The organism is Domibacillus tundrae (assembly GCF_000970675.1).
In the GTDB taxonomy this organism is placed as follows: domain Bacteria; phylum Bacillota; class Bacilli; order Bacillales; family Domibacillaceae; genus Domibacillus; species Domibacillus tundrae.
In genome coordinates this window covers 1-57671 of sequence record NZ_LAJA01000010.1, presented here as the reverse complement: position 1 = coordinate 57671, position 57671 = coordinate 1, and the positions used below count along the sequence as shown (strand labels likewise).

54 protein-coding genes and 4 pseudogenes (1 of these 58 running past the window's edge) are annotated in these 57671 nt (G+C 44.7%); 18 read left to right on the top strand and 40 right to left on the bottom strand.

Translation table 11 applies throughout. The annotated features are described in order from the left end of the window. The 9 genes and pseudogenes from VQ00_RS10460 to VQ00_RS10425 all read right to left on the bottom strand — a co-directional run. A protein-coding gene (locus VQ00_RS10460) for a BglG family transcription antiterminator (protein ID WP_046180080.1) crosses the window boundary here: on the bottom strand, positions 1–1722 show its 5' portion. The gene continues 333 nt to the left of window position 1, outside the view; the window shows 1722 of its 2055 coding nt (coding positions 1–1722); its start codon is at positions 1720–1722; its stop codon lies beyond the left edge, outside the window. 242 nt (positions 1723–1964) lie between these two features. Then, positions 1965–2477: a DUF3231 family protein gene (locus tag VQ00_RS10455; RefSeq protein WP_046180079.1), complete on the bottom strand. Its 513-nt coding sequence runs from the start codon at positions 2475–2477 to the stop codon at positions 1965–1967. A gap of 99 nt (positions 2478–2576) precedes the next feature. Beyond that, a pseudogene (locus VQ00_RS19160) lies at positions 2577–2747 on the bottom strand (altronate dehydratase); the annotation flags it as partial. A 7-nt stretch (positions 2748–2754) separates the two neighbouring features. Further along, the gene (locus VQ00_RS10450) at positions 2755–3714 is read right to left on the bottom strand and encodes a 2-hydroxyacid dehydrogenase (RefSeq protein WP_046180078.1); all 960 of its coding nucleotides are present in this window, start codon (positions 3712–3714) and stop codon (positions 2755–2757) included. 5 nt (positions 3715–3719) lie between these two features. Continuing rightward, positions 3720–3887 (bottom strand): hypothetical protein, encoded by a 168-nt coding sequence (locus VQ00_RS10445; RefSeq protein WP_156154041.1) that lies wholly within the window; start codon positions 3885–3887, stop codon positions 3720–3722. A 387-nt stretch (positions 3888–4274) separates the two neighbouring features. After that, complete coding sequence (locus VQ00_RS10440) at positions 4275–5123, bottom strand: sugar phosphate isomerase/epimerase family protein (RefSeq protein WP_046180076.1); 849 nt, start codon at positions 5121–5123, stop codon at positions 4275–4277. Positions 5124–5142: 19 nt separating this feature from the next. Next, the gene (locus VQ00_RS10435; protein ID WP_046180075.1) at positions 5143–6888 is read right to left on the bottom strand and encodes a thiamine pyrophosphate-binding protein; all 1746 of its coding nucleotides are present in this window, start codon (positions 6886–6888) and stop codon (positions 5143–5145) included. Beyond that, entirely contained in the window at positions 6885–7934 is a 1050-nt protein-coding gene (locus VQ00_RS10430; RefSeq protein WP_342667009.1) for a zinc-dependent alcohol dehydrogenase, read from the bottom strand. Before VQ00_RS10430 ends, VQ00_RS10435 begins: the two co-directional genes overlap by 4 nt. 4 nt (positions 7935–7938) lie before the next feature. Beyond that, on the bottom strand, positions 7939–9375 hold the full coding sequence (locus VQ00_RS10425) for an aldehyde dehydrogenase family protein (protein ID WP_046180073.1): 1437 nt from the start codon (positions 9373–9375) through the stop codon (positions 7939–7941). 254 nt (positions 9376–9629) lie between these two features. On the opposite strand from VQ00_RS10425, the gene VQ00_RS10420 reads away from it, so the two are divergent. Both VQ00_RS10420 and VQ00_RS10415 read left to right on the top strand, forming a co-directional pair. Further along, positions 9630–10976, top strand: coding sequence for a hypothetical protein (locus VQ00_RS10420; protein ID WP_046180072.1), 1347 nt, complete (start codon positions 9630–9632; stop codon positions 10974–10976). Positions 10977–11109: 133 nt separating this feature from the next. Next, entirely contained in the window at positions 11110–11616 is a 507-nt protein-coding gene (locus VQ00_RS10415) for a shikimate kinase (RefSeq protein ID WP_046180161.1), read from the top strand. A gap of 47 nt (positions 11617–11663) precedes the next feature. On the opposite strand, the gene VQ00_RS10410 is transcribed toward VQ00_RS10415, so the two are convergent. From VQ00_RS10410 to VQ00_RS10365, 10 genes are all read right to left on the bottom strand, one after another. Beyond that, positions 11664–12617 (bottom strand): hydroxymethylglutaryl-CoA lyase, encoded by a 954-nt coding sequence (locus VQ00_RS10410; RefSeq protein WP_046180071.1) that lies wholly within the window; start codon positions 12615–12617, stop codon positions 11664–11666. A gap of 3 nt (positions 12618–12620) precedes the next feature. Next, the gene (locus tag VQ00_RS10405) at positions 12621–13829 is read right to left on the bottom strand and encodes a CaiB/BaiF CoA transferase family protein (protein WP_046180070.1); all 1209 of its coding nucleotides are present in this window, start codon (positions 13827–13829) and stop codon (positions 12621–12623) included. Position 13830: 1 nt separating this feature from the next. After that, entirely contained in the window at positions 13831–14538 is a 708-nt protein-coding gene (locus VQ00_RS10400; protein ID WP_052728477.1) for a FadR/GntR family transcriptional regulator, read from the bottom strand. Between the two features lie 180 nt (positions 14539–14718). Then, on the bottom strand, positions 14719–15750 hold the full coding sequence (locus VQ00_RS10395; protein ID WP_046180159.1) for a LacI family DNA-binding transcriptional regulator: 1032 nt from the start codon (positions 15748–15750) through the stop codon (positions 14719–14721). Positions 15751–15855: 105 nt separating this feature from the next. After that, positions 15856–17136, bottom strand: coding sequence for a TRAP transporter large permease subunit (locus VQ00_RS10390; protein ID WP_046180069.1), 1281 nt, complete (start codon positions 17134–17136; stop codon positions 15856–15858). Further along, entirely contained in the window at positions 17133–17696 is a 564-nt protein-coding gene (locus VQ00_RS10385; protein ID WP_046180068.1) for a TRAP transporter small permease, read from the bottom strand. The genes VQ00_RS10390 and VQ00_RS10385 overlap by 4 nt, the downstream gene beginning before the upstream one ends. 114 nt (positions 17697–17810) lie before the next feature. After that, positions 17811–18821 carry a TRAP transporter substrate-binding protein gene (locus VQ00_RS10380; RefSeq protein WP_046180067.1) on the bottom strand — a complete coding sequence of 337 codons (1011 nt, stop codon included), beginning with the start codon at positions 18819–18821 and terminating at the stop codon, positions 17811–17813. Positions 18822–19059: 238 nt separating this feature from the next. Further along, entirely contained in the window at positions 19060–20271 is a 1212-nt protein-coding gene (locus tag VQ00_RS10375; protein WP_046180066.1) for a CynX/NimT family MFS transporter, read from the bottom strand. Positions 20272–20315: 44 nt separating this feature from the next. Then, positions 20316–21059 (bottom strand): TerC family protein, encoded by a 744-nt coding sequence (locus VQ00_RS10370; protein ID WP_425388366.1) that lies wholly within the window; start codon positions 21057–21059, stop codon positions 20316–20318. Positions 21060–21078: 19 nt separating this feature from the next. Continuing rightward, complete coding sequence (locus VQ00_RS10365; RefSeq protein ID WP_046180065.1) at positions 21079–22128, bottom strand: lactonase family protein; 1050 nt, start codon at positions 22126–22128, stop codon at positions 21079–21081. Positions 22129–22362: 234 nt separating this feature from the next. Here VQ00_RS10365 and tlp point away from each other — a divergent pair, with 234 nt between their 5' ends. Next, positions 22363–22587 (top strand): small acid-soluble spore protein Tlp, encoded by a 225-nt coding sequence (gene tlp / locus VQ00_RS10360; protein WP_046180064.1) that lies wholly within the window; start codon positions 22363–22365, stop codon positions 22585–22587. Positions 22588–22724: 137 nt separating this feature from the next. Here tlp and VQ00_RS10355 read toward each other — a convergent pair whose 3' ends face one another. From VQ00_RS10355 to VQ00_RS10340, 4 genes are all read right to left on the bottom strand, one after another. Then, positions 22725–23603 carry an aldose 1-epimerase family protein gene (locus tag VQ00_RS10355; protein WP_046180063.1) on the bottom strand — a complete coding sequence of 293 codons (879 nt, stop codon included), beginning with the start codon at positions 23601–23603 and terminating at the stop codon, positions 22725–22727. A 29-nt stretch (positions 23604–23632) separates the two neighbouring features. Continuing rightward, positions 23633–24688, bottom strand: coding sequence for an LLM class flavin-dependent oxidoreductase (locus VQ00_RS10350; RefSeq protein ID WP_046180062.1), 1056 nt, complete (start codon positions 24686–24688; stop codon positions 23633–23635). Positions 24689–24904: 216 nt separating this feature from the next. Continuing rightward, positions 24905–25441 carry a chromate transporter gene (locus VQ00_RS10345; RefSeq protein ID WP_046180061.1) on the bottom strand — a complete coding sequence of 179 codons (537 nt, stop codon included), beginning with the start codon at positions 25439–25441 and terminating at the stop codon, positions 24905–24907. Next, positions 25441–26043: a chromate transporter gene (locus tag VQ00_RS10340; protein ID WP_245618098.1), complete on the bottom strand. Its 603-nt coding sequence runs from the start codon at positions 26041–26043 to the stop codon at positions 25441–25443. Before VQ00_RS10340 ends, VQ00_RS10345 begins: the two co-directional genes overlap by 1 nt. Before the next feature lie 111 nt (positions 26044–26154). On the opposite strand from VQ00_RS10340, the gene VQ00_RS10335 reads away from it, so the two are divergent. Next, positions 26155–27132, top strand: coding sequence for an agmatinase family protein (locus VQ00_RS10335; protein WP_046180059.1), 978 nt, complete (start codon positions 26155–26157; stop codon positions 27130–27132). A 65-nt stretch (positions 27133–27197) separates the two neighbouring features. Here VQ00_RS10335 and VQ00_RS10330 read toward each other — a convergent pair whose 3' ends face one another. The 3 genes from VQ00_RS10330 to VQ00_RS10320 form a co-directional block, all read right to left on the bottom strand. Beyond that, on the bottom strand, positions 27198–27719 hold the full coding sequence (locus VQ00_RS10330) for a PTS sugar transporter subunit IIA (RefSeq protein WP_046180058.1): 522 nt from the start codon (positions 27717–27719) through the stop codon (positions 27198–27200). Positions 27720–27750: 31 nt separating this feature from the next. Continuing rightward, positions 27751–28674, bottom strand: coding sequence for a ribokinase (gene rbsK, locus VQ00_RS10325; RefSeq protein ID WP_046180057.1), 924 nt, complete (start codon positions 28672–28674; stop codon positions 27751–27753). A 74-nt stretch (positions 28675–28748) separates the two neighbouring features. Next, the gene (locus tag VQ00_RS10320; RefSeq protein WP_046180056.1) at positions 28749–29018 is read right to left on the bottom strand and encodes a hypothetical protein; all 270 of its coding nucleotides are present in this window, start codon (positions 29016–29018) and stop codon (positions 28749–28751) included. Positions 29019–29133: 115 nt separating this feature from the next. On the opposite strand from VQ00_RS10320, the pseudogene VQ00_RS10315 reads away from it, so the two are divergent. Beyond that, positions 29134–30333 (top strand): annotated as a pseudogene (locus VQ00_RS10315) (putative bifunctional diguanylate cyclase/phosphodiesterase). 16 nt (positions 30334–30349) lie between these two features. On the opposite strand, the gene VQ00_RS10310 reads toward VQ00_RS10315, so the two are convergent. Further along, positions 30350–30820, bottom strand: coding sequence for a COG4315 family predicted lipoprotein (locus VQ00_RS10310; RefSeq protein ID WP_046180055.1), 471 nt, complete (start codon positions 30818–30820; stop codon positions 30350–30352). Between the two features lie 157 nt (positions 30821–30977). Further along, the gene (mobB, locus tag VQ00_RS10305; protein ID WP_046180054.1) at positions 30978–31460 is read right to left on the bottom strand and encodes a molybdopterin-guanine dinucleotide biosynthesis protein B; all 483 of its coding nucleotides are present in this window, start codon (positions 31458–31460) and stop codon (positions 30978–30980) included. 42 nt (positions 31461–31502) lie between these two features. Between mobB and mobA the strand changes: the two genes are divergently transcribed. Further along, entirely contained in the window at positions 31503–32075 is a 573-nt protein-coding gene (gene mobA, locus VQ00_RS10300; protein WP_046180053.1) for a molybdenum cofactor guanylyltransferase, read from the top strand. A gap of 34 nt (positions 32076–32109) precedes the next feature. On the opposite strand, the gene nasC is transcribed toward mobA, so the two are convergent. Both nasC and nirB read right to left on the bottom strand, forming a co-directional pair. Beyond that, positions 32110–34191, bottom strand: a complete 2082-nt coding sequence (gene nasC / locus VQ00_RS10295) for an assimilatory nitrate reductase catalytic subunit NasC (RefSeq protein ID WP_046180052.1) — start codon at positions 34189–34191, stop codon at positions 32110–32112. A gap of 13 nt (positions 34192–34204) precedes the next feature. Next, positions 34205–36472 carry a nitrite reductase large subunit NirB gene (gene nirB / locus VQ00_RS10290; protein WP_046180051.1) on the bottom strand — a complete coding sequence of 756 codons (2268 nt, stop codon included), beginning with the start codon at positions 36470–36472 and terminating at the stop codon, positions 34205–34207. 350 nt (positions 36473–36822) lie between these two features. Here nirB and VQ00_RS10285 point away from each other — a divergent pair, with 350 nt between their 5' ends. The 3 genes from VQ00_RS10285 (at position 36823) to VQ00_RS10275 (ending at position 39329) form a co-directional block, all read left to right on the top strand. Next, a complete protein-coding gene (locus VQ00_RS10285) occupies positions 36823–38022 on the top strand; it encodes a nitrate/nitrite transporter (protein ID WP_046180050.1) in 1200 nt (399 codons plus the stop codon). Between the two features lie 119 nt (positions 38023–38141). Beyond that, positions 38142–39023, top strand: coding sequence for an aldo/keto reductase (locus VQ00_RS10280; protein WP_425388365.1), 882 nt, complete (start codon positions 38142–38144; stop codon positions 39021–39023). 87 nt (positions 39024–39110) lie between these two features. Next, positions 39111–39329 (top strand): hypothetical protein, encoded by a 219-nt coding sequence (locus VQ00_RS10275; protein ID WP_046180048.1) that lies wholly within the window; start codon positions 39111–39113, stop codon positions 39327–39329. An 86-nt stretch (positions 39330–39415) separates the two neighbouring features. Here the strand turns inward: VQ00_RS10275 and VQ00_RS10270 are convergent, their stop codons facing one another. The 3 genes from VQ00_RS10270 to VQ00_RS10260 are packed head-to-tail and all read right to left on the bottom strand — an operon-like array spanning position 39416 to position 42907. Continuing rightward, positions 39416–40597: an iron-containing alcohol dehydrogenase gene (locus VQ00_RS10270; RefSeq protein ID WP_046180047.1), complete on the bottom strand. Its 1182-nt coding sequence runs from the start codon at positions 40595–40597 to the stop codon at positions 39416–39418. A gap of 18 nt (positions 40598–40615) precedes the next feature. Continuing rightward, the gene (gene ahlS, locus VQ00_RS10265; protein WP_046180046.1) at positions 40616–41464 is read right to left on the bottom strand and encodes an AhlS family quorum-quenching N-acyl homoserine lactonase; all 849 of its coding nucleotides are present in this window, start codon (positions 41462–41464) and stop codon (positions 40616–40618) included. A 15-nt stretch (positions 41465–41479) separates the two neighbouring features. Next, the gene (locus VQ00_RS10260) at positions 41480–42907 is read right to left on the bottom strand and encodes an aldehyde dehydrogenase family protein (protein ID WP_046180045.1); all 1428 of its coding nucleotides are present in this window, start codon (positions 42905–42907) and stop codon (positions 41480–41482) included. A 212-nt stretch (positions 42908–43119) separates the two neighbouring features. On the opposite strand from VQ00_RS10260, the gene VQ00_RS10255 reads away from it, so the two are divergent. Next, positions 43120–44505 (top strand): sigma-54 interaction domain-containing protein, encoded by a 1386-nt coding sequence (locus VQ00_RS10255; RefSeq protein ID WP_046180044.1) that lies wholly within the window; start codon positions 43120–43122, stop codon positions 44503–44505. Between the two features lie 32 nt (positions 44506–44537). Here the strand turns inward: VQ00_RS10255 and VQ00_RS10250 are convergent, their stop codons facing one another. From VQ00_RS10250 to VQ00_RS10240, 3 genes are read right to left on the bottom strand one after another with little or no spacing between them, the layout of a single operon-like run. Next, the gene (locus VQ00_RS10250; protein WP_046180043.1) at positions 44538–45209 is read right to left on the bottom strand and encodes a hypothetical protein; all 672 of its coding nucleotides are present in this window, start codon (positions 45207–45209) and stop codon (positions 44538–44540) included. A gap of 20 nt (positions 45210–45229) precedes the next feature. Then, a complete protein-coding gene (locus VQ00_RS10245) occupies positions 45230–45661 on the bottom strand; it encodes a hypothetical protein (protein WP_046180042.1) in 432 nt (143 codons plus the stop codon). Next, on the bottom strand, positions 45661–46008 hold the full coding sequence (locus VQ00_RS10240) for an ASCH domain-containing protein (protein ID WP_046180041.1): 348 nt from the start codon (positions 46006–46008) through the stop codon (positions 45661–45663). Before VQ00_RS10240 ends, VQ00_RS10245 begins: the two co-directional genes overlap by 1 nt. Before the next feature lie 204 nt (positions 46009–46212). Between VQ00_RS10240 and VQ00_RS10235 the strand changes: the two genes are divergently transcribed. Then, a complete protein-coding gene (locus tag VQ00_RS10235) occupies positions 46213–46623 on the top strand; it encodes a DUF4395 domain-containing protein (protein WP_046180040.1) in 411 nt (136 codons plus the stop codon). Positions 46624–46661: 38 nt separating this feature from the next. Here the strand turns inward: VQ00_RS10235 and VQ00_RS10230 are convergent, their stop codons facing one another. The 4 genes from VQ00_RS10230 to VQ00_RS10215 form a co-directional block, all read right to left on the bottom strand. After that, positions 46662–46907, bottom strand: coding sequence for a hypothetical protein (locus VQ00_RS10230; protein ID WP_046180039.1), 246 nt, complete (start codon positions 46905–46907; stop codon positions 46662–46664). A 62-nt stretch (positions 46908–46969) separates the two neighbouring features. Continuing rightward, positions 46970–48025, bottom strand: a complete 1056-nt coding sequence (gene rlmN / locus VQ00_RS10225; protein ID WP_046180038.1) for a dual-specificity RNA methyltransferase RlmN — start codon at positions 48023–48025, stop codon at positions 46970–46972. A 114-nt stretch (positions 48026–48139) separates the two neighbouring features. After that, positions 48140–48370: a hypothetical protein gene (locus VQ00_RS10220; protein ID WP_046180037.1), complete on the bottom strand. Its 231-nt coding sequence runs from the start codon at positions 48368–48370 to the stop codon at positions 48140–48142. Positions 48371–48384: 14 nt separating this feature from the next. Then, on the bottom strand, positions 48385–48993 hold the full coding sequence (locus tag VQ00_RS10215; RefSeq protein WP_046180036.1) for a class I SAM-dependent methyltransferase: 609 nt from the start codon (positions 48991–48993) through the stop codon (positions 48385–48387). A gap of 122 nt (positions 48994–49115) precedes the next feature. Here VQ00_RS10215 and VQ00_RS10210 point away from each other — a divergent pair, with 122 nt between their 5' ends. From VQ00_RS10210 to bcaP, 7 genes and pseudogenes are all read left to right on the top strand, one after another. Further along, positions 49116–49541 carry a MarR family winged helix-turn-helix transcriptional regulator gene (locus VQ00_RS10210; protein ID WP_046180035.1) on the top strand — a complete coding sequence of 142 codons (426 nt, stop codon included), beginning with the start codon at positions 49116–49118 and terminating at the stop codon, positions 49539–49541. A 237-nt stretch (positions 49542–49778) separates the two neighbouring features. Beyond that, a pseudogene (locus tag VQ00_RS10205) lies at positions 49779–51047 on the top strand (MFS transporter); the annotation flags it as partial. Positions 51048–51431: 384 nt separating this feature from the next. After that, on the top strand, positions 51432–52058 hold the full coding sequence (locus tag VQ00_RS18130) for an HlyD family secretion protein (RefSeq protein ID WP_082091537.1): 627 nt from the start codon (positions 51432–51434) through the stop codon (positions 52056–52058). Positions 52059–52372: 314 nt separating this feature from the next. After that, on the top strand, positions 52373–53809 hold the full coding sequence (locus VQ00_RS10200) for a flavin-containing monooxygenase (RefSeq protein ID WP_046180034.1): 1437 nt from the start codon (positions 52373–52375) through the stop codon (positions 53807–53809). 414 nt (positions 53810–54223) lie between these two features. Continuing rightward, the gene (locus tag VQ00_RS10195) at positions 54224–55306 is read left to right on the top strand and encodes a DNA alkylation repair protein (protein ID WP_046180033.1); all 1083 of its coding nucleotides are present in this window, start codon (positions 54224–54226) and stop codon (positions 55304–55306) included. Positions 55307–55401: 95 nt separating this feature from the next. Continuing rightward, positions 55402–55944 (top strand): annotated as a pseudogene (locus VQ00_RS19155) (bacitracin ABC transporter permease); the annotation flags it as partial. 308 nt (positions 55945–56252) lie between these two features. After that, on the top strand, positions 56253–57647 hold the full coding sequence (gene bcaP / locus VQ00_RS10185) for a branched-chain amino acid transporter BcaP (protein ID WP_046180031.1): 1395 nt from the start codon (positions 56253–56255) through the stop codon (positions 57645–57647). Positions 57648–57671: the final 24 nt, after the last annotated feature.

Below are 57671 nucleotides of genomic sequence, written 5' to 3'. Positions count from 1 at the left end.
CGTAATGAATCCACCCTCCAGCAGTGGCTGTGAAGCTCGTTCGATCGCTTCATGCCAACTGCCTGCTTCCTCTTCCATCACGATCATATCCGGATGGATAAAATCAGGCAGCCCATAATCTGCTTTCACTTTTGTTTCCTGTTGATTTGGCTGTGTAAAATAGGATTCCAGTGATCGTTCCAGCTGCTTTGGATCTTTAATATCTGCATATTTGGCGATCGTGTTCATTAACTGGTCCACATTGATCACCGGCATCTGGAGGCTGAACACCTCCTTCATGACCCGCTGCCGGAGCGTCATTTTCTCAAGCTCGGAAATAAAGTGATGAACAATAAACAACTGCTTATTGGTTTGAAGCGGTACGGGAGAAAAAACAAGGTCGAAGCCATCATCCATTTGCTGAAATTCCCGAATTGACAGCGCGCGATGGAAGTAAAATTCTGGGAACAATTCTCTTAGTGTATTGTCCATTAAGTTCGAAATGGACACACCGTTCGGACAAACAACAACCGCTTTCTTTTTTAACGGAATCGTTTCACCACTGTTAATTAAGTGCCCCCCGATAAAAACGGTCACAAACATTATTTCACTTTCAGGTATTTCACAGCCGATGTATTCTTCAAGCGGCTTGATTGAATCTTTAACAATATAGTGAATCGCTTCAAACTCTTCACTTACTTTTTCAATCATGAAATAATTTGTAGTTAAATGATATTTGATCCGGTAATAAGCAGGCTTCATATGAAGAAACAGCTTTTCCAAAAGCCTGCTTTTATCTTTGAGCGTGATGCACGCCTGTCGTTCAAATAAGCTTAAGCTCTCTGCCAGTGCTTCTTTTAAGTGCGGAATTTCATGGTCTGTCAATAATTGAGAAGTCAGCACGTTAGATGTCAGCAGCTGCAAGGCGAAAAACAATCGTTCTTCTTTGGAGAGCTCTTCCAGTTCATCTTTAATTAACAATTCCGCTGCTTCATATTCTTTTGTATCCGAAAGGGCTTCATAATCAATGTGATGAGAACCATCGATCGTATGGCCGTTTTTCACCCGTTTCAGTAAAATGGCGATGATATATGGAAGGATCCGCATCCGCTCGTCACTAAATTGAAGCTGAAGCCGTTCTTCCACATCCTCTATTTGCTTTTGAAGCTTTTGCACATCTTCTTCAGCAATACCGCCAAATTGATAAATATATGATTCGCCCTTGTAGATATCGAATATTTTCCGAAGTGCATCAACAAGCAAGCGCCTTTTATCCCATTCTCTTCCCGAGACAACATAACCATTGAGACGTGAATAGACGATTTCTAAATCATACCGGCCCACAATTTCCTGTACGTGCTTCATATCGCGGAGAATTGTATTTTTGCTGACATCCAGCCCGATGGAAAAGTGGATAAGCGATAATTCTTCGCTTGAGCCGAGAATCATTAAAATGATCACATATGTCCGCTCTTTTTCAGAAAGAATGTAAGTAGACTGCGTTTGCGCAGCTGGTCTTTTCACCAGCAGTTCCATTAAAATCGGGCTTAATAAAAACTTTCCGCTTTTTGTCCGTTTAATAGCTGGATAACTATTTTGTTCGAGCCAGTCGTTTATTTTCGTAAAGCTATAGCCGATTTGCCGGCGCGATAATGCGTATTTATCTTCAAGCTCTGCATTTGATATTTCTGGATTTCCTAGTACATCCTCTAGTATTTGATTGCTCCTTTCATCCAGGTACATGATGTCATCTCCCTTCGCTGAACCTAATTCTATCACTTGAAACAATCATTTTGTTTGCGCTTTCATCCTCATTTTGCGCTGATTCATTGTACAACATGATGATGAATAAGAAAAAGCCTCGGCAATCAGTTTTTAAACTGACAACCGAGGCAAAAAATGAATCATTTATAAGATATTTTTAAATTGTTTCATTTTTTATAAAAAGACTGCCGCATTATTACATTGCGACAGCTTTACCTTATTTACTTCGCTTCCCCTGGTTCACGATGCAGCGGCGGCGGCACAAGCCAGCCTTTTTCTTTGTTAAGTTTTAGGATTCCACCGCCATATTTTGCTTTTTCTCCATGAAAACGAGCATACAGCGAAGCAACGTCTTCACGGATGCATTGCGCCATCGCTTGGCTGCATGCTGCCACTCCCACGATAACGTCCCGGGAGAGCGTTGCCGCAATTTCCGGATCGGTAAAGCGCGCTCCATCAGGAATGTCATTAAGATCTGCCTTCGGACGATCTGGCGGGGCTGGCGGCAAAGCAATTCCATTTGCTTTTAACACTTCGTCATATGCCATCGCTTCTTCTTTTGAAAGTCTGATTCCTTGTTCAACCAGCTTTTTCAAGTCACCGTCTCCCGTATGGTTCAGCAATGTGCTGTAACCAGCCGCCATCCCTTTCGCTGAAAGCGATCCTACCCATAATGTATACACTTCGCCATAATGAAGAGGTTCATCTTTTGGATTCCCGCTTAGTATACCCATATTATCCCTCCATCAGAAATTAAATTTGTGCGCATGCACCTGAATAGTATTTTCTGATGAAGGATGGAATATGTAGCTTTCTTTTTAAAGCGTGCGGTCACCATTTTTTTGCGTGCAGTCGAGCGACTTGTCTTCAAGCGTCGTAATACCACCCTCTCTATTTCTAGGTCAGGGGTTTTCACACACTGGCTGGTTGTGATCCATGAAATATTGTTTAAATTCGTTAATAAGCTGAACAACTTTACGGAAAACCTCTTCATTTTCGGCACGCCCCGTTTTAAAAAATCGGTGTCTTCAATTTTCCGCCCGCGACACCAGCAACAACATTTTCCGCTGCAAGCATCGCCATTTTTTTGCGTGTTTCTTCTGTCGCAGATCCGATATGGGGAAGCGTCACAACGTTCGGCATTGAAAGAAGCGGATTGTCCCGCTCAACCGGCTCCTGCTCAAATACATCCAGCCCGGCCCCTAAAATTTGCTTTGTTTGCAGCGCCTCAATTAATGCAGGTTCGTCCACAACCGCTCCACGTGAAGCGTTGATAAATATAGCTGTTTTTTTCATTTGGGCAAATTCATTTTTGCCGATCATTCCTTTTGTCTGCGGTGTGAGCGGGGTCATCACACAAACGAAATCCGACTGTTCAAGCAGCTCCTCCACCTGACAATATACAGCGTCATATGTACTCTCCGCTTGTTCGTTTCGCGAACGGTTATGATACAAGATAGTCATGTCAAAGCCAAAATGCGCTCGTTTGGCAAGTCTTGAGCCGATGCCGCCCATCCCAATAATGCCTAGTTTTTTATGGTGAACGTCCACGCCAAATTGATGATCTTTAAAGCCACTCTCTGTCCAGCCGCCTGTTTTCACAAATTGATCCAGTTCCGGCACACGGCGTGCGGCTGCCAGCATCAGTGCCACGATGGCATCGGCAACTGTGTCGTCTAGTACACCCGGTGTATTCGTCGCTCTGATGCCGCTTTTTTTCAAAAGCGAAATATCCAAGTTGTCATATCCGACCGATTTGTTCGCAATCACTTTTAAATTTGGCGCCTGATCCAACAATGCTTCGTCCACCTTTAAACCCGAACCAATCAAGCCATCAGCCCCTTTTAGTGCTTCCAAAAATTCCGGCATCTTTTCTTTATATCCCGGGAAATAATGAACGTCACATGATGCCTGGATATATTCAAGTGCTTCTTCGTACAAACGATTGTAGACGACAACAACTGGTTTCATTCGCTTCATCCCTCCAACTTCACTTTTCGCAATTCATCCATAAATGCCGGCTTGCGTGAATATGAATATCGCAACTCCATCATTACTTCTTCTGCTGGTTGACGATTACAGCTTGAAGAAAAATGTTCAATGAGATTTGCTTCAATCCGGTATTGATTCCGGGTTGAAGCCATTTCGGCCCTGCCTGTAATATACTGGCGATACAGCGCCTTCGTCTCCTCTGAATACTTCTCATACAAATACACAGCGTAGTCTTTAATGTACTCGGGCTCCCTTTTATAATAATAAAGTACCTCTCCAAATTGTTCTTATTAAATCATCTTTTGTAAATGCAAGTATCAGAAAAAGATTGTTCAAATGAAGCTAAATTCATGAAAATACTCCTTTCCGTGCTTTATTAATTAGTGTAGCATGATATATTTGGGCTCACACGAAAAAAAGAGAAGGCGGCATAATTCACTTAATACCAAAAAGCTATTATAGGAGATCATCTCTGTTTTAAATAAAGAAAAGCATCCCAAAAGTCAGCAATACAGACTTTCAGGATGCCTCTGTTTTTTTTAATCAATTTTGCGAATTTCTTCTGTCTGCCGGTCAACAGTGTGCGTGTTTAAATATCGTTTTGCTGACACAAGACACTGCCTTGCAAATTCTTCGTATCCGAGTTCTTTTAACCGTTTCGCGTGCGGCAATTCAATGGAATAGGGCACTTGCGGAATGCGACTGAGGATCGAGGCAACATCAATACCGCCTTCACCAACGTATGACCGTTCTTCCCGCAGAATGCGTGTCATTTCTTCTGTTGACTCCGGAATGGCGACCGGCGCATCACATAAGTGGACATACCGGAACCATTCACGCGGCAGCGAGTCGAGGTCTTCCACTTTTTCCCTGGATCGTTGAAAATGGTGAACATCAATCATCAGCCCCGCGTTTTTTTTATTGACCGCAGTCAATATATCGACTGCACCTGCCAGCGTCGAAACACCGGCAATCGGCACAAATTCTAAATCAATCGTCAGGCCGAATGGCTTTGCCAATTCACAAAGCTCCGCAAAACGCTCCATCGCAAGAGAACGATCCTTCGTCCAAACGCTGCTGAGCACATGACGGCCGCCAAGCTCCGCTGCCACTTCCATCGCCGGCTGATAGCTTTTCGGGTCAATGTCCTCACAAATGCGGGCAAGCTCAATATCCAGCAGTTTCATTCCCGTATCGGCCATTGCCTTTTTCGTTTCGCACAGAAGCGTCCTGCTCTCTGTCAATGAAACATCGTGCTCGCCCGGCACCCCCATATGAATCGGACGCAGACTGATAAAATCATATCCTGTTTTAGCCGCAATATAGGTCATTTCAGGCGGCGGGCAGCCAAGAACGGTCAAATACGCGAGTGAAAACTGATTGGTCATCTGTTTGCTCCCCCATTCATTAGTTCGTTGAGACGTGGTGGACGGTTTTTCCTGGCGAATAAATATCCATGATGTTCCAGTGTCCCGCAGTCGGCACCGGATTGTTGAGCATAGCAACATCAATGACGACCGGCTTATTCGCTCCAATCGCCGCTTCCAAAGCCGGCTTAAATTCTTCTGCTTTTTCAATTTTCACGCCTTCTACTCCATACGCGCGGGCAATGGCTGCGAAATCCGGTGATTTTTCAAACAACGTGCCGAGCGTCGTGCCATAATGGGCTTTTTGCAGGCCGGCAATTGTGCCGAATGCAGAGTTGTTCATGATGATCCAGATTACCGGAATATTTTCTTCCGCTGCTGTTGCCAGAAGCGCCGGGTTTTGCCCGAAGCCTCCGTCACCGACAAGGGATACAACGACGCGGTCCGGATGGGCGAGCTTTGCGCCAAGTGCTGCAGGGGCGCCGAAGCCCATTGTCGCGAAGCCGCCTGGTGTTAAAATGGTGCCTGGTGTTAAAATGTCAAACTGCTGTCCGACGCCATTTTTGTTCCAGCCGACGTCCGTCGTAATAAACGCGTCACGCGGGAGAACATCACGTACATCCGCTAAAATACGCTGCGGCTGCATCGGAAAGCTGTTGTCTGTCGCATATTTTTGGTTGCTTTCTTTAAATGCTTTTTTCTCTGCTGCAATTTCTGCTTTTAGTTCTTCATTTTGACGTCCTTCCGGCAGAATGCGTTTCGCTACGCGATTCAAGACCATCAAAGCTTGCTTCAAGTCTGCTACTGCGCCAATTTCAACCGGGTAATTACGGCCGATCTCACTCGGTTCAATGTCGATCTGAATCAGTTTTGTCGGTGGGAAGTTAAACGTAAAGTCTTCTTCCCACGAGCTGCTGTCTGCTTCCGCAAAACGGGTGCCGAGGGCAAAAATATAATCGGCTTCCTTACATTTGTCGTTAATGAACTTCGTGCCCCAGAAGCCGGTCATGCCGAGCACGAGCGGATTGTCATCCGCTACGGCGCCCTTGCCCATCAAAGAATGCGCTACCGGGATATCTAAGTGGTTGACGAATTCCGCTAGTTCTTCCGCCGCATCGGCAAGCAAAATGCCGCCGCCCGCGTAAATGACGGGGTTTTGGGCCTCCAGCAATGTGCGAATAATCGTTTCCGCTGTTTCTTCATCAATCGATGGTTTTTGAAGCGACTTCGTATGATGGGTTTGCTTTTCGAATAGCGCCGTATCGATTTCTTTTGAGAAAATGTCCATCGGCACAGAAACAAGAACCGGACCCGGCGTACCCGTTTCTGCCAGCTGGAACGCTTTCTCTAAAATTTCCGGCAAAAGGTGCGGACTGTCTACGCGCCAGGCACGCTTTACGAATGGACGGTAAATTTCATACTGCGCGGCATCTGCATGAAGATTCACTTCCTGGTGCGGGTGCTTCCCGTAATAATGGCTCGGAATATCACCGGCAATAACCACCATCGGAGTACAGTCGAACGCCGCGTTTGCGACACCTGTCGCCGCATTGGTGAGACCCGGTCCCACGTGGCTGAGCACAACAGATGTCTGCTTTTTCGCCCGTGCATAGCCATCTGCCGCATGTGAGGCGACTTGTTCATGACGCACATTCACAAACTTGATCGAGCTTTTTTCAAGCTCTGTTAAGACTGCGATATTTGTATGTCCACAAAGACCGAAGATATGTTCAACGCCACGGTTTTCTAAGTATTTGACTAATTGTCGGGAGATCAATTCTTTCATGGTCGGAAATCCTCCTTGAAGTTCAAAATAATTTTGGCACACTGGCCGGCTGCTGCCTTTTCATAAGCGCGTTCATATTCATGCAGTGGAATAATATCGGCAATGACTGGATCAATCACAAAGTCCGGAAGGCGTAAATAGTCAACACTTTGGACAAAATCAATAGGAAAGTTGTAAATGATGCTGCCATGAATCGATATTTCACTGCGGACAATTTTTAAAATAGGCAGTGTTGCCTCTGCCGTTAAGCCGATTAACACAATGTCGCCACCCGGCTTGACGATATCGACCGCCTGCTCAACTGCCTGCTTGACACCGGCCGCTTCAATGACCACGTCAAATGCTGCATTTTGTGGAACATCAAGTGGTGTATATGTTTGGATATTTCCATAAGCCGAAACATCTGCCAGTTTTGATTCATTAATATCAATCGCTGTAATGGATGCACCGAGATGAGACGCGAGCGCAATCGCCAGCTGGCCTTCTGTTCCGCATCCGATCACGGCGACAGTTGTTTCATTCGTTATGTTCACCCGTTTAAATGCATGAACCACAACAGCGAACGGTTCGATTAAAACAGCCCGTTCATCTGACAATTCATCCGGGACCGGCAAAATGTATTTCGCTGAAATCGTAAATTCTTCCGCAAAGCCGCCATCTGTGTTCACACCAAGTGACTTTTTTGATATACAAAGATTGGTTTTTCTTTTTTGGCATTGCTCACATTCGCCGCAGTAGGAATTGGGCTGAATAACGACGCGTGTTCCAATTGGTACAGCAACATCTTCTCCTTTTTCAATAACCGTTCCGAGCAGTTCATGACCGGGCGTAATTGGATACGCTGCGTGGGCAATTTTCCCTTTATATACGCCAACGTCTGAACCGCAAATGCCGCCATAAATTAACTTTATTTTTACTTCATCCTGTTCAGGCGTCCGGGCGACGGCGTCTTCTTTTAACGACACATCGCCGGGTCCCGCCAAATATAAGCTGCGCATCTTCTTCACCACCACATCTTGATCGAGGTTTTGCTTTAATATACTCATCGTGTCACACCGGAAGCTGAAGCACGATCATTTTGGATTCGGTCATGTCTTCAATCGCAAAACGCGGGCCCTCGCGTCCGATGCCACTGTTTTTCACGCCGCCATATGGCCAGTGATCCAGACGGAAATTAGATGTACCGTTAATAACCACGCCGCCGACTTCCAGTTCGTGTGCCGCTTTGTAGGCAAGGTCAAGCTGATTCGTGAAAATACCCGCCTGCAGGCCAAAGTCGGAATCATTTGCCTGCGCTACCGCATCTTCAAACGTTTCATATGGAATGATGCTGACGATCGGTCCGAATACTTCTTGACAGACGACATTCGCTGATTTCGGCGGATTCAGTAAAATGGTCGGCATGACGTTGGCGCCGTTTTGTTTGCCGCCCGTCACAATTTCAGCCCCTTCTTTTACAGCTAGATCGATCCAATCAATGATCCGGCCGGCTGCTTTTTCATCGACTAGCGTGCCAACATCGGTTGCCGGATCGAGCGGATCGCCGACTTTCAGCTTTTCTACTTCGGTTTTCAATTTCTCTTTAAATTCCGGAACGACATTTTGATGCACGTAAATGCGTTGCACTGAAATGCAGCTTTGACCGGAGTTGCTGAAGCCCGTTCTCGCACACATCGCAGCTGCCCGATCCAAATCGGCATCTTCGTGAACAATCGTCGCCGCGTTGCCGCCAAGCTCAAGCAATACTTTTTTCATCCCTGCAATAGCGCAAATGTTGCGGCTGGCAACAATACCGCCAGTAAACGAAATGACGTTGACCCGTTCATCCTTGACGATGGCCTGGCCGCTTTCAACACCGCCGAGCACCATGTTGACCGCGTTTTTCGGAAATCCTGCTTCAAGCAAAAGTTCCAATAAAGCGGTTGCAATTAATGACGTCTGAGGAGCTGGCTTTAAAATGGTGCTGTTTCCCGCAGCAAAAGCCGGTCCGACTTTATGACAGACGAGGTTCAGCGGTGCGTTAAATGGTGTAATCGCTGCAATCACACCAACCGGAACGCGGAATGTGACAGCAATGGCATTTGTTCCTCGTTCAGACGCGTCACCCGGCATGCTTTGACCGTTCAGCCGTTTTGCTTCTTCTCCCGATAATTCAAGGGTTTCTACTGAACGGGCAACTTCATCCAGTGTGTTTTTCAGCGGCTTGCCAAGCTCCATTGAAATAAGGCGGGCAAATTCTTCTTTTCGTTCTTCCAACAAAACAGACGCTTTTTTCAAAATGCGCGCCCGTTCATGAGCCGGAATCGAAGCAATTTCTTTTTTTGTATTAAAAGCGGCTTGAAGCGCGTTTTCCGTATCCTCCATCGTGGCAATTACCTGGCTGCCGATCACTTCACCAGAGTACGGGCTTTTCATTTGGATCGTTTCACGGTTTCCTTCCAGCCATTCTCCGTTAATAAATGGTTTTGCTTTTTTGAATTCTGACATTCAGATCACCTGCTTTTTATTTATTAGATCGATCTAAAATTCCGCCTTTTAGTAGATCGATCTAATGAACGATCAAAATAAAAGACTTTCTTTATTGAAAGCGTTAACATCATCTTACATGAATTTATTTCATCGTGCAATACTTTTTACATTTTTCCGTTAACTATTTAGATGATCGAAATATTTCATGGACGGTTTTAAAAAACTTTGCTACGTTTAATTAATAATGGATCGATCCAGAAAGTGGTGAAAAAATGGTTTTAGTTCTATATCCCGCATTAATTATCTTATTTATACTGTCGGTTTTTATTAATGCTTCGTTGCTTCACTATATAGTTGGAGCTGTTGCCTTTTTGACACTCTTGACCGCTTCTTTAAGATCCCAAGGTCTCTACTTTTATTCAGGTCTTATTTTTTTTATTATTGGAGCCAGTCTTTTTTTCGTTCAAAATTTGCCCTGGTATTCTTTTTTCTTATATTTCGATTCAATGCTTGGCGTTATGTCTCTTTTTCTCGTGCTTCCTTTTTTAAATTCGATCATTCGCGTCGGCCATTACGATACAAACTTGAATGTTTTGCTCCGACGTGACATTCAGACGCTGGATAAGCTTTACCGTCGCAGTTTTATCGTTTCACACATGCTTGGGCTGTTTTTAAATATCGCGACAATTCCGCTTTTAAAAAATTCGCTTCAGCAAACGTTGAAAAAGCTGCCAAAAGAAACTGCGAACTCGTTTTTGTCCGGGAGTCTTTTACGCGGGTATGCACTGTGCCTTTCTTGGAGTCCTATGGAGGTCATGGTCAGTGCCTCACTCGATATGACTGGAAAAACGTACTATGAAGTGATCGTGCCGATGTTTTTGATCGTCTTGCTTTTCGCCGCAATCGACTACACTATTTCATTTTTTAAATACCGGGAATTCGGGCTGCACATTGCGGATGCGTTGCAATCAGCGGCGAATGTGAAACGAAAGATGATGGAAATGGGCGGCATGCTGCTGTTGTTTATTTTATTAACATCCGTTTTCCAGCACTTTTTCCAGAAAGGCTATTTGCTGTCTGTTGTCATTGTGATCATTCCGATTTCATTTTTTTGGGCGCTGCTCATTAAAAAGCAGAAACGTTACATACGCGTAACAATTCCCTACTGGAAAGAACGAACAGCAGGATTGTCCAATTATTTCTTTATGTTTTTAAGTGCAGGCTTATTTGTCAGCATGCTCGCAGAGTCCGGTGCCCTGTCCATTTTACAGGACGGGTTTCGCAGTGTATCCGATCAGACATTGCTGTTTTACTTTATGATCGGCTTGTATTTTTTTGTGACCTCACTGACTGGGTTTCACCCTCTTGTCTCGATTACATTGCTTGGGGAGCTGTTGCGGCCGGTACTGCCGGAAGTGGCTTCTGTATCATTGACGATCGTCCTCATTACATGCAGCCTGGCAACGGTCATGTACAGCCCATTTAATTTATCCGTATCTATTTTATCCGAACTTATGCGTGTCAATCCGTTTCACATTGTCCGCTGGAATGTACGATACGCTTTGCTTTATATGGGCGCCAGTATTTTAATTGCATACAGCATCGGGTTATTTTTTTAAAATTCCAAAAAATATTTACGATACTGCACGGCTGTACTATACTAAAAGGTAATTCATATTAGAGAGAGTAGTGTTTCGATTGAATAATGTGCGGACGTCTGCGAGACAGAAAACAATTGTGCTAATCGGTTTTATGGGTGTCGGCAAAACGACAGTCGGTGAGCTGGTGGCGAAGAAATTATACCGAACTTTTATTGATGTGGATAAAGAAATTGAAACAGATTTCGGCATGACCATTCCGGAAATCTTTGAGCAGCACGGCGAGCCTTTTTTTCGCGATTACGAACAGAAAAAAACGTGTTCACTGGCGCAGGAAAAGCTGAAAGTCCTGTCAATTGGCGGCGGAGCCTTTTTAAACCCGGATATTCGGAAGGCGTGCCTCGATCATTGCATCGTGTTTTACCTTGATGTCGCCTGGGAAGAATGGAAAGAGCGGCTTAATCTCTTAATTGACAGCCGGCCTATTTTGCAAAGCAAAAACATTTCTGAAATTGAAGAACTGTTTTATAAGCGGCAGAGTGCTTATGCGATTAACCATTCAAAGCTGTCGATCAATCACCGGTCCGCGGAAGAAGTGGCTGACTTTATCGTTGACTCGTTGAAATATGCATGGGAATTATACGAACCGAATAACGTATAAAAAAAGGACTGTCTCCTAGTTTGAGACAGTCCTTTTCAGATCGGATTTTAACCCATTTTTGCCTGTCCCTCGGGCTTAGGACTGAGTGTCGAACATGGACCGGCTTTCAGCATATAACTGCTATTCTGATCGGTTTTGCCGAGCAGCTGCTGTACGTCTTTTGCTGTTCCAATCATTTTGTCCAGATCAATGCCCGTTTTAATGCCCATTTCCTCGAATCCATGGACAAGGTCTTCTGTGGCAATATTGCCTGTAGCTCCCGGCGCATATGGACAGCCGCCAAGTCCCCCGACAGAGCTGTCAAAATGGATAACACCTTGCTGCATTGCCGCCACTGCGTTAGCAAACGCCATGCCGCGTGTGTTGTGAAGATGCATCGAAAACGTCATTTCAGGAAATTGCTGCTTTAATTGACCAAGATAGCTGTACACTTGTCGCGGATTGGCCATTCCCGTCGTATCTGCAAGCGATACTTCATCTATACCCATTTTAGTATATCGATCTAATACAGGCACTAAGCGGTCAACTGGCACAATGCCTTCATAGGGACATCCAAATGCTACAGAAATCGAACCGCCGACTTTTACGTTGTGCTTTGCTGCCAGCTCAATAATCGGCTCCAATGCATTTTGCGCCTCTTCCACGGTTGCATTCGCATTCGACAAGCTGTGTGAATCTGTTGCAGACAGCATAAGTTTCAGCTTTTTAATCCCGACATCAATGGCCCGCTGCGCGCCTTTTGCGTTTGGCACCAATGCGCGAAAGGCAATGCCGGTTAAGTCTTGTGAGCGCGATACCACTTCTTCTGCGTCTTTGAGCTGTGGAATCGCTTTTGGATGCACAAAAGACGTAATTTCCATTGACTTGACGCCTGTATCAGCCAGCCTGCGTATAATCTCCACTTTCGTATCAGTTGGAATCCAGTCATGCTCCGCCTGAAATCCGTCACGTGGCGCTACTTCACAAATCACAACTTTTTGAGGCAACAATAAATCATGCATTGGTTAAATAACCCCTTTCTCTTTTAAATCAGCCATTTTTTCGGCTGACAACCCTAATTTCCCGCTGAAAATCTCTTCATTATGCTCGCCAAGCTCCGGCGCCCGATAACGGATCGCACCCGGTGTAGCAGAGAAATTCGGCACAACCCCCGGTACTTTTACTTTGCCGAGGCGCGGATGCTCCACTTCAACAATATTTTGGCGCGCCGCATAATGAGGATCGTTGAAAATATCTTCAATGCTTAAAATCGGGCTGACCGGTACACCAAATGCATCCAGCTTTTCCTGCAGCTCCTGCTGTGTAAGCCCTTTAATAAAATCAATAACAATTTCCTGTACATCTGAATCATTTTGCAAGCGGACCGAATTTGTATAATAACGGTCATCTTCGAGCATATCCGTCCGGTTCATTGCTTCAGCCAGCCGGTTAAATGTAGAATCGGTGCTGCAAACGAGGACAACATACTTGCCATCTTTTGTTTCATACGTGCCGGCCGGGCTTGAATGACCCGCAAGTCCCGGGCTTCTGCCGCGTACTTTGCCGTTTTGATCGTACTCAGCAATTAAAAATTCAAGCATGCGGAAAATCGATTCATACAACCCCATTTCAACAACCTGGCCATCCCCGTCTTCATTCACATCACGATGATACAGTGCACTTACAGCCGCGAACGCTGCATAAATACCGGTAATGTAGTCAAGCAGTGAGTAGGAAGGGCTGACAGGCGGACGGTCCGGATAACCCTGCAAATACGTATGGCCGCTGAAGGCTGTCCCCGGTGTGCCAAATCCTGCTTTTTCACTGTAAGGACCTGTTTGTCCATAGCCAGAAACACGGATCAAAATTAATTTCGGGTTAACCGCTTTCAAAACATCGTATCCGAGTCCCCATTTTTCCAGCGTTCCTGGTCGGAAGTTTTCGATCAGTACGTCAATATCTTGAATTAATTTCAGGAAAAGTTCTTTCCCATCTTCCGAGTGAATGTTCAGCGTAACGGATTTTTTATTGCGGGCAAGACCCGGCCAGCGAAGCGCTTCTCCGTCCTTCCAAGGCCCTACCGTGCGGAGCGTATCGCCCTTATTTGGCAGCTCCACCTTTGTGACATCTGCCCCTAAATCCGCCAGTAATGTGGCCCCGAATGGAGCCGCGATCATTGTCGAAATGTCCAAAATTTGCACACCCGTTAACGGGCCAAAGTTCTTCCGTTCCATATTAATCCCTCTCTTTCAACACATTTTCACGTATATGGTGCAAGTGAACGTTCATCGCGTCTACAGCCGCCTGCGTATCTTTTCGCTTCACCGCGTTTAAAATGGCGCGATGTTCCTGAAGCGACTGCTCATACCGCTCTTCCGACTGTAATGTCTGCTTCCTGACCGGTCGATACATGCTTAAATTCGTTTCCATCAATGAAACAAAAACAAAGTTTTGTGTCGCTTCTGCCAGTGCCAGATGAAAGTTGCTGTCTGCATCGACTTTCTCGTCTGGATTCTTCAGCTTTTCTTCCATTGCTTTTAACGCTGCTTCCATTTTTTTAATATCTTTTTCTTCCGCCCGCTCACTCGCAAAAGCAGCAATGCTCGGTTCCAGTGCTTCCCGCGCCTCGATAAAATGCATCACAGCGGACTTCTCCAATACATCAACCGGATTAAAATGTACATTCACCGGTACGCGCTCGTCTACTTTTTGAATAAACCGCCCGCCTCCTGGCTTTGAAACGATCAGTCCTTCCGATTCCAGCACGCGGCACGCTTCCCGAAGTGATGTGCGGCTGCAGCCGAGTGTTTTGGCTAAATCCCGCTCTGCCGGCAGCCGGTCATTTGGTTTTAATTTTCCCTCTTTAATTAAATGCCGGATTTGCAGCACAATTTTTTCGTATATACGGGTGGTCCTCAGTTCATTGAACATCGTATCGCTCATGTTCAAAAGCCTCCTTTTTGGACTGTTGGGCTATTGGACAGTCCAATTTATAAATCAAGTATATTCTGTATTAAAAACCCGGTCAAGTAAATTCTTTCATAATTGACATTTGATATCCCAACGCCTGATCTCTTCACAAAAAGAAGAGGACTGTTTTACTTAATCAGTCCTCTTCTCTGTTTATAGATTCGGTTTTTTTCCGGAAGATGTCCGCACGAACAATTCCGGTTCTAGTATGATCCGTTCTTCTTCACGCGCCTGATCTTTAATCCGTTTATGAAGCAAGTTTGCCGCATTTGTACCGATATGCTTTGGAAATGATTCAACTGTTGTTAAGGATGGATAAAAAGTTGCCGCTTCTAGTACGTTATCAAATCCAACAACCGATAAATCAGTGCCCGGCTGAAGGTTCAATTCCCTCATCCGCTGCATTACGCCAAAGGCAACGAGATCATTAAAACAGAAAACTGCTGTCGGCGGATTATCATGTTTTAAACTAGCATCAAGCGCCTGAGCGCCGCCTTCTCGTGTAACCGGACTTTGAAAGATCAATGTCTCATCGATGGACAGATCTGCTTTTCCATGAGCAGCTGTATAGCCTTCAAACCGCTTTTTCCAGGCGGATGAATCTGAAAGACCACCTAAAAACGCGATTCGTGTATGTCCATTTTCGATTAAATGGTCAATCGCCATCTCAACACCTTTTTCGTAGTTAATGCCGACGTAATCGCAATGGAGATTTGGGATTTCGCGAACAGCGGTGACGATCGGAACATTCCACTGGCGTATTTTTTTAACAGTCGCCGGTGAGTTATCGGATACCGGACATAAGATCACACCGCCAACCCGATGCTCGAGCATCGTTGATAACAGCTTGTCCTGCTTGGCATCCGAATCAAACGTCGTCGCAAGAAAGACCGTATAGCCTTCTTTTTCAAGCTGGTGATGCACGCCTGTTAAAAATTCGGAGTAGTATGGATTGGCAAAGTCTGTGACAACAACCCCAATCGTAGACGAGCTTTGCGAGCGTAAATTAGCCGCTATCCGGTCATACACATAGCCGAGCTCCTGCATCGATGCCTGCACTTTTTTCTTCGTCGCTTCTGAAATGCTCGGGCTGTTCCGCACAATTAACGATGCTGTTGCCCTTGACACACCTGCATGGTCTGCTACTTGCTGCAGCGTTACACGTCCGCTTTTCTTTTTCATCATCCCCACCTGCCCGTTTCTCTTAACTTTTATTTTTATTATATAGAACACCGCTTACACATCAAAATAAAAATCACCCGCCCTCATAGAGCGGGTGAAGATCCTGCATCATTGTGAGAACCACTCAAGCGGCACAAGTACCAGTGAAGGGAATAAGATCAACAAAATTAAGATGATGACTTCAACGAGCAGGAAAGGCCATATCCCTTTCATCAGGTCTTCCATACTGATTTTACTGACTCCACACATGACATTTAAAACCGTTCCAACCGGCGGAGTAAGCAGCCCGATGGCATTATTCAAAATAAACAGGACACCAAAGTAAACAGGATCAATGCCAGCGGCTTCAACAAGCGGCATTAAAACGGGTGTTAAAATCAGGATTGTCGGTGTCATATCCATGGCCGTTCCAACAACAATGACCAGCAGGTTAATCATGATCAGTAAAAGGAGTGGCTTATCCAAAAACGGGCCCAGCATATCAATAACCATAGCAGGCAGATTCGCCACGGTAATCAGCCAGGATGAAACGAGTGCAGCTGCGACGAGGAACATGACGACACTGGTCATTTTTGCTGATTGCACAAACACATGGTATAAATCTTTTATTTTTAGTTCACGGTATACGACTACTCCTACAAATAATGCATAAACAGCCGCCACGACTGCCGCTTCCGTTGGCGTAAAGATCCCGAATTTTAATCCAACCACAATAATGATTGGAAGGAAAAGGGCCCAGATACCCTGACGAAGAGAAACAAGCATTTCTTTCACAGAAGCGCGCGGCTGGACAGCTACATTATCCTTGCGGGCAACAACCGCCCAAGTAATCGCCAGACCAACAGCCATCAATATACCTGGTACGATTCCGGCCATAAAAAGCTTGGTAATCGACACACCACTTGCTACCCCAAAGATAATAAAGCCGATACTCGGCGGAAGGACTGGAGCAATGATCCCGCCGGTTGCAATCAATCCGCTCGCTCGGTTTACGTCGTAACCCGCTTTGGCCATCATAGGGATTAAGACAGCACCCAGAGCAGCTGTATCCGCTACAGCTGAACCGGAAATACTCGCAAACAACAACGCTGCGATAATCGCTACATAGCCAAGGCCTCCTCTAATATGACCGACCATCGTCATTGCCATTTCAACGATCCGCCGTGATAATCCGCCCTGGTTCATTAACTCCCCAGCCAGCATAAAGAACGGGATCGCCAAAAGCGGGAAGCTGTCTGCTCCGCTGATTAAGTTTTGTGCAATGATCTGGCTGTCGAAAATACCAAGGACATACATTAAGACAACGCTGCTGACGAGAAGAGCAAACGCAATAGGCATGCCCAGTGCCATAGCTCCAAGCAGGGAGCCAACAAATACACCGATCGTCATCCTTGCTTCTCCTCCTTTCTAAACAGATGATCATCTTCATCATACAATGCGATCAGCTCTTCCGATTCGCTAGTTTTCACCATCTCTTCTTCAGTGATTTTGTTAAAGAAGATTCGATATAAATTGTAAATACATATTAGGCCCATAGAAAGACTTACAATGATACCTGTACCGTATACAACGGCCATTGGCATACCAGTGGCCGGCGCTGTACTGCCTAAGTTAAGCATTGTCATCTTCCAGCTTCCATCGAGGATGAGGATAAGGACAAATAACATAAGCAGTTCACTAATTGTGAGAACCACTTTTTTCATCTTGTTAGGCAGCCTTTTAATCAGCATATCTACACCCAAATGATCCTTGTTTTTAAACGCGCCAATGGCTCCGAGAAATGTCAGCCAAATAAAAAGATACCGTGACATTTCTTCCGACCACGTAATTCCCGAGTTAAACAAATAACGGAGAACAACATTGCCAAAGACAAGAACGACCATAATGGCTAACGCGACAGCCATAACAATGTTCAACGAATTCTCTAAGTATCTCGATATTTTATTCATTTCTTCTCCTCCTCTCCAGCTAAAGCAAACTTAAATAAAAGTGTTTCATTATCATTCTTTTTTGAGAAAGAAAGCTAAGGGACATTTACATTCCTTAGCTTTCTTTTACGTTATTTATTTGACTTCATTCATAATTTGATCAACGAGTTCTTCCCCAACTTTTGATGTGTACTTGCTATAAACTTCCTTCGCTTTATCTTCAAAGCCTTTTCGTGCTTCTTCAGAAAGCTCTGTTACTGTCATTCCTTCTTCTTCAAGGATTGCAAAGGCTTCTTCGCTCTCTTTTTGGTTCAGTTCACGCTGGTAGTCTCTTGCTTCTTCGGATGCTTTCGTCACGATTTCTTTTTCTTCATCAGATAATGTCTTCATAAATTTGTCGCTAATCATAAAAACGCTCGCATTGTAAATGTGGTCCGTTTTTGTTACATAATCCTGTACTTCATAAAAATTTCCAGTTGTAATATTGCCTGCAGGATTTTCTTGACCATCTACGACTCCCTGCTCAAGCCCTGTAAATAATTCTGTGTATGGCATTGGAGAAGGATTTGCACCTAAGGTTTTCCAAAGATCAATATGAAGTTCACTTTCAAGCGTTCTGATTTTCAAACCTTTAACGTCTTCTACTGACTTTACTTCACGCTTATTATTTGTTAACTGTCTAAAGCCGTTTTCCCAATAGTTTAAACCAACAATTCCTTGGCTATCGAGCTTTGTTAACAAGTCTGTTCCAATTTCGCCGTCGAGTACTTTATAAGCTGTTTCTTCATCTTTAAACAAGTATGGGAAATCCAGCACTTCAAATTCTTTAACAAAACCAGCAATTGGACCTGATGACATTGTCGTTCCTTGAATAGAATTCATTTTCAAACCTTCAAATACAACACGGTCACCGCCAAGCTGTCCGTCCGGGTACACTTCAACTTTAATCGATCCATTCGTTTCTTCTTCAACAATTTCCTTAAACTTATCAAGACCTTTTGTTAAAGAACGGTCTTTCGATGTGGCAACTGCCATTTTCATCGTTTTTACTTCAGCCGCGCCACCGCTTTCACTTTCACCAGAACCAGAACAAGCTGCCAGAATCATCATTGTCATTGTCACAAGCAAAACTATTAATTTCTTCATTTTCCTACCCCCTTGTTTTTTCAAAAATAAGATAGCGCTTTCAAAAATCCGCATTTTTTAGATCGATCTAAAATTTAAGTAAAAAAATTAGATCGATCTAATTTAAAGCAATACTTTTCCACACCTTTTGCGGAAGGTTGAGTATTGTAAGTAAGCGCTTCGTTTTTTTCATTCTATCCTAATCTTTTGAAAATTACAACGGTCTTTTTTTATTTTTTTAAAATAGAAAAGCCTCTTATCAAGGCTTTTCTGTCACATACCCCTCCTTCCCCGCTCCCATTCCCGCAATAAAAAGACCCATGACGGCTGCGATTAAAAGCAAAAGAGGGACCGTCCATCCATTCATCATGTCATGAAGCGCGCCAAATAAAGCCGGACCTAATGCCGCGAATAGATAGCCGGCAGATTGCGCCATTCCGGATAAATCAGCGGCTTCAAAGGAATTTCTTGTCCGCAAACTGAAAAACATCATCGCCAGGCTAAATGCACAACCTCCTGCGGCGCCAATTAACATTACCCAAACCAAAATCCATTCTGTCCATTCGAATAAAATACCGCTCAGGCCCATCATCATAAACAAAGCTGCCACAATAACGAGTGGCTGCTGATTTTTCATTCGACCTGCAAGAATCGGTACGATAAATGTAAACGGCAGCTGCGTAAATTGAACAATGGAAAGCATCCACCCTGCTGATTCCGCATCAAGTCCCTGTTCTTGTAAAATATCAGGCAGCCAGGCAACAAATGAATAAAACAAAAGAGACTGAATACCCATAAATGCGGTTACTTTCCAGGCAAGGGCCGAGCCTTTCAGTGACGTTTTTTTGTACACGCTTTGTCCGGCTTTTAATGGTCGTCGAATGTAGCGCCACTGCGTGAGCCAGATCAGGATAGCGGCGCACGCCAGTATAACCGAAAAGCCTAGTGCTGCCCGCCAGCCAAGGTTACTTGAAGCAGCGATTGGAATGCTGAAACCGGAAGCGAGTGCTCCCGACAAGTTCATTGACGTTGCATAAAAACCGGTCATAAGCCCTATTTTATGAGCGAAATTCAGTTTGACAAGTGCCGGCATAATGACGTTGCAAAGCGCAATAGCGATCCCAAGCAGAACGGTGCCTGAAAACAAACCGGCTGCGCTCCCGGATGGCCGCAGCAGCAGGCCGGCTGTTAAAAGAAGCAGGGCACTGAACAGCACTGCTTCCATGCCGAATTTTCGCGCCAGCTTAGAAGCAAACGGCGACAATATGGCAAACGCCAGCAGCGGAATAGTTGTCAGAGCACCTGCCGCTATACTAGATATATGTAAGTCGTCCCGGATAATGGTTGTGAGCGGTCCGACGGAGGTGATCGGAGACCGCATATTCAGTGCCAGCAAAATAATACTGAACAGCAGAAAAAGCTGCCCGGTCTTTGAACGCTCTTGTTCTCTTTGATATGTTTGGCTGCTCATTGTTTTTTCCTTTCCCGCTGTACTCTCTCAAAAAAACCCTGCCACTAATTGGCAAGGTTTCGTCGAATAAGATGAACGATAAACGTCCCTATAAACGCCATCGCCAAAATAATAAAGAAAATCGTATGGCTTATTTCGATATGCACAACGCTCAACAGCATTTTTGCCGATATAATCGCAATTAAAACATAAGCAGTCGTTTCCAGCTCTGGAATCCGGTCGATTAATTTAATAAACACACCTGCTACTGTCCGCATCATGAGGACACCAAGCATCCCGCCAAGAAGCAAAATCCACACTTCTTTGCTGATGCCAAATGCCGCCAAAACGCTATCGACCGAAAACGCAATATCCATCAATTCGACCGCTGCGACAGTTCCCCAAAACGGACCAAACATCCGCACTAAAAACCCCATTTTGTTCCTGTCGCCGGACAGTTCTTCTTCGCTGCCTTTTTTAAAATGGCTGAAAGACAGCCATGCTAAATAAAGGGCGCCAAGAATTTTCACCCATTGGATTTCCATCAGCCAAACACCAAGACCGATTGCGATAAAACGAAACGTATATGCACCCAAAAGCCCGTAAAATAAGGCCTTTTTTCGTTTTTCTTCCGGCAAATGGCGTACCATCACAGCTAATACAAGCGCGTTATCCGCCGATAAAAGGCCTTCTAGCACAACGAGGGTACCAATTAACCCCCAGCTGACCGGGTCTGTTAAAACACGTATCCACATATCCCAGTCGAAAAAAGAGGCGTACGTATGAACGATGCTGTCGATTGCACCCAATTTAAAGGCCTTCTTTCACTTAATTTCCTTTTAGAAAGGTGACACAAACACCTTCTGGTACCGTTACTTCCGAATTCGCTGGAGTTAGCCGGCCTGTTTCCGCTCCACGTTTAAATAAAACGACATTGTGTGTCTTTTCGTGAGCGACAATTAAAAACATTTCTGTCGGGTCTAAATCAAAATCACGCGGCCAATCGCCTTTTGTCGAAACAATTTCCACTAAACGAACATCACGACCGTCCTCAAGCGTTTCAAATACCGCAATGCTGTTATGTCCACGATTGCCTGCATAAACAAAGCGGCCATCAGACGAAATACGAATCGCACTTCCTTGGCTGTTTTTTGTAAAATCAGCTGGGATCGTTTTGTAAGAAGCAAGCTGCTCAAACGTCCCATCCTGTTCGTTAAATGCCAGCACCAGCACTTCATTACTTAATTCTGTCATCACGTATGCGACGCATTCAGTTGGATGAAAGACGATGTGACGGGGACCAGCTCCAGGCTCTGCATTGAAAACGGCTTTTTTCAATAAATCTTCTCCCGCTACTTCATATGTCACAATTTCATCTGTTCCAAGATCGACTGCAATGACGTAACGCTCATCTTTTGTTGTGCCAAAAAAGTGTGTATGCGCTTTTTCCTGACGATCCGGATTCGGGCCTGTCCCTTCGTGCGTCGCCACATCAAGCAAATCAACCAATTTACCCGTTTCTGCGTTAATGCTGTACATTTCCGCTGTGCCAGTATGATATTGGGCTGTAAAGGCACGCGTTCCATTTTTATTAAGAGTGACGTGACACGGTACCCCTTCACTATCAAGCACATCATTCAGCTTATGAAGCTGGCCGTTATCGATTGAAAACGCCGCAAGTCCGCCGCCTTTTCCGCCTTTTTCTACTGCGTATAAAAACTTCTCGTTTTCACTGATCGTTACGTATGTTGAATTGTTTACTTCCGCTGCAACTGCTGCGTTTGAAAGCTCGGCTTTTTCTGTATCAAGCTCGAACGTATGAATTCCTTTTCCATCCTGCTTTGTATAGGTTCCTATAAACCCTGTATAGATCGTCATGAAAGTGCCTCCGTTTCATATATCGTTCCTCTTTTTCATTATATACGACACAACTATTATACACCACGAAACTTAAATAAGTCTTTGTTGTTGTTTTGTCAAAAAAAATCCACACATTATTATTGTGGCGTTGCTATTGACTGTGAAAAGGAGCGCTCCTTATTTAGAATAAACAGCTGTTAAATGGGGATTCTATTGCTGTACTGCCTGAAAATGATAAAGGAGGATCTCTTCATGTCACATCAACGCCCGAAACCAGATGATCGTTCTGACAACGTTGAAAAGCTGAAAGATATGGTACAAAACACGATTGGAAACATTGAAGCAGCCGAGGAAACGATGGGTTTTGCAAATGAGAAAGAACGCGCGGCCATTAAAGCGAAAAATGCCCGCCGTGAAGAAAGTATTGAAGGTATGCGCAGCGAAATTCGGGATGAAGCCGCAGCGCGGAAAAAATAATGTAGTCCAAAATCATAAAAAGCGGGGTTGTCTCAAGTTAATTGAAACATCCCCGCTTTTCTTTTAGCAATACATTCAGGAAATTTTTCAAACTGTCCGGCCGTCTTTAACAGACTGACCAGACAGTTTTTTTGCTTTTAGATAAATGTAATTGTATAGTCTGCTTCAAAACGGCCGCCTTTTTCAAGCTTGTTTACACCCATTTTTTCATCTAGTTTTCCAGTCGTGTCCACCGTGTCGGCAATGCCGTACCACGGTTCAATGCAGACAAAGGGAGCCATCGTGCCTTGTGATTGATTGTAGCTTGACCAAATGCCGACAAATGGAAAACCAGTTAAATCAACATCAACGCCGTGACCGGTTTGATTAGAAGTAAGCGAAACACGATCGATGTGGCTGTAAATAAACGCATCATTTTTGAACAAGGATGCCTGAATAGAAATCGGCTCAATGCTTTCGACGGATTCTTTTTCTTTCACTAATGATTCGACCAGTTCATATTGCGTCACCCGCTTGCCCGGTGCCTTTGTAAAATTGAGTGTGTAGTCTGCCGCTTTGTCCTCACTTGTGAGCGGCACGTTAAAAGCGGGATGGGCACCAATGGAAAAATACATCGTTTCACCCTGCATATTGTGAATTTCCCAGCGGACATTTACTGATTGTTCGTTCAGCGTATAATGAATAACGGCTTGAAACCGGTATGGATAAACATCTAAAAAAGCGTCCGATGATTCGAAAACAAAAGAAACGTGATCTGCATCCTGCTCCTGTACAGAAAACTCTACATCGCGCAGAAAACCGTGCTGTGATAGGTGATAGGACTTTCCATTTAACTTATACTGATCTTTCTTCAGCCGGCCGACAATAGGAAACAGCACCGGTGAAACGCGGCCCCAATAGGTGCTGTCGCCGTTCCACATATAACGCAGCCCTGTTTTTTTGCCTATGACCTCCCGCAACTCCGCACCGGACGTGGCAATGCTGACTTTTAGTTCTTCATTTTCAAGAATGATCATCGATAAACTCCTTTCCTATCCCTAAAATATTATTGCTTTTCTTCTGCTTCCCATTTGGCCACTTCTTCTCGTACGATCGGTGCTACTTCTTTGCCTAACAGTTCAATGGCTTTCATCACGAGATCATGCGGCATCGTGCCAACCGGGACGTGAAGCATAAAACGGGTAACACCGACATGTTTACGAAGATGAATAATTTTTTGGGCGACTGTTTTCGGATCTCCAACGTATAACGCACCTTCAAAGCTGCGGGCCGCATCAAAGCTCGACCGGTTGTATGGCCCCCATCCACGCTCTCGTCCAAGGTTGTTCATGACAGCTTGTGTAGACGGGAAAAACTGATCCGCCGCAAGCTCCGTGTTTTCCGCAATAAACCCATGTGAATGTGATGCAACCGGCAGTGTTTCTGGATCATGCCCCGCGTGAACCGCGGCTTTTTTATAAAGCTCTACAAGCGGAGCAAACTGTACCGGACTGCCGCCGATAATCGCCAGCACTAGCGGCAAACCAAGCAGACCAGCACGAATAACAGATTCCTGATTGCCACCGCTGCCGACCCAGACAGGAAGCGGGTCCTGCACCGGACGCGGATATACGCCCAAATGGTTGATGGACGCACGGTGCTTACCTTGCCACGTCACTTTTTCGGATTCTCTAATTTTCAATAATAAATCCAGCTTTTCTTCAAACAGCTCATTATAATCTTGCAGATCATAGCCGAAGAGCGGAAAGGACTCAATAAACGATCCGCGTCCCGCCATAATTTCCGCACGGCCGTTTGATAGGGCATCGAGTGTCGCAAAATCCTGGAACACCCGCACTGGATCAGCTGAGGATAGCACTGTCACCGCACTCGTCAGCCGAATGCGCTTTGTCTGTGTTGCCGCCGCGGCCAGCACGACTGCTGGAGAAGACGCCGCATAGTCACTGCGGTGATGTTCACCCACGCCAAACACATCAAGCCCTACTTCATCTGCCAAAATAATTTCTTCTACCACTTCACGCAGCCGCTGTGCATGGCTGACGACTTCGCCTGTTTCCACATCAGGCGTCGTTTCCACAAATGTGCTTATACCTATTTCCACTAATTCCCCTTCTTTCCATTACCTTTTATTTTCTCTTTTTAAAAGTACCATGATTTTTTCATTCAACAAACTATTTTGGGTTTTAACGATTAAATGCCCAAAGTCTTTATTTTATTCTTACTCTTAATCAAAAAGAACCAAAAATAAAATGAGAGTCGGATTCTATCTAGCTGGAATCCAAAACCACAGCCACGGAATCCGGCTCGAGAAAGATAGTTATGAATAAAACGCCATCCCCACAAGTCCAGCCATGGCAATGACATACGCCGGATGTGTCCCTCTTTTCACTAATGAATAAAGAGACACGATAAAAATTCCCGTTAAACTCGCCACATGCAAGTTTACTTCCGCTGCCATGCCGGTTGACAGCGCGAATTTTACGGACGCAAAAAGAATAAGTGCAATGACAACAGGGCGCAAACCATAAAAAATAGATTTCATGACACGGTTGTGATTCAAACGGTTAAAAAATGAGGCGACGATTAACACAAGAATAAGTGATGGAAGGACCATCGCAAGAGCAGATATTGCCGCTCCCGCCCAGCCTGCCATTTGATAGCCGGTGAAGACGGCGGTATTTGTCGCAATCGGTCCAGGTGACATGCCGGCAATCGCAACAATGTCAGTAAATTTCTGCGTTGTCATCCAGCCCTGCCAGACAACTTCCGTTTCAATAACGGGAATAATGGCGTAACCGCCGCCAAATGAAACGAGGCCAGTGAGAAAAAAAGTCTTAAATAACAGCCAGAGCATTAGATATCCGCCCCCATGAAATACTCAATCTGCTGTTCATGGTCATCCACTGCCGTTTCGATGCCTAGCCGGTCTTTAATGCCGATAAGCAGGATACCGGACACCGCGCCTAACGCGATAACGAAAACAGGGTGAAAACGAAAAAACAGGAGCAACATGAAAGCAGCTGCCGCAACAGCGAATGTCGTTTTGTCTACAACCGCGCTTTTGCGCATTTTGAACGCCGCGAACACAATGAGCGCCACAACCGCGGGGCGGATGCCTTCAAATGCCGCTTCCACTTTCGGATGCCCGCTGAAAAAGACATAAAAAATGCTGAGCGCAACCACGATAAAAAACGTCGGAATCATGACACCGATTGTAGCAGCAATGGCCCCGGTGATCCCTGCGATCCGGTAGCCGATAAACGTGGCCGCGTTAATCGCGATCGCGCCCGGAATGGAACCGGCCAGCGCAAATAAGTCGGTCACTTCTTCTTCCTCAAGCCAGCGCTTTTCCTCAACGACTTCCCGCTGAATAACCGGGATCATCGCATAGCCGCCGCCAAATGTAATTGGTGATAGTTTAAAAAAGGTCAGAAAAATTTGAAATAATAGCTTCATCATCATCACCTCTTCTTTTCATTTTACCACCGCCCATTTTCAAATTCCCGGTTTTCTTCCTTTTCGTTAGGGAAAAGGAAAAGCAATCTCTCTAATGAAAGGATTGTTTTGATGACTGAAATGATTTATGGAAATACGCCATGTTTTTTAGGGGCAAAAAATTTAGTGAACAAGGATCGTTTGGATGAAGTTGACGCTGTTGTTTATGGTGTGCCGTGGGAAGGCGCTGTGACATGGGGCCATTACACGGGGTGTGAACTTGGTCCAAAGGTGATGCGTTTAAGTTCAGGACGCTACAGCGGCTATTTGCCGGAGCTAGACCATATCGATGTATTTGAACATTTGAAGCTTGGCGATATTGGCGACGTCGATGTTGTGCCGGCAGATGTAGAAGAGACGATGGACCGGATTACAAATTTCACCGATCCTCTTTGGAAAAGCGGCAAATTTTTAATCGGACTGGGCGGTGACCATGGTGTGACCTTTCCGATTGTAAAATCGTTAACGAATCAAGGAAAAAAAGTCGGCATCATTCATTTAGATGCCCACTATGACAACCTGCCGTCTCATGACGGCGACCCGTATGCGCGATGCAGCCCGTTTATGCGGCTTTATGAGCAGGAGGGTGTTCGGAATGAAAGCATTATCCACGCTGGTATCCACGGTCCCCGCAACAAACCGGAAAGCGGTCGGAACGCGCGCGATGCCGGTGCAGTAACAGTGACGGTCAATGATATTCGGGAGCATCAAGATTTAAAAGCACTTGGCCGTAAACTGCATGAAATGGCCTCCAAATATGTTGACTGTGTGTATTTAAGCATTTGCAGCGACGTTCTTGATTACGCGTTTAATCCAGGCGGACCAGTTGATGGGAATGGACTGACATCATATGAGCTGTTAACGCTTGTGCACGAGATTGCCAAGCAGGGCATTATCGGCATGGACTTTGTGGAAGTGTATCCGCAGCAAGACCCATCGCAGTTTTCTGCCCATTTATCATCCACGATTATTTTGTACGCGCTCGCTGGACATATATTAGGTCCGCACGATGCGAATCATGAAGGCGTTGCGACGGCCCAGACGGTTTAGTCGGGCGAACTTTCCCGCTATGTAAACAACAAAAAAGGAAGTCCCGGCAGCCGGGACTTCTTTTTTTATTTTAATTTTACTGTCAGCACCGGTGTTTCGCCGGCAACTGCTGAGACATTTTCATGTTTGTCCATGTTCTGCACGATGTCGCTATTTGAAATAATCATCGGCGTGATGATGCTGGCTGCTTTTTCACGGACGAGTTCAAGGCTGTACGTAAGCAGCACGTCGCCTTTTTTCACATGATCGCCCTCAGAAACCTGCACATCAAATCCTTCACCTTTCATATTCACTGTATCGAGACCGACGTGAATTAAAATTTCAAGCCCGCCAGCCGCCTCAAGACCGATCGCATGCTTTGTTGGAAAAACATTCAGCACTTTCGCATCAGCTGGTGCAACGACTTTTCCTTCTGATGGGTTAACCGCTATGCCATCGCCCATCATCTTTTGAGAAAAGACTGGATCGGGTACTTCTGTTAATCCAACCACGTCACCGGTCATTGGCGATACAAGCACTACTTCAGAGACATTTTGTGTTGAACCGCTCTCTTCTTTACCACCAAACAGCTTATTTAAAAATCCCATAAATTATTCACTCCTTTTTTCTTTTTATTCCCTAAAGATGACTTTTTAAAAACGATTTTATTTCTTCGATAGAAGGCATGGAAGCAGCTGTGCCTGTTTTCGTTACTGAAAGCGCCGCAACCGCCTGTCCAAACTGAACGGCTTCTTCGACTGGCATACCGCTGCTGAGAGCATGAGCAAACCCGCCGTTAAACGCATCACCGGCTCCTGTCGTATCCACTGTTTTTACCGAGAACCCTTCAATAAGTTTTCCATGACTGGTGCCATCCGATAAATATACTCCCTTTTCCCCGAGTGTAATGATGACAATCTTTACCCCTTTTTCATGCAAAAAGTTCGCTGCTTTTTGTGCAGACAGTTCATCTACTACATCGATGCCAGTCAATCCCCGGGCTTCTGTTTCATTCGGCGTCAAATATGTAACGTGCGGAAGCCACTCAGAAGGGAATAGCAAGTACGGCGCCGGGTTCAGCAGCACCGGCACATGATGAATAGAAGCCTGCCCGATCGCCGTTTCAATTGCTTCTAAGCTGATTTCTAGCTGGAGCAGCAAAATATCCGCCTTTTTAATGGCAGTCTCAGCATCTATCACATCTAAACGTTTCATCGTTCCACATGCACCTGGCGCTATGACAATATCGTTTTCACCACAATCATCGACCGCAATAAGGGCTGTCCCCGTCGCTTCTGTTTCACTTCTTTGTACAAATCGAACGTCAAATCCTTCCCGTTCAAAGTGCCGCATCGCTTCCTCGCCGAAAACATCAAGGCCAATTTTTGTTATAAATGTAACGTCTGACCCGCTTCTAGCCGCGGCTGTAGCTTGATTGCCCCCTTTACCGCCGGGTCCCATTTGAAAAGGCCCGCCCAAAACTGTTTCGCCTGGCACCGGCAAATGCGGCGTCCGACTCATCAAATCCACAACGTAGCTTCCAACAACTGTTACATGCCCCATTCTGCTCACCCCATAAATTAAGCATAAAAGAAAAAGGCCCCAAATGCCAACGAAAGGCAGAAGAAGCCACTTTTTTATGCTGGGCGCTCGTTATGAAACGCTTTCATTTTTTGAAGAAAGAAATTTTCCTGTTCAAGCCGCTTTCCTTCTATAAATTCAGCTCGGGCAATTTCTTTCACTGACGTAACGCCATTATGCTTCACACCCGGCATATCTGCCGCCTGATCCATAACCACCACTGGTGTATAGTGTGCCTCTGTTACCAAATAGCGTGCCACACTAATCTCATTCCGCTTACCTACATGACCATACCGTAAAACCACCTTCCAATATTTCCATCCCATATCGATCCCTCCGATTTTATATATTATGTACTATATACCCGTTTTAGCCCAAAAAACACAGATTTTAGCGAAGGAAAATAATTTGTTCACACGAATCTTTATTGTAAAAAAATGAATTAGACCGTGCTTCAGAAAAAAAGAATCGTTCGCGGTTATGTTTCTGGATTTAGACCGGTTTAAAAACGTCAATGATACGCTTGGCCATAACAATGGTGACCTATTGTTAATGAAAGTAGCGGACCGGCTTCAGAAATGCCTTCGTCAGACCGATATCGCGGCAAGACTGGGCGGAGATGAATACGCCATTCTACTCCCTTCTATTAAGCAAGAAAAAGCCGGATCGATCGCTCAACGAATTTGTGAAGAAATGAACCATTTTTTCCTCATTGAAAACCTTGATATTTTCATTAGTACAAGCATCGGCATCAGCGTATATCCTGATGATGGGAAAGACATGAAAACGCTGCTTCAAAATGCCGATGCCGCTATGTATTTTGCCAAAGAAAGCGACAAAAATAATTATCAGTTTTTTACGATCGATTTGCACCGTGATATGAGCAATAAAATGATGCTGGAGAGGGAAATGCACCGCGCCGTTGAGGAGCAGCATTTTCACCTGGTTTACCAGCCTCAAATCAATATGGCGGCCAATAAAATGATCGGTGTTGAAGCGCTGCTTCGGTGGAATCATCCAAAAATCGGCTTCATTTCTCCTGCTGAGTTTATTCCACTGGCGGAAGAAACGGGCTTAATTATTCCAATGGGCACCTGGGTGCTTGAAGCTGCCTGTGCTCAAAATAAAGCGTGGCAGGAAGCGGGATTGCCGCCGATCCGCATGAGTGTGAATGTGTCACTTCGGCAACTTATGCAGCTCAATTTTGTCGAGCAGGTCGAACAGATTCTAGATCAGACCGGCCTTGCACCTGAATGGCTTGATATCGAAATTACCAAAAGCATGACGGCGGACGTATCCCATGCCTAGCAAGTATTGAGCCGTCTGCGCGGCATTGGCATCCATGTCAGTATTGATGATTTCGGCACCGGCTACAGCTCGCTCAGCTATTTAAGCAAGTTCCCTATCACCAAATTGAAAATTGACCAGTCCTTCGTTCGTGATTTAGCCCAAGATCGACAGGCAATCGTCAAAACGATCATTGATCTCGCCCGAAATTTAAATTTAAATGTGATTGCGGAAGGAGTAGAGTCAAAAGAACAAGCACGTCTTTTGATGGAGTTGAACTGCACGGAAGCACAAGGTTATTTATACGCCAAACCACTCTCCCCTGAAGAAATCGAAGAAAGACTGTCCATATAAACCGGACAGCCTTTCTTTATTTTGCCTGCACCATACGCTCAATCGCATTATTTACCGTATACCATTCATTATCTGCACTGTATCCGTTCGTTTGGCCAGCCATTTGATCACGTGAAAAATAGTAAAGCGGATATCCTTTATATGTGGACTGTTTTTCGCCCGTGTCCGTTCGTGTGATCACCCCGAAATCAGACTTGCTGAATCCTTCCGGCACATCACTGGACCCGAGATAAAATGGCGGCCATTCTTCCAGGCAGTGATGCGTACAAGCAGAGACTCCCTCTTTATCATTCGTATAATAATAAAGCGTCATACCCGCTGAATCGGCCAAATACTGTCCAGTCTCTTCCTTTTTCATGACCTGCAACGGCTCCGCCGGATTTTGAGCTGCTTCTTGTGGCTCATTAATCGGTGCCGACATGTTTTCTGGTGCTTCATCCGCCATGCACCCAGCAAGCAGTACGATGACAAACAGCCATTTCCACATTTCATCCATCCCCCTTTTCAAAAGAAGGATGTCCTGAAAAAGCAAAATTTATTCATTGTTTCACGTGAAACATTTGTCGAAATTTGCATATTTCGTCCATCTTTTAACGAATCAAATAAAAAAGAAATTGTACTGCCTAAACCTTGACCGCGCTATATTAAAGCGTGGTTTTTTTCAAAATGAATGGAATATACTCTTCTTCATGTTTCACTTGAAACGTTTTATAAGGAACATCAGAAAGCGGAATCCAGCTGATCACACAATGGATATTTTCAAGCTTTAAAAGCGGCAGGTCTTCTTCGTTTCGGATCAATACTGCTTTCGGATAGGGTTCCTTTTTATATCCTTCTACAAAAATACAGTCGATCGGAAAAAAGCTGTACAGTTTTATAATTTCAACAAGCGGCCAGTTGTCCTGCTGTATATTTAACTGGAGAATGCCTTCTCCCTCCACGCCGGCAAGAACAGCACCTGCCTGCTGATGACGTGTGCTGTCTTTTGCATCCGGCGCCCCGCCGTGACCGTGGTGCTTAATCGCTGCCACGCGCATTCCTTTTTCCGCAGCAGCTCGAATTAGTTTTTCCATTAATGTCGTTTTGCCGCTGTTTTGATAGCCAACAATTTGAAACACGTTTTCCATTTGAAAGACCTCCACGTTATAATGACAGTAGGAGTGATGAACATGAAAACAGCCGGTATTGTGCTCGCCGGCGGCCAGTCCTCTCGCTATGGCCGCCCAAAAATGTTTGAGACGTATAAAGAAAAGCCTTTTTACCAGTATAGTGTCAATGCCCTCTCGGCAAATGGGCTGAATCCTATAATTATTTCCACAAACCCCCTGCTTGCTGACGGCTTCGATACGGCTCGAGTCGACCTTGTCCTTGAAAACGAAATGCATAATGGTCCTCTTTTTGCGATTCATCACGTCATGAAGCAATACGATGAGCCAGAATGGTTTTTTGTGCTGTCAGCGGATATTCCGTTTGTAACAGAAACATTTGTCTATCAATTGCTTGCACATCGCCATTCTGATTATAACGCGATTGTGCCGGTTCAGGAGAATAAATTGCAGCCGCTTCTTGCTCTTTACCACCGTCAATGTCTGCCGATGATGGAACAAGTTTTAAATGAAAACAAACGTAGTTTAATGGCTCTTTTAAAAAATACTGCCTTCAAAACAATTCCCTTTACTAAAAAAGAACACTCTTTCATCAATATCAATACAATAAATGATTTGAACGAATATAAGGATTAAAGTAAAAAAGCAATCCGTAAAATGGATTGCTTTTTTAAGCTGGAAGCGGCGTAACTGAAACAGCGCATACTTTAAATCCAGGCATTTTACTGGCCGGATCGAGTTCTTCGCTCGTTAGTTTGTTTATATTTTGCATGCCGTCCCAATGCATCGGCACAAAGACGGTATCTTCTCGAATGGAAGCAGTCAGTTTGCTTCGAACCACAATCTCCCCGCGTCGGGAATGGACTTTGACGAGTGTGTCATCTTGAATATTTAAGCTGCGCGCTGTTTTTGGATGGATCTCCACGAAAGATTCAAACTGCCTGGCTTCCAGCGTCGGGCTTTTATGCGTCTGCACCCCCGTCAAATAATGCCCAAGCACCCGGCCTGTCGTTAAGTAGAGCGGATACTTGCCGCCTGCCCTTTCTTTTGGAAAATGATTTGGTACAGCAACCATTTCTGCCCTTCCGTCTGACCGCGGGAATGATGTTTCAAACAATCTTTTTTCGCCTGGATAATCCACGGATGGACACGGCCAGTAAATTCCTTCTTCCCTCCGAAGCCGGTCATACGTAATGCCATAATAATCGGCAATGCCGCCTTTGCTCGCTAACCTGAGCTCTTCAAAAATATCTTCAGCACAGGAATACGAAAAATACGCTCCTTTGCCAATTGACTCGGCAATATCTGATAGCACTTCCCAATCCTGTTTCACAATACCTGGCACCGGACGGGCCGCTTCCCGAAGCAGGACACGTCCTTCTAAGTTCGTTAACGTACCGGTGTTTTCTAAATAAGCGGCGGTCGGCAAAATTAAGTCTGCCAGCTGAGCGGTTTCAGAAAAAAGCATATCCGCGACGACAAGAAAATCGAGTTTCCGCAGCCCTTCCTCCACAAAATTGGCGTTTGGATTGGATACAACCGGATTAGATCCCATTAAAAAAAGTGACCGGATTTCCTGTGCGTGAATTTTTTCCATCATTTCATATGCCGATACACCCTTTCCGGGGAGATCAGCCGGTTTAACGCCCCATACTTTTGCAATATAAGCACGGTGTTCGTCATTTTCAATCGAGCGGTAGCCGGGCAGCTGATCCGCTTTTTGTCCATGTTCGCGTCCGCCCTGTCCATTTGCCTGACCAGTGACGGCACCATAGCCGCTCCCTGGTTTGCCAATGTTGCCGGTTGCCAGCAGCACGTTAATAAAATTCCGGACAGCCATGGATCCATCTGTTTGCTGCTCAACACCTCGGGCTGTTAAAATCATGCCCGACGCAGCTTGCCCGAACCTGCGGCCAGCTTCTTCTATGTCTTCTTTCGGAACACCTGTTATAAATGCAATCTCCTCTAACTCAAGTGAGTCCACGTGCGCTTGCACTTCATCAAATCCAGTCGTGCGCTTTGACAAAAATACTTCATCGACATACCCGCTATCCATAATCACTTTCAACAGGCCATTCGCAAGTGCTGCATCCATTCCCGGTTTTACTTTCAAATGAAGATCTGCTATATCAGCTGTTGCCGTATTGCGCGGATCAATGACAATGATAAACGCGCCGTTTTCTTTTGCATCCGTAAAATATGGCATTAATGTCGGCTGGCATTCGGCAATGTTGGTTCCCGCCAATATTAAGCAGCCGGACTGCCTTACTTCAGAAAGCGGATTAGTCAGCCCCCGGTCGACACCAAATGCTTTGTTGCCGGCTGTGGCGGCGGCGGACATACAAAAGCGCCCGTTATAATCAATGTACTTCGTCTGCAGCGCGACACGGGAAAATTTACCCAGTGCATAGGATGTTTCATTGGTGAGCGATCCGCCCCCATATACACCAATGGCATCCCGGCCGGATTCATTTTGTGCCGTGGTGAACTTCTCAGCAATCAGCTTATACGCTTCTTCCCATGATATCGGCACAAATTGTCCGCCTTTTTTCATTAGAGGTTCTGTAATCCGCTCGCCGCTCAGTGCGTGCTGATACGCATTCATGCCTTTTATACAAAGGCGGCCTTCTGATGCGGCATTTTGCTTCGGAGCGACGTCATATGTTTTACGGCCGGCTTCGATTTTTTCGGTAATCGTCATTCTGCACTGAACACTGCAAAATGGACACTGTGTTTCCATAACGTTTCCCATTTTCTCACCTACTTTATAAGGCGACGGCGGCCTGTTGATTTTTTTTTACGGTTTCTTCTATTTTTCGTTTCAATACTTCTTCACGAATCGTTATTACACCAAGACGACCAAGCCATTTGTCCATTGTTTCACCGTAAAAAGCAGACTCCCGGTAATAAGACAGCAGTGTTTCAGTCATTCGAATCGCGTCTTCCTGTTCCATCGTGACATACAGCCGTTCGCCTGCTGTATATAATTCCCATCCGCCTGGAGCTCCGATCAAACCGACTTCTTCACGAAGCGATTTTGCTTCATCATTTAGATTGGATGAGACAGCCAACGTAATACGAGCTGGAAAAACGAATGATTCCAGCTTTTGTTCCAGCTGCCGGCCGAGGCTGATCGAATCCTGCAAAGCACCTTTTGCATACCGAATGCCGGCGCACGTACCAACAGCGCGTAATTCTTCCCCGTAAAGAGGCGCTGCGGCGGACAATTCGGCCCGGACCGCGGCAATCGAGTCTGGTTCGATGCCGTATAACCCCATTCTTGGTCCAGGCACAAGCTTGACGAGAGGGATTTCATACTTTTCCACAACGTCCGCAATTTTCCGGAGCTGTTCCGCGCCGGTCACACCGCCGTACATGCGCGGGGCGGTCATATACGTACCATCTGCTGTCTGTTCTTCTACAATATCCGGCAGCTCACTGCTATGCATACCCATATAATAGAGAAGCGCCGGACGGCAGATGCCGCATCCTGTATCATTTTTCCAGTAAAGCCTCTTCATAATTTGCTCTCTTGACTCATTCGGACAAAGCTGAATGGCTTCAATAATATCCAGATGATCTGCGCCCGTGCACGCACAAATTGCTTCTTTTGCTGTACCGGTTTCTGCTCCATTCCGCTTTATAAAATCAAGAATGTCGGTCACCACCGGACGGCAGCCTCCGCACGAGCTGGATGCTTTCGTGCACGCTTTAATGTGATCCACGCTTTCTAATTCCTGCTCGCAAACAGCGCTCACGATGGTTCCTTTTGAAACGCCGTTGCACGCACAGACAATATCATGATCAGCCATGGAAGCGATGAGCTCATCTTTATTGCTTGATCCACTGCTCATTTCTTTTTCCAAAACAGCATAATCCGTTTTCTTTTGAATCATCCCAAGCAGTTTAGCGCCTTCGCTAATGTCACCAAATAACACTGCCCCTGCTACTTTCTTATCCCGTACAACAATTTTCTTATATGTGTTTTTTATGCCGTCGAACCATTGCAGTGACTGTGTTTCGTCACTATCCATAAACTCTCCGGATGAAAAAACGTCAACACCGGATACTTTTAGCTGCGTCGACAGAACAGACCCCTGGTAGCCGGCATGCTCCTGTCCGCACAATGCAGCGGCAAGTGCTTTTCCTTGCTCATATAGGGGCGCAACCAGTCCGTAAACAAACCCACGGTGCTCGGCGCATTCTCCGACGGCGTACACATTCGGAATATTCGTCCGCATATAGTCATCAACTAAAATCGCCCGGTTTGTTTCAATATCTGTGCCGGCAACGACTTCCGTATTCGGCCGTACACCAACAGCCATGACAATTAAATCTGCTTCACGCCAGCTGCCATCCGAAAAACGGAGACCTTTGACACGTTTGTGACCGGTAATTTCCGCTGAGTTTTTTTGAAGCAGAAAATTCATTCCCTGCTCTTCAAGTTCCTTTTGAAGCATCCTTGCTGCGGCCGGATCGAGCTGGCGATCCATAATGTATTCGCCAATATGGACAACATCGACTTGCATCCCTGAATTTAAAAGGCCGCGAGCAGCTTCCAAACCAAGAAGTCCGCCGCCAATGACGATAGCTTTATTATATTTTTTGGAGGCTTCGACCATTTTTTCACAATCATAAATATCCCGGAATGCTGTCACGCCTTCTTTTTTCGCTCCCGGAAGCGGCAGCATAAACGGAAGTGAACCTGTCGCGATAATTAATTCATCATATGAAACAATTTGGTTTTTTAATGTGACCACATATTTTTGTCCGGTATTAATTTGAATAACCGGTTCACCTGTATATAATGTGATTTGGTGCGCCTCGTACCAAGACCAATCATTCAGCGTGATGCTTTCGACGGTGGTGTCTCCTTGAAGCACTTTAGACAGCAAAATCCGGTTATAGTTCGGATGAGGCTCTTTTCCGAATATAGTAATCTCGAATTTATCTGGATGAATGGCTAAAATTTCTTCAACCGTACGCACGCCCGCCATCCCATTTCCTATGACGACCAGTTTTCGTTTACTCATAAATAAAGACCCCCCATCCTTTTTCAGTCTGCTTTGAAGGCCGGGTTCCAGTAAGCCGCGTTTCCGGTAAATGAATCATGTAAGGCTTTTGATGATTCTTGGCACGCTTCCCCGTTCGTTATTAACGTCAACATAAAAGTGAAAATTTTCCTCTCGTACACTCCCTTTTCGTTTTCGTGTAAGCTTACGTAACACAATATAGGACGGTTTTTAGAAAGTCAATCAGATTTTTTTGACTTTCCGAAATAATTTGTTAGGTTTTCTAACAAGTATATGGAAAGTATCTTTTAACCCCCCTACACTTACATTAAGCAAAACAAACCACTTAACGATGCGAAGGAGAGGAACAAATGAAATTATCAAGCTTAAGAAAGAGCGGTCATGCACCGTCACTGTTTGCATCATTTCTTTATTTTGATATTAGCTTTATGATCTGGGTTATGCTTGGTGCACTAGGCGTATACATTACAGAGGACTTCGGTCTTTCTCCTGCAGAAAAAGGATTTATTGTCGCGATTCCGATTTTGGCTGGTTCCTTTTTCCGAATTATTCTTGGCATTTTAACAGATCGGATCGGCCCGCGTAAAACAGCCATTGGCGGCATGATCGTCACGATGGTTCCTCTTTTATGGGGATGGCTTTTCGGAAACTCGATGAATGAGCTTTATTTCATTGGTATTTTACTTGGTGTGGCCGGTGCCAGTTTCTCCGCGGCGCTGCCAATGGCAAGCCGCTGGTATCCACCGCACCTGCAAGGGATTGCGATGGGAATTGCCGGCGCCGGAAACAGCGGAACCGTTCTTGCGACATTGTTTGGTCCACGGCTGGCTGAAGTGTACGGCTGGCATGGTGTAATGGGAATCGCGTTAATTCCGCTCGCTCTTGTTTTTATTACGTATGTGATGATTGCAAAAGATGCACCGACACAGCCCGAGCCGCAGCCGCTTAAGAATTACTTCACTGTCTTTAAACAAAGAGATACGTGGTACTTCTGTCTGCTGTATAGTGTCACCTTTGGCGGATTTGTCGGTTTGACAAGCTTTTTGAGTATTTTCTTCGTAGATCAATATGGCCTTTCAAAGGTACGTGCAGGTGATTTCGTCACTCTTTGTGTCATCGCAGGAAGTTTGTTCCGTCCAGTCGGCGGCCTGATTGCCGATAAAATTGGGGGAGCAAAATTGCTAAACTTTTTGTTTATCGGTGTCGCGCTTACGATGTTCGGTGTCAGCACACTTCCTTCTTTAACACTTGTAACAGTGATGCTGTTTATGGGTATGATGTGCCTTGGCATGGGCAATGGCGCTGTATTCCAATTAGTGCCGCAGCGTTTCCAGAAAGAAATTGGCATGATCACAGGCATCGTCGGCGCAGCCGGCGGAGTAGGCGGCTTTTTCGTTCCGAATGTTCTCGGCACGTTAAAACAAATGACCGGTACGTATGCAGCTGGCTTCACTGTTTATGCAGGAGTTGGTATCGCCGCATTGATTTTATTGACTATAGCGCAGATTTCATGGCGCAAAGCATGCGCATTAAAAGAAGAGTCCGCGTAACGAAAAAATTCCTAAAGCTGGCTGGTCCGACATTTGAGTCGGCTCGGCCGGTTTTTTTGTTTTGAAAAAGAAGGGTATGGGCAAAGATATACATATAATAAGGAAAGGATTTGATTTTTTTGGACAAACAAGCAATTCAAACTGCATTGAAAAATCGGACAGTCGCTTTGCCGGATGGCACTTCTGTTCCTGCAATCGGACAAGGCACCTGGTACATAGGCGATGACCCTTCTAAAAAAGAAGCTGAGGTACGTGCACTAAGACTTGGCGTTGATCTCGGGATGACACTTATTGATACGGCAGAAATGTACGGAGAAGGAAAAGCCGAACAGGTTGTTGGTGAAGCGCTGCGAGGGATTCGTGATGATGTATTTTTAGTTTCGAAAGTATATCCACGTAACGCCGGCTTAGAACGAATTGCTTCATCTTGCGAAAAAAGCTTGCAGCGGCTCGGAACCGATCATCTGGATTTGTATCTTTTGCATTGGCGGGGCCGTGTGCCTCTTGCAGAAACCATTGAAGGAATGAAAAAGCTGAAAAAAGACGGAAAGATTTTGCGCTGGGGTGTCTCGAATTTTGATACTGCTGACATGGAGGAACTGTTGAATACACCAGGCGGTGACCACTGTTCTACGAATCAAGTTCTCTATCATCTCGGTTCAAGAGGCATTGAGTTCGACTTGCTTCCGTGGCAAAAACAGCAAAAGATGCCATTGATGGCGTACAGCCCTCTCGCTCAGGGAGGTTCGCTTCGAAAAGAATTAATGAGCGATCCTGCCCTAAAAGAAATAGCCAAAACACATAATGTGGAGCCTCTTCAAATCGCCCTTGCATGGACTATTCGTTCGGGGAATGTCATTGCGATTCCGAAAGCAGTCCAGGAAAAACACGTAATCGCTAATGCAGAAGCGGCCGCAATTGAGCTGACAAACGAGGATTTGAGCAAGCTAGATGCTATTTTTCCGGCACCAGTGCGGAAAGTGCCGCTTGATATTATTTAAGTTTATTTGACCCATTGGATGTTTGTCCGTTGCAGAAAGGACAGGAGATGCATTTACTGCTTATAAAGAAACGTGGAGGTGATAAAAATGCATCGTCATCATGTCCGTCCGATCGTCTGCCCACCGAGATGTGTGGTACACAACACGTATATAAAACGTGAAGTGCCGGTTATTCACCCGATTATTAATATTAACCGACAGCACATTGTCAACGTGCCCCGCCACATGTATCAGCCGATTACAAGAAATGAGGTCGTGGATCCCGGTTATCCGAGAAACTGCTGCGGCCCCCGTCGTCATTGGTGAAAAAAAAACCGGACTGTTACTAAAACAGACCGGTTTTTTTATAAGTGAATGTTTCACATGAAACAAAGATATTTATTTTGCCTGCTTCAGAAAGGTTCCGCAATGATTCCTGTAAAAGCAGACTGATAAATCGCCCGGATATCTTCTTCTTTTAACGGAAGCGGGCTTCTTGCAAGAATTCGTTTTTGCTGAATGCCGTCTTTCGTTAAGCCCTCGAGTGCGGATTCCGGAATGTCAAAGCCGGCCAATGTAGATGGAATGCCGACATCTTTCACGATCTGTTCGAGCTCTTCGACACATTTATAAGAAGCTTCTTCATCCGATAAAAAGCTTGAATTTCCGCCGAGTGAATCAAGAATATCTGCCATTTTCGTCTGACAGCTTTTACGGATGTAGCCCATGACGTACGGCAGCAGCACTGCATTTGATTCACCGTGTGAAATGTGAAACTGGCCTCCAATCGGATACGCAAGTGCATGAACACCGGCAACACCCGCATTAAAAAAGGCAAGACCGGCAATGTAGCTGCCGTTGCTCATGTCGGTGCGCGCCTGCTGATCTTCGCCGTCTTCCACTGCTTTGCGAAGAGACCTCCCGATTAAACGGATTGCCTGCAAAGCCAGGGCGTCTGTAACAGGACTGGCATTGACAGAAATGTACGCTTCTACCGCATGCGTCAGCGCATCAATTCCGGTAGCTGCAGTCACTTTCGCCGGCACTGAAACGGTCAGTTCGGGATCGACAATAGCGGCATCAGCCAACAAATAATCATGCGTGACTACATCTTTTGTCGTTTCCAGTGATAGAACAGAAATATTCGTTACTTCTGAGCCGGTACCCGCTGTAGTGGGAATTAATATTTTGGGCAGCCCTTTTTCTGATACCTGCTTCGTTCCAGATAAATTTAAATAGTTCTTAACGGATCCTTCATGCACACTTAAAACAGCAGCAAGCTTTGCCAGATCAAGCGCACTTCCTCCACCGACACCAATGACAAGGTCAAAGCCGCCTTCTCTTGTAAACATAACGAGCTTTTCTCCGATTGCAAGGGGCGGCTCTGGGACAACATCCGTGTAAACAGTCACGTTGTATCCTTTCTCTTCTAGCGGATCAGTCACTCGTTTCGTCAGTCCGATTTTTTCAAGCATCGGATCGGTGATAACTAATAGATTCTTAGGTTCATATTTTTCGACTTCCGGCACGAGCTGTGAAAGTGATCCCCAGCCGGTATAGCTTAATGGCGCAAAAACAAGTTTAGAAGTACTCATTGTTCGCTCTCCTTTCTTTTATTCGTAATAGCCTTCTGTTGATTTTCGGAATGTTTTAAACTGATCCGGATCATGCCCGAACCAAACCTGTGAATTTGTTTCCTGCGCAAGGCGTCGGATTTTTTCGACGCTGTTGGCGTAGCCGAGTGAGTCATAAATAATGCCAGGCGGCTTAATTGGCGGTCCGAAGCTTTCTGCTGTATAAATGGCATCAGAGGCAAGAATAATGCCGCCTGTTTCCGGCATATTAATGTGCAGCCCGATCATTCCCCACGCATGACCGCTTCCGAAGTTCAGTACTTTAATTCCTTCTGCAAGCTCCAGGTTGTCTTCTCCGCGCTTAACTGTCCGCCATTGCAGATTATTTTTAATCCATGCGTCAATATCGCTCCAAATATAAGCCCCTTCTTTTTGATTACGCGCATACGACTGAAGTGTGCCGTTCAACTCATCTTCATGGACAATAATCGTCGCATTGGTGAACAGTTCCAGGCAGCCGGCATGATCAAGGTGAAGGTGAGATGCCACAACATATTTAATGTCTTCCGGCCGAACGTTCAATTCTTCCAGGCGGTTGTGCAGATAGCATTCTTCACTCATGGAAATTGGGAACATTTTCTGCGTTGTTTCGGTCCATCTTCCTTCAGGCCCCATCGAGTTCGGGTTGCATGCTGTATCAAACAAAATTTTGCCCGCTGGATGATCAATCAGCACTGTGTAAACAGGAAATTCAACAAATTCAGTTGGTGCATTCGGGTTATCAATTGTCGCTGGATTATGCATCGCAATCATCCAGTTTTTATCCATTTGCATCCGCCCATTGTCCATCACATACAGTTTCGGGTTCGGCTTAATAATGTTGCACATACTCTTTTTCCCCCTTTAAAATGTTGTTTTAATCGTGACAAATTTTAGTTCTGTCATTTCCTGCACTGCATATTTAATGCCTTCGCGGCCGTAGCCACTGTCTTTCACGCCACCGTACGGCATATGATCAAGGCGGAATGTCGGAATATCATTAATGATGACGCCGCCTGATTCGAATTTTCGTGCTGCATGCATCGCATTCATAATGTTTTGCGTATAAATGGCGACATTTAATCCATAAACGGAACGATTTACTAAATCGATCGCGTCATCCAGGTCATCGTATTTAACAATCGATACGACCGGCGCAAATGTTTCCTGGCATGAGACCGCCATTTGTTCGGTCACATTAAGCAGCACTGTCGGTTCAAACATCCCTTCTTTTACGGATCCGCCAAGCCCGATAGACGCTCCTTGTTCTACCGCTTCTTCTACCCATGATAAAATTCTTTCGGTTTCCCGCTCGCTGATCATTGCGCTCACATCAGTCGTTTCATCCAGTGGATCGCCCTTTTTTAATGTTTTTGCCCGCTCAATAAACCGCTCACAAAATTCATCATAAATGGCTGAATGAACATAAATCCGCTGCAGAGAAATACATACTTGTCCGGCAAATGAAAATGCGCCTTCCACGCAGCGTGGAATAATTTTTTCAAGCGGCACATCCGGTTCGACGATCAATCCTGAATTTGAACCGAGCTCCAGTGTCACTTTGCGCAACCCTGCTTGTTTTTTTATCATTTTTCCGACGGAAGCGCTTCCGGTGAAGGTTACTTTTTTCACCGCTGGATTCGTAATCAGCGCCTCGCTTAGCTCTTTCCCACTGCCGGTGATCACTTGAAGTGCCCCATCTGGCAGTCCGGCCTGCTGAAACAGATCAGCAATAAAATACGCGCTTAACGGTGTTTGTTCAGCAGGTTTTAACACGACAGTGTTCCCAGCCGCAAATGCCGGGCCCAGCTTATGGGCGACCAAATTGAACGGAAAGTTAAAAGGGCTGATGGCGGTAACGACGCCTAATGGTTCACGCCACGTAAAGCCGAGCCGGTTTTCACCGCCAGGCGCTGCATCCATCGGAATCGTTTCCCCATAAATACGTTTCGCTTCTTCTGCCGCAAACTGATACGTGGCAATTGTTCGGTCAATCTCGCCTCTTGCCGTCCGAATCGGCTTGCCGGCTTCATACGCGATGATCCGTGCCGCTTCTTCTTTCTGTTCGCTTAATAACTGCGCAACACGGCTTAAGATCGCTGACCGCTCGTAGGCAGGCATTTTTTTCATTTTTTCATATGCATCATGGGCGCCGGCAATGGCTTCTTTTACATTTTCTTCATCTGCCATCGCAATCTCAGCCAATACGTCATGATTATAAGGGGAATGAAGTGTATACGTTCGTTTTGCCTGCTTTTGCTCCCCATTTATATATAAATGCTTTGTTTGCATGTAATCCCTCCTCGTTTTTATAATGCAAGATGTGTGCCATAATGAAAACGCTCTATATAAGGGGTTTATTCATTGTTTTCTAAATCAATTGGTGATAAAATTCACCACAGTAGTATTGGATCTCTTGATTATAAACGATTTATCTAGTGGTGATCATTTTCCTGCAATGGTGATTTATTTCACCAATCATGACAAAGAAAAGAGTGAAATGTATGCAGATTCCTTTATTTGAAAACGTTTTCTTAACTGCATTTCGGCAAATGGAGAAAATCATTGAGTTTTCAGCGGATGGGCTTTACGTTGTGAATCATGAAGGCATTACCCTATTCGTCAATACCGCTTATGAAGAGATCACCGGGTTTAAGCGGGAAGAATTAATTGGGTTTCACATGGGTGATTTAATAAAGCGGGGTTATTTTGATCAGTCTGTTTCATTGCTCGTATTGAACGAAAAGAAACGAGTTTCAATTTTACAGCAGATCGGCCAGCAGAAAAAAGACGTCATCGCAACCGGCAATCCTGTATTTGATGAATCAGGTGCAATTTCGATGGTCGTCACCAGCGTCCGGGACATTACGCATTTAAATGAATTGACGAAAGAATTAATGAAAGCAAAAACATTCTCGCAGCTCAGCCAAAACCGCTATACATTTTCAACAGACGGCTCGGATGAGAAGATTATTTTTCAAAGCATGCGAATGAAAGAGATTATTCATAAAATCCACCAGATTGCCCCATTCCCGACAAGTGTACTCTTATCCGGTTCAAGCGGGGCAGGCAAAGAAGTCATTGCCAATTTGATTCATCAATTAAGCGATCGGAAAGACGAACCGTTTATTAAAGTAAACTGCGGTGCTATCCCAGAGCAGCTGCTCGAATCAGAGTTGTTCGGATATGAAAAAGGAGCTTTCACTGGGGCGCGCAATGAAGGGAAAATCGGCTTGCTGGAGCTTGCTGATAAAGGAACGGTTCTGCTTGATGAAATCGGCGAATTGCCGTTGCCGCTTCAAGTAAAACTGCTGCGCGTCCTGCAGGAAAAACAAATTCAGCGTGTCGGCGGCACCAATACGAAACAATTGGATATCCGCATCATTTCCGCGACGAATAAAAACCTAAAAGAACTCGTCCTAAAAGGACTATTTCGTGAGGACCTGTATTACCGGCTGCAAGTCGTGGAACTGTCCATTCCGCCGCTTTGTGAACGGCCGGAAGACATTGAAATTCTTCTCGATCACTTTTTTGCTTATTTTAGCCGGCAATATGCGATTAAAAAGAATGTATCTGCGGAAACAAAACATATTTTACAAAACTATCATTGGCCAGGCAATGTACGCGAGCTAAGAAACTTAGTCGAAAGCATGCTTGTGTCTGTCCCTTCTTTCACCATTGAACCGGTTGACCTTCCGCCTCATTTTACAAGTCAGCTGGACACCGTTTCTCCCACTACACTGAAGCAGCGTGTGGAACAGTACGAAAAACGCATCGTTCAGGATGCCCTGCAAAAAAATACGTCAATTCGAAAAACAGCAGACTTTCTTGGGATTGATCATTCTACACTTGTGAAAAAGATGAAAAAGTGGCGAATAACAAAAGAATAAGGGAATGTTTCACGTGAAACATTCCCTTGTTTTTATAACGGCTTTAATTGTATGTTATCTCTTTTTTCAAGGCCTGCCACCATGTCGTGCCATTCCTGAGGCTTATTCGATAGAACCGAATAGTAACCGGTAATGAAGTCACGGATAAAGCTTGCTTTGAGTAAGTGAATATTTTCTTTAAACGGCTGGAAGCAAAGGTCTAAATGATTGACCGCTTCTCCTTCATTTGTCCACGCCGGATGGACATATGGGAAATCAAGGCGCATGTAGCCGAGATGGGAAAGTACTTCACGCCGGACAAACGGATCCATCACTTTAATACCCGCAAACGAATGGTCCGTCATACGGTACGGGTCATAAATTTCCGCAAACATGCCAATCAAATCAAGATCGTGCTCTTTTGCGAGCTGCATTAAATCTTCGTAGCGTTTTTTCGCTAAAAACGGACCGACACCAAGTCCTTCTTTTACAATAATGGTGAAATCCGTCATCGCCACATTCAATTCTTTATTGTAGCGGTATTCGGTCACACCCACTACTTCATTGTCTTGCACCGTTAGAAATACACGGATCGTCGGGTCTTTCAGCGGCTCTGCCCATAAATCATATTCCAGCACTTCTTCTGGTGGAAACACGTCCTGCATCGTTTTGTGCAGACGTGCAAACATCGGGTCATCAATGCTGTTAATTTGAACATACTCCACTTTCATTCCTCCTTTTCCATTTACCAAAAGACCGGTTTTGTCGTCATAAACCATAACATAAGTGCCAGGATGCTAATATACACCCAGACCGCCCGGTGCAGCTTGGCAGCCAAGTCATTTTGTGTCCGTTCACCCGCATAAAACTGACGGATGACCGGTGTAAATGCCCGTGCAAGAAAGACAATCGAACCGACCATGACTGCAATCGTCATGACAATCCACGATGTCCCCCACGTCCAGGCGCTTTGCCAAATGAGCAGGACACCTGTGGTCACTAGAACATGCCCAGAATGTTTTACAAGGCGGACGGCAGACCGGAACACGTCCAAATAAGCGGACAGCACATCAAGATTTGCTGTCTGTATTTTTTTCGTCATCGGCATAAGCACAAAAAAAGGACCGATCGAAAGAATCGCACTGAAAATATGTAAATACAAAATCAGTTCATACATTACACAGCGCGGAACTCATGCACCCATACACGCATATGCGGCAACCAGGGCATGCCCGGATGATAGGACAAAATCGCATTTTTGTAATCTTCAACCGTCGCAAATCCTTCTTGTTTCGCATGATCGTCAGTTAATTCGCCAAGTGATTGGGAATAAACATTTTCAACCACGAAATCATGCCCTTCAAGGGTCATTACTTCACCGATATCCGCGTAGCGTCCGTTACGGCGTGTCGCTGTTTTTCCTCCGTTTAATACCTTTTGCACATCTTCTTTCATCGTTACAAGCCGCTCAATTGTACATGTTTTTGGCGGCAGTGCTGCCTGGCCTTCGTGTTGAGTTTTCATCTAAAAAGTCCTCGCTTATCATTTATTTGTATAGGCTTTCACTTTACCACATTTTCTTTTATTTTCTCCAATAGTTTAGAAAAGTTATCTTTTATTTTCAAGTGTGATTCAGCCGTAAATGACTAACATTTGGAGCAAATAAGCAAAACTCTTTATACCGATTAAATAACCATGTATAATATGAGTAAAGAAAGGGGAACGCGTATGGGTATTCCAAAACCACTTGTTCAAACGAATCAGATGTTTATGGTACTGTCTGTTTTAGCAGGATTAATCATTCATTCGGCGATTCTGTTTCTGCCATTTTTAATTGGTGTTTACACACTCGTAACAAAGAAAAATCCAATTATCTTATTCAGCCGCCGGTTTTTAAAAAAGCCAGCCAATCAATATATTCAAGAAGACAAAGAACAGCAGATTTTTAATCAATGGATTGCGACAATCTGCCTTGCTCTTTCCCTTCTTTCTTTTTACGCGGGATGGACAGCAGCCGGCTATGCGTTTGGCATTATGGTTATTGCTGCCGCAGCTGTCGCATTGATGGGCTTTTGCATCGGCTGCTTTATTCGCTATCAATACATGATGTGGCGCCACCGCCGGCGGACACGCACTTAATAAAAAAAGCTGAACCCAATAAAAAGGTTCAGCTTTTTTTACATAAAATACGTCATTCTTTTTTTCATATACAAAGCACCAGCAATGACCGCAATCGGTATAAGCAGCGCCAGCTTGAATATAAATCCATCTTCCCCTGATGCAATAAGCAGCATCGGCGGCAAAGAAGCGATTCCGCTCCAAAGGAGTGCCTGCCACGAGTTTTTCCATAAGCCTAAAATGAGCAGAATGACAGCGGCAATCAACAGCCCCCATAAAAGGAATCCAACGAGAAGAAAATCCATCTTCAGCGCCCCCTATTCATCTTTCTGCTTTATCTTATTCCTATACCCGTTTTTCGTTTCTTTTACTGTGCTTTTTGAATTTGTTTGCTTCTTAATTGACCGCAGGCTGCATCAATGTCGGTGCCGTGCTCTTGGCGTACAACACAATTCAAGCCTTTTTTCTTCAGCGTATCATAAAACGCCATGATCGCTTCCGGCGTGCTTCTTTGATATTGGCCATGCTCATCAACCGGGTTATATGGAATCAAATTGACGTACTGCTTTTTATGTCCGATTAATTCTGCGAGTTCTAATGCGTCTTCCACCCGATCATTCACATCTTTTAATAAAATATATTCAAATGTAATACGGCGATTCGTATTTTCCAAATAATAATCAACTGCGTCCATAAGCTTTTCGAGCGGAATCGCCCGATTGATTTTCATAATCTGTGTCCGAAGCTTATTATTTGGCGCGTGTAAGGAAATCGCTAAGTTGACCGGGATTTTTGTATCGGTAAATTCATAAATTTTGTCTGCTAAGCCGCTCGTTGACACCGTAATATGCCGCGCTGCGATTTCCAGCCCTTTTTGATCAATGACGACTTTCAGGAAGTTCATCATGTTTTCGAAATTATCGAACGGTTCACCGATACCCATTACGACAATATGGCTTACTTTTTCTCCGTTGCCTGCTTCATCAAGCGCGTGCTGCACGTTCATAATTTGCTCGACGATTTCACCGCTTGACAGGTCTCGTGTTTTCTTTAACAGGCCGCTTGCACAAAAGCTGCAGCCGATGTTGCAGCCGACTTGTGTCGTAACACAAACCGACAAACCGAACTTGTGCCGCATCATGACCGTCTCAATCAAATTGCCATCCGTTAATTTAAACAAAAATTTAATTGTTCCATCATTTGATTCCTGCTTCACATGTTCGGTTAGCGTATGAAGAACAAAACGCTCTTTTAACAGCTCGATACATTCAGGCTTTACATCTGTCATCGCATCAAATTCTGTTACCCGCTTCCGGTACAGCCAATCCCACACTCGCTGCGCCCAAAACTTTTTATATCCATATGGCAGAAGCCATGCCTCCAGCTGCTCAAACGTCAATCCGTAAATGGATTCTTTATTCATTTATCTATATCCTCTTTTCATTACATAAATTAAAAATGTTCTATCTTTAAAAATAACGCAAATAAGCCGCCGGCACAAGTATTGAAATGTGCCGGCGGCTTATCGTTTGATGCGTTAATTATTCACAATCATTGTCAGACGGTTATTCCGGACTTCCTGTTCTTCTTCAGAAACAAGATCGTATTTTTTCAATAAATGAAAAAGTTCATTTAACAAGTCCTGTGTCCGTTCTTCCTTCAAATAGTGCTGCACCCATCCATACAGATCTTCCGGAAGAAACGACTTCTGGCTTTCAAGCTTATTCACCACATCCGCATAAGAATGATCCAGTTTACATTCTCTCATGTTAAAACACTCCTCTACTCTTCGTTTTGAAAAAGGACAAATCGCTCGTTATCATTTTTTTCATACAAGCCGTCCAGCCGCACTTCATCTACCCAATCAAATACCGTTTGGTTTTGCAAAAAATAAACGTATTCGTCAGAAGGGTAATACAAAATAATCGTTACTTTCCGTGGAAGCTGCTCAACTGAAGCTAAAATCCGCTGCATCACCTTCATGAAAATTTGAACCGAAAACGGATTAAAAAAGTAAAAAACAGTGTCCTCCGCCTTTACTTCATAATTCTGCGCCGTCATACATTGAAAATCAATAAACCCCCGCTGGCGCTTTCTTTTTTTCATATACCCTATTTTGTTTTGAAGACACTCTTCATAAAAAGCCGGATTCATCTCAATACCTATGACCGATGTTTGAAAGCGGTTGTGCACATAAAAAGCCACGCGCCCTTTTCCACAGCCGACATCGACGAACCCATCCCCTGCATCCAACTCACAGCGCGCAAACAGCTTGTCAAGTCCTGCATAAGGGGTGGGCTCATAGCGGTGATAATGGGCGAGCTGCGGAAACCCTTGCTGGTCGCCCACTGTTTTAATCGATAAAAATTGATCGTATTCATGTTCGTTCATGTTTAAACTTCCTTTTCAAAGCAGATATTTAATCACCATTAACCATTGACCAGAGCCTGTCTAAAACATAATAATACAAGAAATAATGTCTTGTATATGGACTTTAAAAGGGAGACTAAAAAATGAGCAACCCGCTGCGTTCTATCGAATATGAAATTGCGCTGCTGGTCCGTTTAACGACAACCCACAGCCCACAGCTCGGAAGAATGGACCGTTCTGAATATTTATTATTGAGCGAAATGGAGAAGCATGGACCATTAGCCATCAATATCCTCGCTGAAAAATTAAAACTTAATCTTTCCACTGCAAGCAGGCAGGTCGCCGTACTGGAAACAAAAAAATTGATTGAACGGTTTCCGGATCCTCAAAATGGACGGATCAGCCTAATTGAAATATCGCCTGAAGGACAAAGTATTCTCCAAAAAGTACAACAAGCCCGATATAACGTGTACAATGAAATCCTTCATAATTGGTCAGAAGAAGAGCGGCTGACACTGGCGGAAAATTTAACACGCCTGAATCAGGATTTCAAAGCGTGGAGAACGTAACGCCCGTTACAGCACAACAAAAAGGTTATTTGAAAGCAAACCCGGAGAAACAGGTTCACATTTTTCGGGTTTTTTCTTTTCCATTCTCTTATACCCGCTTTTTAATGTTCATACAAAAAAATTTTCTTGATTTATTCGATCTAACTTGTATAATACAAGTTGCATAATACAAGTTGTGGGTTTTGCTTTATTTTTTATACACTCCACCTCGAATACTTAAGGTGCAATTTTTCTAAAATGAAAGGAGGAATCCAGATGAGTCAGCCGCTTGATGGAATAACAGTTCCCGCAAAAAAAGGAAGGGTCCCTAAATACCTTGTCATCTCCCTGTTAACGTTGTTTTCTTTTGGGCCTCAATATTTTCTCAATCTTTCTTACATCCTGAATCAAGTTATTATTCAAAATGGTCTCCAGCTTAGCACTCATGATTTGCTTTTGCCTTCTGTTACATCAAATTTAGCTTTTGCTCTCGGTGTCCCGCTGGGCAGAGTTCTTTCAGGAAAATATGGCATTCGGAAAACTTATTTAACGTTTATTCTTATTTTTCTGGCCGGGTCCGTCATTGACCTTTTTTCCTGGAATATCCTGTCCCTTACTTTTGGACGAATCATTCAAGGCTTCAGTGCAGGAATTTTGTTTTTAACCATTCTTCCAGTCAGCTTAAAGGCTTATCCGAACAAAGTCAGGAACTTATTTTTATTTTTTGCGATTGCTGGATTATTTGGTTCTAGTGCAGTGGGTGCTTTCGCTGGTTCAGTGTCATTAAGCATCGACTCCTGGCGCTGGCTGTTTATCTTAAATATCCTTTCTTCTCTTTTTTGTTTTTCGATCGGATATAACGTTTTGCCAAATCAGAAGCCTGAACAGCTTGATCAATACCCGATTGATCGCAAAGGCCTTTTGCTGCTGAGCCTTATCGTCATCGCGCTGGTAAGTCCGCTTACGCATCTGCAGCAGGAAGGTTTTGGCTCACTGTATGTTTGGCCTTTTCTGCTTGCAGCTTTTATGCTGCTCGTATTCTTTATCTACACAGACTATCGAATCGAACATCCTTTAGTACCGATCCGCTCATTATGGGCAGCTAAGCCGATTTTCGGAATGATAATGGCCGTCACATCGCACGTCGTTCTCATTATTGCCATTGCCGGCACAAATGGAATTTTGGTAAATGTTATCAATCCTCCCTTTGCTTACCTTGCTTATTTTTATCTTTGGTTCTTCGCTGGAATCGTCGGATCGGGTATTATTGCTACGCTGCTTTATGACAAAACAGGACCCGGAATATTAGGGATCATCGGCTCTCTTTTCGTGGTCTTTGTCGGTATGGAATGGAAAACCATTGGTGCTGACGTTTCTTTGCATGCTCTTTATATCCAAATGGCTTGTCTTGGCGGAGGAGTCAGCATGGTCTTGATCTCTGGAGCTCTTGGCACGGCCCTTGCCGGTGATATTCATAAAGCAACGCTGCGTTCTGCTGCTCTTCATACAGTCCGGAACTTTATCGGTGCGATTGGTGCGCCCCTTCTCGGCTGGTTTTTGTATCGAATGAATGCTATTCACTATGAACATGTAAGAGGACAGGTCAATCAACTGGACCCAGAAGTTCAACGGGAAATGGCTGCCTCAGTCCAGCACCTTGTGCACAGTGGTCTTTCTTTGGCAGAAGCAAAAAATTCAACAGCTCTTTCTATTGTTGTAAATGCCCGCAAAACCGCTGTTCTCCATGCTTATCACGATTTATTTTCCATGATGGTATTACTGGGCATCGTGATGACTGTGGCGTCAGTTGGCAAAGCAGTAACTGGAAAAGGACGGTCTCTTGTACAAAAAGAGATGCGCCAGGATGTAATATCAACAAACATCAAAACGATAAAGGGAGAAGCAAAACAAATGAAGCGATTAATCATGTTCAATATTATTGGAATGATCGTCTTAGTCGGTCTCGTATTTGGAGGCGTATATTACTATTATGAAGCTGAACATTTCGTTAAAACAGATGACGCAAAAGTGGCGGCTGACATGGCCCAAATTACAGCACCAGCTTCTGGAAAGCTGACTGACTGGACATTACATGAAGGCAGCACTATTGCCCAGAATGCAGCAGTCGGCAAAGTAACAGACTCAGAACAGGCGCTTTCTGTTACTTCATTGATGAAAGGCACTATTATTAAAAACGAAGCGATGAATGGCCAACTCGTTCAGGCGGGCGAAGCGCTCGCTCAAACAGCCGATATGGATCATCTTTATATCACTGCCAATATTAAAGAAACAGACCTGCAGGATGTTGAAAAAGGCGATAGCGTTGATATTACAGTTGACGGAGACAAGGAAACCACTTTTAAAGGAACGATTGTAGAAATTGGCTATGCAGCCAACTCTGTTTTTTCTGTGCTGCCGCAAAGCGCAAGCGCTAATTACACAAAAGTAACACAAAAAGTGCCCGTGAAAATCTCTCTTCAAAATCCATCTGCCAAAGTCCTCCCAGGAATGAACGCTGAAGTGAAAATTTCGTTATAATCTTTTCGTTATAATCATCTAGAGCAAAATTTACATTTTAAAAAAGCTAAACACATCTTAATTGTGTTTAGCTTTTTTTATCTAGCAATAAATACATATGGACGAAAAAAAAGATTTAATAGTGATTATAAACAAATAAAAAAAGTAAGTTCAGATAAAACATACAAGCAATTATTTCTCATACATGATAATGTATAATCAAGTAACCTGGAGTGTCATAAAAAGTAACATATACTCGTCTGCGCATTAAAATATAGTCTAAATAAGCACTGACGCTTTACATTAAATAGACCTTTTGAAAGGAAGGAAACATCTTGAGCCTAGATACTTTAAACAAACAAATCAAAACAGATCTTTCTTACCTTGCCTTCGGAGGACCTGACTGGTCGCAGCCTGTCAGTCATCCAGACGGACATGTTTACGATGTTGTCATTGTTGGCGGCGGTCAAAGCGGATTAGGTGCAGCTTTCGGTTTATTGCGTGAGCGGGTTTCAAATATTCTCATCATTGATGAAAACAGTGAAGGGTTAGAAGGACCGTGGGTCACGTATGCACGGATGATGACACTCCGAACGCCGAAACATTTAACCTCTATTGACCTGGGGATTCCTTCGTTGACGTTCCGCTCATGGTGGGAGGCGCAGCATGGAGCTGAAGGCTGGGAAGCCATCGATAAAATTCCACGAGGCGACTGGATGAATTATTTACGCTGGTATCGGAATGTCCTTAACCTGCCTGTCGTTAATGAAGTGAAGCTAAATCTTTTGGAACCCGGCGACGACGGAATTTACCGTCTGCACATTGGAGGTTCAGGCGCTCCTTCTCCTACGCTTTTAGCACGAAAAGTCGTTTTAGCGACCGGCATTCAAGGCGGCGGCGAGTGGCATGTCCCGCCCATGATTTCTGACAGCTTGCCGCGTCACATATACGCCCACACATCTGAAACAATCAATTTTAACTCCTTAAAAGGAAAAAAAGCAGCGGTGCTTGGCGGCGGTGCTTCTGCATTTGATAATGCAAATTTTGCCCTGTCCGAAGGCGTAGCAGAAGCGCATATTTTTATCCGCCGCAACGAAATGCCACGCGTAAATCCGATTCGTCAAATGGAAGTCTCCGGCATGATCGAACGGTTCCCGTCTTTGTCAGATGCGGATAAATATGCGGCGATCCGCCACTTTTTCAAGCATAATCAGCCGCCAACCAATGACACGTTTGAACGCGCGGCAGCCTGGCCCGGCTTTCACCTTCACCTGTCTTCTCCATGGCTTGATGTGAAAGCTTCTGAAAATGGGGCCATTGTGACAACACCAAAAGGTACATTTATGTTTGATTTTTTAATTATCAGCACAGGACTTGTAACTGATCCTGCTCTGCGGCCGGAATTAAAGCTGGTAGAGCAGCATATTGCCCGCTGGAGTGACCGCTACAAGGCACCCGTAGAAGAAGCGTCTCATCTGCTTGATGCACATCCGTACCTTACACCCGGTTTTGCTTATACGGGCAGAAGTGAGGAGGGAGAAAAAAAGATCCGCGGTTTATTTGCTTTTAATTATTCGGCTCTTATTAACAGCGGCATTTCCGCTTCGGCTCTCTCAGGCATGCGATATGGCGTGCCCAAGCTCGTCTCGGAAATAGCGGATCAGCTGTTTTTAGACAATCGTGAAGAAAACCTAAAAAACTTTTTTGCTTACAATGAACACGAATTTACCGGCGTATGGTCAAAAGCAAATGTGCCGGCAAAAGCACAGTAATATAACTTTAAGTCGAAGCATATGAGAAATCATGTGTCAGAGTGTAGAAAAATAAGTATTTCTTTGCTCTCTACAGTGAACGGAAGGGAGAGAGGTTTCGTTTGCTACTTTTAAATGGGAGCCAAAAAGGCGGCGGGCGCGCGGCTTGTCAAACCACTTGGTGAAGCCTGCCGGACGCAGACTCCTACGGGAACAGTGGATAGGGCGTGATCCCGCAGACGCGAAGCGGCGAGGAAGCACGCCGTCCGCACGCCCGTGAAAAGCGAAGTCCGGCTGGCTCCACCTATCGGCACTTTTCAAAAAAAGCTGCCAACTTTGTCAACAGCCTGACCGTTCCTTTATGAGGAACGGTTTTTCATTTACGCAAACATACATTCCCTTCATGTGGTATACTTATGAAAAAGAGGTGAGCACATGGCAGACTTAAAGGATTTATTCAATCAGGCATTTGTAGAGTCATTAGCAGCTATTTTTGAACAATATGACACTTCGTTTCAACGCCAGCGCTTTTTGAATCATACGTATGAAAACGATTGGGCGGCTCTTGCGTTTAAACAGCGTGTTCGCCGGCTATCGTCCGCGCTTTACATTGGAATGGATAAGCCTTACGATGAAGCACTGTCAATTTTAAAAAAAGCGGCTCCTCATTTCCAAGGGCTCACAGGGATTATTTTTCCCGATTACGTAGAGAAGTATGGGCTGAATCATTGGGAAGAATCCATAGGTGCACTAGCTGAACTTACAGTGCATTCTACTTCTGAGTTTGCCGTACGCCCTTTTCTGTTAATGGATCCAGACCGTATGCTTGCACAAATGAAACAGTGGATAAAAAGCGACAATGAACATATTCGGCGCCTGGCCAGTGAGGGAGCCCGGCCGCGGCTTCCTTGGGGACAATCTATTCCATTATTTAAGGAAGATCCCTCCCCCCTTTTTCCACTGCTGGAGCCACTGCTGGAAGATCCTTCTTTGTATGTGCGCAAAAGCGTTGCCAATCATTTAAACGATATATCCAAGACCCATCCGGAATGCTTGATTGAGCTGATCAGGCAACGACATGGCCACAACCATCACACAGACTGGATTTTACGGCATGCCTCCCGCACGCTTCTGAAACAGGGAAACCCCGATATTCTGCACCTATTCGGCTATCCAAGCAGCAAGAATGTGTCTGTCCGCTGCTTATCTGTAGAAACAAATTCGATCGCAATTGGCGGTGCCTTGCACTTTTCGGTGGAACTATACGCTTCCGTCGACACAAAGGCTCGAATCGAATACGCGATTGATTATATGAAAAAAAGCGGCCGGCCGAGCCGGAAAATTTTTCAGCTTGCGGACACTTTCTTAACAGGTGGACAGTCCAAAACATACAGCCGCACTCAGTCTTTCCGCAATATGACAACCCGGACCCACTACATTGGCGGGCATACTCTTACGATTCTAGTGAATGGCGTCGATAAAGATAGCTGTTCCTTTCAAGTAACAAATGAAGCATAACCCATAGTCGCCTAATTGGATTTCTTTCGATCAAATGAAAGAAAAAGGAAATTAAAAGTGTGGTGAATGGATTGTTTAAAGTGCTGTTAATTGAAGTAGATGACTCTGTGTTTAACCAGTTGAAAAGAATGCAGATCCAGCTATTCAAAAAGAGTCTTCCCTCTACATCGGGCTGGAGCTGACCGATGACGCACAGATAGAAGAAGCGAACGACGTATTTAAAGAGACGGCCTTTACCGGCAGCCAGCAATTTTCTCAGCTGGATATGAGCAGCATGCAAAAAACAAAACATGGGGCTGATTATGTTTATTGTCGGATTTTTAGGCCTCAGGCTGCATTCTTTACTTTAAACAGATGGACGAAAGTGAGCAGAAAAAAGCAGCTGCACCATTTTACGCAAGCTTGGGTTTACCCAAGGAGATCTGCTGAAAAGCATTCAATTGAAGCAGCTGTTTAACTTCGGCATTTCGCTCGTAGCAGGACTGCTTCACAGCTATTTCGCTATCAAATCCGGCTAGTTTTTCTTCGGCGGCGAGCTCTACTCTGGGCGCCGATGCTGATTGTGATGCTCGTGTACACATATTTTCGGTATTCTTTCCGTGCTGTACTTTAAGAAAGTCATTAAAGACGCGCTTTAATAGATAGAAGGGAAAACTCCAGAAGACAGCTCTGGAGTTTTTCAATATGTACTTATGAAAATATAGTTAAAATCGAAAAGTGTATTTCTCATCGTTAAACACTTATTAGCTTTCGAAAATAGCTCGTTCATATCAAGGATAATATGCGCCAATCTGCATACACTATTTTTGCCTCTAATTCTCAATGTGATTTGAAAAACATCTCATCATTCGACAAAATTAGTCATAAATCGACAAAAAGTATTTGACCTTTAAAAAAAAAACGTATAGAATTTTCTACATGTTTTTAAAAAGAATGAGGGCTAATCATGAAAAGTGTATTGTTTAGAAAAAAGAATATCGAAGAACTACTGAACAACAATGGCCGAAACCAGCTAAAGCAGACATTAGGAGCCTTTGATTTAATGCTGCTTGGCGTTGGCGCCATTGTTGGGACCGGTATATTTATCCTTCCTGGAACAGTAGCTGCGACTCATTCAGGACCAGCTATTGTTTTTTCATTTGTTATCGCTGCGATTGTTTGTGCGCTCGCGGGTATGTGTTATTCAGAATTCGCTTCATCCGTACCCGTAACAGGCAGTGCTTATACGTATGGATATATCGTATTTGGGGAGTTAGTTGCTTGGTTAGTGGGCTGGGCGCTGGTGCTGGAATATGGCTTGGCCGTTGCGGCGGTCGCAACTGGCTGGTCTTCTTATTTAGCTGCTTTGTTAGAAGGATTTAATATCATCATTCCAGAAGCAATCTCGGGTCCTTTTAACCCCGCAGAGGGAACGTATGTAAACTTGCCAGCGGTTGCGATTGTGCTGGCCATTGCTTTCTTGTTAACACGCGGGATCCAGGAATCCGCCAATCTTAATAAGATCATGGTATTCGTTAAAGTAGGAGTTATTCTTTTATTTATCGGAGTCGGAATTTTTTATGTGGAGCCTGCAAACTGGCAGCCGTTTGCGCCGTTTGGCGTAAGTGGTGTGATGAGCGGAGCAGCGCTTGTATTCTTTGCTTACCTTGGATTTGATGCTGTTTCATCAGCAGCGGAAGAAGTAAAAAATCCGCAGCGCAATTTGCCGATTGGCATTATTGGCTCATTGTTAATCTGTACATTGCTTTACGTCGCGGTCTCACTTGTGTTAACCGGTATTGTTCCTTATACAGGCTTGAACGTAAGTAACCCGGTCAGCTTCGCTATGCAGCTTGTCAACCAGGATTGGGCAGCCGGTGTGATTTCACTCGGCGCTGTTGTCGGGATGGTGACAGTTATCCTTGTCATGTTATATGGAGGCACACGGCTTCTTTATGCATTTGGCCGCGATGGCCTGCTGCCGAAAGCGATGTATGAGCTTAATGAAAAATATAAAACGCCTGTTAAAAACACGTGGATCTTTTCAATCCTTATCGCTTTTTGTGCGGGATTTACTCCCTTGTCTAAATTGGCGGAATTAGTGAACATGGGCACATTAATTGCTTTTACAATCGTTTCAATCGGTATTGTTTACCTCAGAAAGAATAAAAACATTCCAACAGGCGGCTTTAAAGTACCGTTCTTTCCAGTTTTACCGATTATTTCATTCCTCCTATGCTTGTTTTTAATGAGCCAGCTCTCCATCCATACTTGGATTGCATGCGGTATTTGGTTTTTAATCGGGCTTCTTATTTATTTTGCCTATGGCAGAAAACACAGCTCGATGAATACAAAGGAATGAAAGTAAAAAACGAGCCCGCATTGT

What these genes read in the sequence shown, in the direction of transcription:
- VQ00_RS10455 (WP_046180079.1), bottom strand. Translation starts at nt 2,477, where the DNA reads ATGGGTATACTAAGCGGGAATCCAAAAGATGAACCTCTTCATTATGGC.
- VQ00_RS10450 (WP_046180078.1), bottom strand. Translation starts at nt 3,714, where the DNA reads ATGAAACCAGTTGTTGTCGTCTACAATCGTTTGTACGAAGAAGCACTT.
- VQ00_RS10445 (WP_156154041.1), bottom strand. Translation starts at nt 3,887, where the DNA reads ATGGCTTCAACCCGGAATCAATACCGGATTGAAGCAAATCTCATTGAA.
- VQ00_RS10440 (WP_046180076.1), bottom strand. Translation starts at nt 5,123, where the DNA reads ATGACCAATCAGTTTTCACTCGCGTATTTGACCGTTCTTGGCTGCCCG.
- VQ00_RS10435 (WP_046180075.1), bottom strand. Translation starts at nt 6,888, where the DNA reads ATGAAAGAATTGATCTCCCGACAATTAGTCAAATACTTAGAAAACCGT.
- VQ00_RS10430 (WP_342667009.1), bottom strand. Translation starts at nt 7,934, where the DNA reads ATGAGTATATTAAAGCAAAACCTCGATCAAGATGTGGTGGTGAAGAAG.
- VQ00_RS10425 (WP_046180073.1), bottom strand. Translation starts at nt 9,375, where the DNA reads ATGTCAGAATTCAAAAAAGCAAAACCATTTATTAACGGAGAATGGCTG.
- VQ00_RS10420 (WP_046180072.1), top strand. Translation starts at nt 9,630, where the DNA reads ATGGTTTTAGTTCTATATCCCGCATTAATTATCTTATTTATACTGTCG.
- VQ00_RS10415 (WP_046180161.1), top strand. Translation starts at nt 11,110, where the DNA reads ATGGGTGTCGGCAAAACGACAGTCGGTGAGCTGGTGGCGAAGAAATTA.
- VQ00_RS10410 (WP_046180071.1), bottom strand. Translation starts at nt 12,617, where the DNA reads ATGCATGATTTATTGTTGCCTCAAAAAGTTGTGATTTGTGAAGTAGCG.
- VQ00_RS10405 (WP_046180070.1), bottom strand. Translation starts at nt 13,829, where the DNA reads ATGGAACGGAAGAACTTTGGCCCGTTAACGGGTGTGCAAATTTTGGAC.
- VQ00_RS10400 (WP_052728477.1), bottom strand. Translation starts at nt 14,538, where the DNA reads ATGAGCGATACGATGTTCAATGAACTGAGGACCACCCGTATATACGAA.
- VQ00_RS10395 (WP_046180159.1), bottom strand. Translation starts at nt 15,750, where the DNA reads ATGATGAAAAAGAAAAGCGGACGTGTAACGCTGCAGCAAGTAGCAGAC.
- VQ00_RS10390 (WP_046180069.1), bottom strand. Translation starts at nt 17,136, where the DNA reads ATGACGATCGGTGTATTTGTTGGCTCCCTGCTTGGAGCTATGGCACTG.
- VQ00_RS10385 (WP_046180068.1), bottom strand. Translation starts at nt 17,696, where the DNA reads ATGAATAAAATATCGAGATACTTAGAGAATTCGTTGAACATTGTTATG.
- VQ00_RS10380 (WP_046180067.1), bottom strand. Translation starts at nt 18,821, where the DNA reads ATGAAGAAATTAATAGTTTTGCTTGTGACAATGACAATGATGATTCTG.
- VQ00_RS10375 (WP_046180066.1), bottom strand. Translation starts at nt 20,271, where the DNA reads ATGAGCAGCCAAACATATCAAAGAGAACAAGAGCGTTCAAAGACCGGG.
- VQ00_RS10365 (WP_046180065.1), bottom strand. Translation starts at nt 22,128, where the DNA reads ATGACGATCTATACAGGGTTTATAGGAACCTATACAAAGCAGGATGGA.
- tlp (WP_046180064.1), top strand. Translation starts at nt 22,363, where the DNA reads ATGTCACATCAACGCCCGAAACCAGATGATCGTTCTGACAACGTTGAA.
- VQ00_RS10355 (WP_046180063.1), bottom strand. Translation starts at nt 23,603, where the DNA reads ATGATCATTCTTGAAAATGAAGAACTAAAAGTCAGCATTGCCACGTCC.
- VQ00_RS10345 (WP_046180061.1), bottom strand. Translation starts at nt 25,441, where the DNA reads ATGCTCTGGCTGTTATTTAAGACTTTTTTTCTCACTGGCCTCGTTTCA.
- VQ00_RS10340 (WP_245618098.1), bottom strand. Translation starts at nt 26,043, where the DNA reads ATGAAGCTATTATTTCAAATTTTTCTGACCTTTTTTAAACTATCACCA.
- VQ00_RS10335 (WP_046180059.1), top strand. Translation starts at nt 26,155, where the DNA reads ATGACTGAAATGATTTATGGAAATACGCCATGTTTTTTAGGGGCAAAA.
- VQ00_RS10330 (WP_046180058.1), bottom strand. Translation starts at nt 27,719, where the DNA reads ATGGGATTTTTAAATAAGCTGTTTGGTGGTAAAGAAGAGAGCGGTTCA.
- rbsK (WP_046180057.1), bottom strand. Translation starts at nt 28,674, where the DNA reads ATGGGGCATGTAACAGTTGTTGGAAGCTACGTTGTGGATTTGATGAGT.
- VQ00_RS10320 (WP_046180056.1), bottom strand. Translation starts at nt 29,018, where the DNA reads ATGGGATGGAAATATTGGAAGGTGGTTTTACGGTATGGTCATGTAGGT.
- VQ00_RS10310 (WP_046180055.1), bottom strand. Translation starts at nt 30,820, where the DNA reads ATGTGGAAATGGCTGTTTGTCATCGTACTGCTTGCTGGGTGCATGGCG.
- mobB (WP_046180054.1), bottom strand. Translation starts at nt 31,460, where the DNA reads ATGGAAAACGTGTTTCAAATTGTTGGCTATCAAAACAGCGGCAAAACG.
- mobA (WP_046180053.1), top strand. Translation starts at nt 31,503, where the DNA reads ATGAAAACAGCCGGTATTGTGCTCGCCGGCGGCCAGTCCTCTCGCTAT.
- nasC (WP_046180052.1), bottom strand. Translation starts at nt 34,191, where the DNA reads ATGGGAAACGTTATGGAAACACAGTGTCCATTTTGCAGTGTTCAGTGC.
- nirB (WP_046180051.1), bottom strand. Translation starts at nt 36,472, where the DNA reads ATGAGTAAACGAAAACTGGTCGTCATAGGAAATGGGATGGCGGGCGTG.
- VQ00_RS10285 (WP_046180050.1), top strand. Translation starts at nt 36,823, where the DNA reads ATGAAATTATCAAGCTTAAGAAAGAGCGGTCATGCACCGTCACTGTTT.
- VQ00_RS10275 (WP_046180048.1), top strand. Translation starts at nt 39,111, where the DNA reads ATGCATCGTCATCATGTCCGTCCGATCGTCTGCCCACCGAGATGTGTG.
- VQ00_RS10270 (WP_046180047.1), bottom strand. Translation starts at nt 40,597, where the DNA reads ATGAGTACTTCTAAACTTGTTTTTGCGCCATTAAGCTATACCGGCTGG.
- ahlS (WP_046180046.1), bottom strand. Translation starts at nt 41,464, where the DNA reads ATGTGCAACATTATTAAGCCGAACCCGAAACTGTATGTGATGGACAAT.
- VQ00_RS10260 (WP_046180045.1), bottom strand. Translation starts at nt 42,907, where the DNA reads ATGCAAACAAAGCATTTATATATAAATGGGGAGCAAAAGCAGGCAAAA.
- VQ00_RS10255 (WP_046180044.1), top strand. Translation starts at nt 43,120, where the DNA reads ATGCAGATTCCTTTATTTGAAAACGTTTTCTTAACTGCATTTCGGCAA.
- VQ00_RS10245 (WP_046180042.1), bottom strand. Translation starts at nt 45,661, where the DNA reads ATGTATGAACTGATTTTGTATTTACATATTTTCAGTGCGATTCTTTCG.
- VQ00_RS10240 (WP_046180041.1), bottom strand. Translation starts at nt 46,008, where the DNA reads ATGAAAACTCAACACGAAGGCCAGGCAGCACTGCCGCCAAAAACATGT.
- VQ00_RS10235 (WP_046180040.1), top strand. Translation starts at nt 46,213, where the DNA reads ATGGGTATTCCAAAACCACTTGTTCAAACGAATCAGATGTTTATGGTA.
- VQ00_RS10230 (WP_046180039.1), bottom strand. Translation starts at nt 46,907, where the DNA reads ATGGATTTTCTTCTCGTTGGATTCCTTTTATGGGGGCTGTTGATTGCC.
- rlmN (WP_046180038.1), bottom strand. Translation starts at nt 48,025, where the DNA reads ATGAATAAAGAATCCATTTACGGATTGACGTTTGAGCAGCTGGAGGCA.
- VQ00_RS10220 (WP_046180037.1), bottom strand. Translation starts at nt 48,370, where the DNA reads ATGAGAGAATGTAAACTGGATCATTCTTATGCGGATGTGGTGAATAAG.
- VQ00_RS10215 (WP_046180036.1), bottom strand. Translation starts at nt 48,993, where the DNA reads ATGAACGAACATGAATACGATCAATTTTTATCGATTAAAACAGTGGGC.
- VQ00_RS10210 (WP_046180035.1), top strand. Translation starts at nt 49,116, where the DNA reads ATGAGCAACCCGCTGCGTTCTATCGAATATGAAATTGCGCTGCTGGTC.
- VQ00_RS18130 (WP_082091537.1), top strand. Translation starts at nt 51,432, where the DNA reads ATGAAGCGATTAATCATGTTCAATATTATTGGAATGATCGTCTTAGTC.
- VQ00_RS10195 (WP_046180033.1), top strand. Translation starts at nt 54,224, where the DNA reads ATGGCAGACTTAAAGGATTTATTCAATCAGGCATTTGTAGAGTCATTA.
- bcaP (WP_046180031.1), top strand. Translation starts at nt 56,253, where the DNA reads ATGAAAAGTGTATTGTTTAGAAAAAAGAATATCGAAGAACTACTGAAC.